Here is a 56,000-nt window from a genome sequence, read left to right as displayed (position 1 = left end):
GCCGATCACCCTGGCCACCTTTCCGTTGCTGGCCGGAGTTCCCCAGAGCCAGCTGATCTTCAATGCGGTGTTTTTTGTGGTGCTGATCTCGGCGATCACCCAGGGCTGGTCGTTGCCGTTGGTGGCGCGCTGGCTGCGCATCGGCCGCCCGGCGGATCCGGCACCGGCCCTGTCGGTGGAGATCCACGCCTTGCGCCATGTCGATGGCGAGATCGTTGATTACACCGTGAAGCCAGGCGCCCAGGTGGCCGGCCAGCACCTGCGCGATCTGGCCCTGCCCGATGGTGTCCTGGTCACGTTGATCCTGCGGGGCAAGCAGGTGGTGATGCCCCGGGGCTCCACGCCCCTGGAGCCAGGCGATCACGTGTTCGTGGCCCTGCGCACCCGGCTGCAACCCCTGATCGACCGGCTGTTCGATCCTCAGCCGGAGCCACCCTCACTGCCCGCGGATCTCTCGCTCAGCTTCAACGCTGCCACCACGGTGGAGCAGCTGCATCGCTTTTTCGGCTTCCCCCTGCCGGCTCCAGGGCCCGCCTCCAGCCCTGGTCAGAGCCTCGCGTCCTTGCTGCCAGAAGACACCCCCAAGGCAATGACTCGCCTTGGCGTCTTCCGCCTGGAGGCTGGAGCGGACGGTGACTACGTCTCTGTCCGGATGGCCCGCAGCGATCACGACTGACCAGGTTCCTGAAAGGCTTGAATCGGTGGCTGACTGCGCCCTGAAATGTCTACCGCTAGGCGAGAGAGGGCAGGAATTGTCTCTTTGTTGAGCCCTGTTGAGCCTCACGGGGCTGCGATGGAAGGCCCAAAACGTTGGCCAGCAGCCTCCTAAGCGTTGCAATCACAGGTAGGCGGTGATCGGCGGCCGGGGGGTCGCGTTCTCGGCAGGGCGGTTCATCCCTCGGCAGCGTTGTGCATCCCCAGGAACTGCTGCATCGCCACCGCCCCGGGCGCGCCATGGCCGCCCGTGCCGGAACGCCTTCATCGTGGGAGCAGCCTTGTGGAGCTGCCGTGTCGCCCTTTCCGCTGCTGGTGATCGTTCATGCCCTGGCGGCCACGGTCTGGACCGGTGGCCATCTGGTGCTGGATCTGGGGGTGCTGCCCAAGGCGCTGCGGGAGCGGGAGGCAGCACAGATCCGCGCGTTTGAGGACACGTTCGAGCCGCTGGGGCTCAGCGCTCTGGCCATTCAGGTGGTCACCGGCGCCTGGATGGGCTGGATCTACCTGCCCGGCTTCCGCGGGCTGCTCAACCCGGCGAACCCGATCGGAATGCTCGTGGGGGTGAAACTGCTGCTGCTGGCCGGTACGGCCGCCCTGGCCCTGCACGCCCGGCTGCAGCTGATCCCCACCCTCAACGACGACAATCTCAACGGCCTGGCCTGGCACATCCGCGCCATCACCGCCCTGGCGATCGCTTTCGTGGTGGTGGGCGCCTTGATCCGTCTGGGCGGGCTGGGGTGATCAGTGGCTAGGCCGTTGCCGCAGGCTGGTCTTCTGGATTGGCTTGAGCGGCTGGCAAGGGGAGGGCTGGCGGAATTACAGCGTCCAACAGATCTGGTTGGCATAGCGCGGTGCTTTTTCCGCGCTGGATCGCATGCTCCAGCTCTTGTGATGCCTTCAGCATTGGGATAGCTCCTTGATCACCAACACGTAGCCATCACCTTGCCCTCGTGAGCCGTTGGGCATCACAGCAATGATTGACCCACAGCCCTGTGGTCTGGGATTCCAGTAGGCACGGCCTGCTGGTGCTGGTGCTCAACGCTGCTGAAAGCCCTGCAGATGCGCCGGCACCTGGCGGCTGAACAGCACGCCCAGTGGCGGGGCGGCGAGGCCGGCGTCGCTGAGCCGCTGCAGCGTCCACCAGTTGCAGTTGCGCGTCCAGAGATAGGCGCCGTGGGCGGGGAGGAAACGGGCGGTGCGGCCCGCGGGCAACGGCAGGGGATCGGGCCGGCCGCCGGCGGGGCTGCGGGGCAGCGAACGCTCCAGGCTGGTGAGCAGGGCGTGCAGGGTGGGGGCATCCACCCGGCGTTCATGCACGCGGACGGCTCCCTTCAGCAGCGGCGGATCGGGGTGGCCAGCGAGGAACAGCGCCGCCTCAGTGGGCAGGAACAGAGCGGCCGCCACCGCCTGGGGGCGGCGATCGCCGGCGGCGTAGTAGCGCCGGTCACCCCAGGCGATCTCCAGGAAGGGAGCCGCCTCAGCGCCGGGAGGACCAAGCCGCCAGCCCGGTGGCTGCTCCACCACGATCGCGGAGTGCAGCCCCCAGTCGGCCACCAGCACCGCATAGCTGCCGGGCGGCGGCAGGGGCAGCGGCGCCGCCAAGCGGGCGCGGGGTTCGGACTGCACCGCAGCGTGCAGCAGCGGCCAACCCACCAGTGCCAGCAGGATCAGGAGTTCGATGCCACCCCCACCGAAACGGACCCCGGCCGACAACGGAATGCAGCCCCGCCCCGCGCAGCGCAGCCTTGTGCCTTGGGCTGGCCGGAGATGCCGGATCGCAGCCGCAGCAGCAACAGTGGCGTCAGGGCAGCCGCCTGGAGGGACGGCGTCACGGACGTGCGCGGATGCTGTTCCTGAAACCTTGAGGCAGGCAGCGCTCAAGCTGGGGTGCTGAGGGGAAGCCTAGGCATCGGTTCCGGCGGAATGGTCAGGCCTGCAGGGGACGGATTGCACGCAACGGTGAGGCCATCCCGGCCGAATCGTGCGCCAGATCATGCTCGTGAACCACAGGGAAGGAAACGACAGGCCGTTGGCCCCAGCAGAGGAAAACACCAGTGAAAATGAAGGTCAATCGATGCCGGGCGATGGCCGATCTTTCCACCTTCACCCAGGCGGGACTGGCCGCCGGTGCCGCCGCCACCGAGCAGCTGCGTCATGGCCTGTCTCGCAGCAGCAAGGTGCTGGCCATGGCGAGCGGCGCGGTTGCTGCGTCATTGAGTGAGCTCCACAACATCGCCGTCGATCCCCAGCTGATCAGCCGGATCAGCTCCGCTACCACCAATCACGGCGTGGCAGCGGCGGATCTGCTGGCCAGGTTGCCAGGCGAACTGGAGCACTACGGCACCGCTGCTGTTGACGCGTTCCTCAAAGGCGGTGATGCCCTCGGCAAGCACTGGTCTCACCTGGAGAGCCAGGCCAATGCGCCCCACCGGGCGGCGGAGGCCGCCAATGCCATCTGGGAGGACGGCACGGTCAACATCGCCCGGGGCAGCGCCAACATGACCGGGCTGGAGCGCCTTCGCCCCAGCGGCGACAACCATCTCGATGGTCTGATCGCCGCAGCTCAGACGCCGGAGTTCTGGCAGCGCACCCTCGGCAATGCCGTCGAGGCAGGCGCCTATTCAGCGGCGATCGCCGCCGTGGATCAACTGCTGGTGCACCGCGATGAACTGATCAACGGCAGCGCAGCGGCGCGTCAGGAGCGGCTGCTGCAGATCCTGCAGAACAGCGGCCTGGTGGCGGCAGGCGCCCTGCCGATGTCGGTGGTGCTGGCGGTGGCGCTGATGCTGGTGCCAGGTCTGGCCGTGGTGATGGGCCCTCTGGGGGTGATCGGCAGCGCCGGTCTGGGCCTGCGGCTGCTCCATTCAGCCGTACGCCACCCCAGCCGCCAGGAGCAACAAGCCGTGCAGCAACTGCAGGGGCTGATGCAGCAACAGCTCTACGCCCTGCAACGCGACAGCGACGGCCATCTGACCATCACCGTGAAGGCTCAGCCCGCTGGCTGAACACTGCCCTCACTCTCACTGGGGGAGTCAGGGTGAGCCATACCAACTCCTGTACCACTGCCTCATCTGCTCAATCTCCTGGCTCTGGGCCTTCACCATGGCCTGCTGCAGCAGGCGCAGCTCCTGGTGCTGACTGTTGGCCTGGGCCATCGTTGCCATTCGCACGCCCATCTGGTGGTGGGGAATCATCTGCTCGATGAAGGCACGATCAAAGTCCGGGGCTTTGCTCAGGGCGGTGAGATCCGTGCCCCCGCCCATCTGCCCCATCCCCATGCCGCCGCCTGCGCCCCCGGTCCTGCCCAGGCCTGTGCCCTGGTTCCAGTTGGGCACGGGTTGGCCGAACCACTGCCGGTACCAGGTACGCATCTGAGCGTTCTCGCTCGTCTGGCTGTTCTTGATGCTCCTGGCCAGCTCTTTGATCTCGGGCCGTTTGGCTCGGGTGAGGGCAAGATCGGCCATGGCGATCGCACCGTCGTGGTGAGGAATCATCATCACGATGAAGTGTTGATCCATCGACTGGGCGCCCATCCGGCCCATCCCCCCCGGACCTCCCATTCCTGCTCCCGACCCTGGCGCCGGTGAGCTGGAAGGTGCTGGAGGCTGGGACAACGCTGGAACTCCCAGCATCAGAACGAACGCCCCCAGCCCTGCTGTGGCAGTGCATCGGAACACCACGGCCCATCGGAACGCCATCGGATGGAAGCGGCCGTCTACGAGTCGGTGCCTCTTCATCAGCTCTTCTCCATCGCATCTGCCTCTGCTCAGCATGGAGACGCTGTGAAAAGTTGGCCGCGGCTCCGGGTCATTGCTTCATCGGATCGGTGCCCGTTGGATCGGTATCCGTTCGTTCGGTGTCTGTTTGATCCGTCGGGCTCCAGGTCGTCGGAATGACACTGGCAACCACTGCGACCCGCGAAGGCTTCAGTGTTCACGCCAACGGCTGCCACGGCCGGATGTGCATGGACGGCATGCACACCGATCAAGCCACCCGAAAACGTCGCAGCAAGGAGGAATTGACGATCACCGACAGCGAACTCAGGGCCATGGCCGCACCGGCGATCATCGGATTGAGCCAACCGAAGGCGGCGATCGGGATGCCGATCCCGTTATAGATAAATGCCCAGAACAGGTTCTGGCGGATCTTGCGCATCGTCGCCCGCGACAGTCCGATGGCCGTCACCACCTGCCGCACATCGTTGCCGATCAGGATGATGTCGCCAGCTTCTTTGGCCACATCCGAACCGGAGCCGATGGCGATGCCGACATCGGCAGTGGCCAGGGCCGGGGCGTCATTGACGCCATCCCCCACCATCGCCACCTTCTGCCCCGTGAGCTGCAGCGACTTGATCGTTCCAGCCTTCTCGGCGGGCCGCACTTCGGCGATCACCTCGCTGATGCCCAGCTGCGCGGCAATGGCCTCCGCGGTGGTGCGGGAATCGCCGCTCAGCAGGATCACCCGCACGCCATGGCGACGCAGCTGGGCCACAGCCTGCTCGGCCTCAGGCCTGACCGTATCGGCCACGGCCAGCAGACCGAGAAGGCGCGTCGCCCGGCCCAGCAGCATCGACGTGCGTCCACCGAGCTCAATGTCGCCCAGTTGTTGTTGCAGGGCTTCCGGCAGGTCGCCGATGAAGCGAGCGGCCAGGTGCCGGTTCCCCAGCCAGACCGGCTCTCCCCCCTGCATGGCGGTGAGGCCTTCGCCGACCCGGGCCTCGAAGTGGTCGATCGGCAGCAGATCGACGGCGTGCGTTGCCACCGCCGCGCCGATGGCCCCGGCCAGGGGATGCTCCGAGCCATGCTCCAGTGACCCTGCCAGTTGCAGCACGTCCCGCTCCGAACTGCCCGGCAGGGCGATCAGATCCGTGAGGATCGGCCGGCCCTGCGTGAGCGTGCCCGTCTTGTCGAAGACCACGGTGGTGAGCTGCTCGGCCCGCTCCAGCACGGAGCCGCTGCGGATCAGGATGCCCTGCTCGGCGGCCTTGCCCACTCCCACCATCAGCGCCGCCGGGGTGGCGATGCCGAGGGCACAGGGGCAGGAGATCACCAGCACGGCAATGAAGGCCAGCAGTCCGCTGCTGAACTGGCCGGCCAGTGTCCAGATCACGAATGCCGCGACGGCGATCAACACCACGGCAGGCACGAACCAGCCGGTGACCTGATCTGCCAGGCGCTGCACGCTGGCCGTGCTGGCCTGAGCCTCTTCCACCAGGTGCACGATCTGGGCCAGGGCGGTGGCGGATCCCACCCGGGTGGCACGAAAACGCAGCACCCCCCGGCCATTCACGGTGCCACCGATCAGCTCGGCGCCCACGGACTTGGCCACCGGCAGGGATTCACCGGTGAGCAACGACTCATCCACCGAGCTGCTGCCTGCGGTCACGACCCCATCGGCGGGAATCTTCTCGCCCGGGCGCACCAGCACCTGCTCATCGATGGCGACGGTGTCGGCAGGAACGGTCAGCTCCATGCCGTCCCGGATCACCGTGGCGGTGGCGGGCTGGAGATCGAGCAGCTTCCGCACCGCAGCCGAGGAGCGTTGCTTGATGCTTTCCTCCATGAACTTGCCCAGCAGCACGAAGGCAATCACCACCGCCGATACTTCGAAATAGACGTCGCGATCACTCACACCGACCGGCAGCCAGGTGGGCACGAACACCACCACCACGCTGTAGAAGTAGGCAACAGAGGTGCCGAGGGCGATCAGCACGTCCATGTTGAGGGCGCGGCGCTTCAGGGCCGCCCAGGCGCCGGCATAGAACGACCAGCCGCCGATGAATTGCACCGGGGTGGCGAGCACGAACAGCCACCTCCCCCAGCTCATCCAGGGCAGAGCCGGCAACGGCACCCACGCCATCAAACTGATGCCTGCCGCCAGAGCAAGGAACGCCCCGGCCCGCAACAACGCCAGCGCCAACACCCCGCCGATCACCAAGCCGACGCGGCGACGCAGGACGCGCAATTCGCGGTCGGGATTGCGGAACGTCTGCAGACAGCTCTGGCTGCAGAAGTAGTAGCTGCGGCCATTTCTCTGCGTCGAAAGAGCTGTGGCCTTCGGTACCACCATCCCGCAGATCGGATCTTTGGCCATTTCACCCGCTTCACCACCGATCGCGGGCAGGTGGCGGTTGTCTTGGTTGTGGTGCGGCCCGGGTCGATCGCTGGGTTGTGGCCTGAGCGTTGGCGAGTTCATCCTGGCCGCTTCAGATCCGTGGGGATGGCTATGGGTGGTCTAGGCACGATGTCGCGCAACGACCAACCCCGGCATCGCCATGGCGGTGCGAAAAACTCAGCCGTTGCATATCCACCTGCAGCGGATGTGCAGCAGCAGGATCAGGTGATTCCGCCCTCAATCGCAGCAGGGCTTGAGCCCCAACGGGTGTGGCCGCCCTGGAGCTGGCTGGCGTGATGGCGTCGCGCCGCTTTCAGCTGACTGCCAGCCTGGGCACCGCTTGGATCCGGTCGCTTGCCCCTCGATTCCGCCACCCTTCAGCCCCTGCCTTGCACGCCAGCCGTGAGCGGTGTGCTCGAAACCCTCGCCTTTTTCCGTGATGCCGATTTCGCCCGTAAGCGCTTCGAGCGCTACGGGGATGTGTACGAAACCAGCCTGCTGGGGCAGCGCACCGTGTTCATCCGCGGCGACCAGGCGATCAGCGATCTGTTCGCCCAGGGTGACGCGGTCCAGGGCTGGTGGCCGGACAGTGTGCGGGAGCTGCTGGGGTCGTTGTCGCTGGCCAATCGCAATGGTGCGGATCACAAGGCCCGCCGGCGGGTGGTGGGGCAGCTGTTCGCTGCCGCTGCCCTGAAGCGCTACAGCCCGGCGATCGTGGCGCAAGTGGAGGTGCTCCACCACGACCTGCTGGGTGCCCAAGCGCCGCTGGCCCTGGTGCCGGAGCTGCGGCGCTTCGCCTTCAGCGTGATCGCGAGCACCGTGCTGGGGCTCGATGCGGTCGATCGCGAGGCCCTGTTCGTGGATTTCGAGATCTGGTGCCAGGGCCTCTTCTCCCTGCCGTTCGCCCTGCCCGGCAGCCCGTTCGCCCGCGCCCGTCAGGCCCGCAGGCGCCTGTTGCAGCGCCTGGGCGCCGTGCTTCAGAGCGCCCAGGCCGCCGCTGCTGCCGGAGCCCCCCTCAGCGCCGGCGGCCTCGATCTGCTGGCCGGAGGCCTCGATGAAGCCGGCCTCCCCCTCGCCGACGTCGATGTGGCAGAGCAGTTGCTGCTGCTGCTGTTCGCCGGCTACGAAACCACCGCCTCCGCGCTCAGCTGCCTGCTGCTCACCCTGTTGCAGCATCCCGCTGAGCTGGCCTGGCTGCGGGAGGAACTCGACGGCTTGCCCTGGCCACCGGCAGAAGGAGTGGCCGTGAGCGCCTACGACGCCTTGCGGGCGCCGCGGCTGGAGGCGGTGGTGAAGGAGGTGATGCGGCTGACGCCGCCGGTGGGGGGCTTCTTTCGCCGCACCCGGGAGCCGATCGCCCTGGCGGGTGTGCTGGTGCCGGCGGAGCGGGTGGTGCAGGTGAGCATCAGTTCCAGCCAGCGCCACGGCGCTGACCCCGAGGACCTGGCGGCCTTTCGGCCCCAGCGGCATCTGGAGGGGGCGGAACCGGTGACCCTGCTGCCCTTCGGCGGCGGTGAACGGGTGTGCCTGGGCAAGGCGTTGGCGGAACTGGAGATCCGGCTGCTGGCGGTGGGGCTGCTCAAGCAGCTGAGCCTTGCGCTGGAGCCCGATCAGGACCTCACACTCGTGGTGATCCCAAGCCCCACCCCGAAGCAGGGCCTGCGGGTGGGCGCCAGCCGCCGGGGAGCGGCAGGCCAGGCCATGGCGGGGCCCCCATCCACTGCCGACGCGCAGTCCTGAGGAGCAACGTCCCCGGAAAGGGCACCGCGGCAGAACAGGCGGAGGAGGTCGGCGGAAGGGGTGGGCGCAGCAGGATCTCGGCCGGCTGGGCACCCGCTCTGGTTCCGCAAGGCCGCCCGGGCGCAAAGGAGCTGGCGGAACAACCAGCAGCGCCCTTGAGGTACAACCTGCGGGGCCCCATCGCCGCCCAGAAGCGACATCTGTTCAAAATCCGAAACAGTCTGTTACAGTTCTCTCATCCCAAGCGAGAGCCCCATGGCCCAAGCCACCGCCACCGCCCCCAGCGCCCTTGACCGCGCCACCATTCGCGGCGCCACCGTCACCACCGAAGACGGCGGCCGCCTCAATGCCTTCGCCACCGAGCCCCGCATGGAAGTGGTGAGCGCCGAGAGCGGCTGGGGCTTCCATGAGCGCGCCGAGAAGCTCAACGGCCGTATGGCCATGCTCGGCTTCATCGCCCTGCTCGCCACTGAATTCGCCCTCGGCGGTGAGGCCTTCACCCGCGGCCTGCTCGGCATCGGCTGAAGCCATCGCCCCGATCAGCTCCAACCCCTCCCACAGGCATCGCCATGAGCCAGTCCCTTTCGGTCAGCAGAGAGTTCTTCGTGGAAGCCCACTCCCGTGCCATCGACAACTGCACGGAGTTGGAAGACCTGCGCAAGGTGTCCAAAACGCTCCTGAGGGCCTGGCAGATCCAGGCCATGTTCAGCGAGCAGTACGGCGCCCAGGCGCTCGGCATCAAGCGGCCCTGAGCGTCCCACGTCACTGGGCTGGCACTCCTGTACCAAACGCTGTACAGGAGTGCCTTTGCCGTAGATCTCTCTGGCAAGGCTCTCCCTGGAACTGCAGAGGAGATGCTGACCCTTACGGATCGACTTGCCTGCCTGTCCATTGCCGAACGAAGGACCTGCTGCACCTTCGCTTCGCCCTCTGGGTCTTGGGGGCGCAGGTCCATCCCGCCACCTGGCCAAGCTGCTCAGGGGCGCGTTGCGCCTGGCGGCTCCAGCTGGTCGTTGTCTGCCCAGGCCCCCAGGCCTCGAAAGCGGTTGGCAAGGAAGGCGAGTAGGCCGGGCGGCTGGGCCAGCTCCTGCTCCGCCGCCCATTCGGCTTCGAGAATCTCTCGGTCGTCGATCTTCAGACCCTCAACCAGCCGCCGGTACGCCAACTTCTCATCGGTATTGATGCTCGAGGTGTCTTCCGGTCGCCGGCTGATGCGAAGCACCTGATACGCAAGCTTCACGGCCAGCTGCCGGTCATCGGCCGTGGTGATCCTTGGCAGAAGCGTCTCGAGTGCCTCCGGCCCCAGCGCCTCGGCCGCAAGGGCATCCACAGCGGTGGAAGCGGCTTCTGGGCCGGCATCTGCCGCTGCCGTGCGCTCCGCCAGCTTCTTGAGCAGCCTTCGCTCCTGCTCAGACATCTCCCCATCGGACCAGGCGACACAGCAGAGGATGCGCAGCAGATCGAGGTCGCCGGCCGGCTGTTCTGCGCTGAGATCCGGCATGGTCATGGCGCCCAGGATGAGTATCGATCCCATTGTGAGGCTCCGGCGCCCACTGCGGCCTACCGCTAACCCGTTACCCAAAGCCACGCCCAGCGCGGCGGCAAGCGCAGTCTCCGGGGAATCGGGAGAAGCGTCAGTGATGTCCAAGGCCTTTGGTCCAGGGCTCATGCCCGAGCGGGTCCTTCAGTGAGCTGCCGGATCGAGCTGCCGGATCTTGAACCTGAAGATCAATCAGCGGCACGCCTCCATACGGATTGACCCGTCGTGACTTCCTGCACCTTCTCCCAAGTGAATCAGGGCGTGCTGCTGACGATCCTTGATCCCACCGGGAACGGCCGCACCATCCATCATGTCGAGCGAAGCGGCTTAACACGGCAGCCTGATGCGTTCGTGGCCCTGCCCGATGCTGAGATGGCGCAAGGGATGTTTTGCCTGGATGAGTGTCAGCCCCAAGGTTTCTTCACAGCCTCTTCATCATCTCTTCGAAGCCGCACGTCGCCGCTTGCTGCTACTGCGCACCGCAAGTGCGTATCCTGCCCATGTTCCTGAAGATTGTCTTCGGGCCTTTCCCGGTGAGATTCCCGCATAAGTGGCATGCGCAACCTTCGTGGCTTGATTCGATTGACAGCTGTATTGATGATGACTGTGCCGATCGCCTCGCATGCGGCAGGTGGGCCGCCAGCTTCTCCGTTGACGATGAAGTTTGCTGATCAGACTTATCTCCTTCGATGGTCGTCAAAACATCAGCATGAGTTCACTCCATCTGATCAGACTGACCTGAGTCGCTGGACGGACATGATAACCATCAACACGTACCCAGGTGTCAGCGATGGGGATGGGCTGGCCAATGTTGCCAATAGGGTGCTCGATAACTACAAGCAGAACAAGGCCGTGGTGGTTCGCACTTTATCGGTTCCCCGCACTGCCGTGAAGCCCGCAGAACATCTGATCGTCGTTCTTTTCCCTGTTCGTAACTTTATCGAGGCTGTCTTTGCGCGATTCAGGCTGGCAGATGGTCGTGGCACTGCGGTGATCTACAGCCATCGCATCTATGGGCAAAAAGTAGGAGATACCACGGCGGCCTGGATGAAGGCCAATGGAGCCACCATTGAGCGTCGCTTGATGGCTCTCCATGAGGTTCCCTCCCACCGCATCCTGGAGCCGGCCAGCCGGTGACCGGGAGCCTCTCTGCACCATGGTGGGTGGAGATCAGCGACAACGGGCGTAGCGGGGTTGTCGTTTACCACGAAGGGATCAACACCATCTCCTGTTACTGGGAGTTCTGCGGTGGCGACACCGTTGCATCCATCTTGATCGGCGACATCAGTGAATGGAACACCTGCTATCCATGGGCGGTCGGGCGGAGAATGGACGTTCTCATGCGCATCGCCGCAGAGGTGGTGCGCCAGAAGGCTCCCACCTGCAGCGCCTTGATTGAGGATCAGCTGGGCTTCATCAGCATCAAGTAGCTCCCGGAGTGCAATGCAAGGCCTTGGTTGACGTCTGACCCGATGTCACCGCCATGCGACACCGGCCAGGGAGAACGGCATGTTCAGACACATCGGCAGGCTCGTGTTGCGTCGATCGTCATGACGCGAATCAGGTACCCCCTGATCAGTGCAGAACACTGTTGGGACGCGCACAATTGATCACCGCCTGCGCAGCATGGTGACGACGTCTTTCCCTGGCATCGGCTTTGCCGATGAAGTGAATGAACTGATGCATGCGGGCGCTTTAGCGTTGTCAGCGAGTGGCGATCCGCTTGATGAGTGAGCACGACGCTGTGGATGGCACAGTGCTGGGAGTGGCTTCTGGCCCATCTGAGCCGAACTGCCCAAGTGTGCGTGCCCGCCGGGTGGCTTCCCTTCCCAGCAGCGTCATGATCACCTCCTGGCATGAACAGCATGGTGGCGACTCAAAGCAGCCCCGATGCCATCTCCGAAGATGTGCTCGCCTGCAGCCCTTGCTAACGGTTCAATTCAGTAGCGACGGCTCTCCCTGGCTCAAGCAAAGAACATCCCGCCATCTTCGGCTTGGATGATGTGGCGCATCCAGATCGCATCCCAATAACCGACCTTTGTGATCGGCCTCGGATTTTGACGGAAGAATAGAGCTTAGCAATACGATGACCCAACGAAGCAATAGCGGAGATAGCCATATGCAAGAGAAGCTGCCATGAAGATGTAAATGCCACTCATCGTCCATGCAAAGAATCTGGGTTTCATTCTCGTCACCCATCGGTATCCAAATGTGCTTGCAGTCAGTCCGCCAATTAGCCCTCCCAAGGCAATGAAAGCCAGGCTTACCAGTACTGACAATGATCCCAGCCCTCCCCCCGCTCCCCAAGACTCCAGGGAGCCAGGGGTGCAAATCAGTGGGCTGCTGCAAGCCAGGATGCAGCCTAAAAAAGCGCCCCTTATGCTCACTGCTAATGTGCTTGGAATTGATCGCCGAAGTGCCCCAGTAACAACACCAATAGCAACACCCAAAATCGCTCCCAGAACACCACTGAGAAGCGTATGAGTGAATAGCCGGGACAAAACAAAGGCAAGCATTTCATTGACCCCAGGGCTTGTGAAGAGAATGGATGTTTGGTAATGAAAAATTAGCTTCAGCCGCAATCATCTCTGCCATAGAATCCAGTCGCACTTGTGACAATCGACATTTCTCGTTTCTGGCGAAATCTGCATCATGTTGCAACCAGCCCTCCGCCTGAAGCCATAAAGTCGTGTCCTCAAATGATAATGGCTTCAGGCGCCTGACCTCGCCGGTGGGGGGGCTTTTCGCCGCACCCGGGAGCCCATTGCCTTGCAGCCCTCTGGCGGCAGTGAACGTGTGTGCGTGGGCAAGGCGCAGGTGGAGCTGGCACTCCGGCTGCTGGGATGCCCTGTGCAGACTGCTGAGCTTTGCGTTGGAGCCTGATCAAGACCCCACGCTCGTGGTTGTCCCAAGCCCCTCCCTGAAGCATCGGCTGCTGCTGCACCAGGCGGCTGCGAGCCTCAACATTGATCGGTACCTGTTGTTCTGTTCGGCGGTGAGGCCTTCATCCGCGGCCTGCTGGGCATCAGTTGACTTCACTACCGAGAGTTGTTCATCACACTCCAGCAGGTATTCCGGTTGGGCAATCTCTTTCGGTCAGCAGAGAGTTCTTTTTCGAATCCCCTCCTGCGCGATTGACAGCCGCACGTAGCTTGAGGACCTCCGCAACGTATCCAAATCGCTGCCCACCATGGCTTGGCAGATTCAGGTCATATTCAGCGGCCAGTGCTGCGCTCGGGTCTCGCAATCAAGCGCCCCTAAGCGCCCCGAACAATGTGGTGCGTTCTTTTGCCAGCTCTGTGGTTGAGTGCCTTCGCTGCAGGCATTCCCGAAAAGGTGCTCCTTGGGTCTGTATGGGAGGTGTGGCTTGATGAGATCTGACTCATTCGGGTTGCACCAGGCGGATAGCTCTACTTCAGGCCTTCGATGGTGGTTCGAGTTCAACTTCGATTCGAGTTGAGATGGTCTTCCTGGAAATGCACAAGATGAGTAAGCCCCTGAGTTGGTTGGTCTCCAGGCTTTGTGTCAAACAGCTGAGTTTGCCGCGCGAAACCAGATAAGGATTGGGAGAGAGGGCTGTCCAGTTCTTGGGGAGATCCAGTTAGGCGTTGAGGCTCACAACAAGCTCAAGTGGCTGATGAGGACGTTGACCAGCGCCCTCCGCAGTGGTCCGATCGTCATTGCCAAGTGTTCTGCAACAGTACTCTGATTCCAGCACGGCAGCTGAAGTTATACGCTGACTACTTCACCTGGGCAGGCGTGGCCTTAGGCCTTCTCTTGTTTGTTTCCGTCAGGAGGAAGGTGTTGATCTTGGTCGGCTCTGCGGGAGGTGAATTGTGGGACAGGATCTACGAACATTGTTGACCGTCGGGCCACGGTAGATTGGTGCGGCCGAGTTGCCAGCGGATCGTCCTGCTACTACCAGCGGATGGCGAGCGACCAGGTCTCATCGACCGAGTTGACATGACCATCAAGCTCTCGGTGGAGTTTTCCGAATGGATTCATCAAGTGATCACGCCGTAGCTGTTGCTTCTGCTCATCGGCATGAATGGACTGATCATTTCAAGACCTCAGCGCGATGGGCTGGATCACAGTGGGAGCTGGTGGCGATCACCACAGGGGGCGCAGGGCGCGGCGGCCGCCGGCTAGTCGTTGGTGCCGTGCGCCTTCGGGTGCCCAGTCCCCCTGGCACGCCAGGTCTGTGCTCCAACCCTGGCAGCGACGGATGAGCAGGGCGATGCAGTTCACTTCGGCGGGATGATGGAGAGCGTGGTTGATGCTGCTGCCATGCTGTTGCGTACGGGCAGCAAGACTTCGACAGTCCATTGGGGCCCGGCCTCGATCGTCTGCTACTGATCGCCGTAGGCGCGAGGTCAAGTAGCTGCAAGCTCAAGAGTTCACTCGAGGTGGACCCAGTTGAGGCGCGTCCTAGAACCCTTTGGATGAGGATGCTGGTAACCACGGATGGAGCATCGTCGTGACACCGTCCCGCTGGTTCCGCGCATGGTTCAGTCATGCCTGGAGGGCTTACTTGTTTCAGGCTGCCAGGCGAGAGGCTGCCTTTCTGAAGGGAAACTGTTGCCCTGCCGCCGCCGGTATTGCCTTCGCTCTGTGTCTGGTGCTTTCACTAGGTGAGGCTCCAGCCCGGCCCGACAAGGTCGTGGCGCTGCAGGGTCTCTGCTTCCGTTCCCCACGCGCCCTCTCTAGCCCCTTATCGGTGGGTCTCGCTGCTGTGTCTGTGGTGCATCCGCCGGCAGCCGACGCGCAGAGCGAGCGCTTCAGCCTCACCGCTGTTCGCTTTCCGCTTGACGTCACCGATGCCAAGGCCGGCATGACCCCGGCCGAACTGCGTGCCTACGTGGCAACGGTGTTCCTCGCCGGCCAGGCCCATCAGGGAAGGCCGATTCAGCGCCGCCTGCTGGAGCGCAGTGTTGAAGGGCTGGCCTTCTCCACCTCGATTCCCGCTCCTTCCTTCGCCGAGGTCTACGCCCTGCGGCTTCAGAATCGAGAAACGGTGGTGCTGGGCTTTAAGTTCCGCAGCGACTGGCGCAATGAGGCTGAGAACCTGATCACTGCGATCGCTGGGAGTCTGCGGGAGTGCAACGTCAACCAGCCCTGAAGCTGGCTCAGCGCGTCTAACACCGCACCCGGAACACTTCACCCTCCACCCCCGTGCTGACCAGCCGCAGGCGGTCTCCGCCCGGATCCAGGCTCAGCAGGCCGAGGTACAGCCAGGTACTGCCTTCCCCGGAGAGCGCGATGATCACGCCGATCCGCTCGGGCCCCTCTCCCGCCACCGCCAGCACCGGCCCACTGCTCTCATAGAAGCTGAGGCGATCGGCTTCGATGCGAAGCCACGACTCGTCGCTCTGCGGGGCAGTGCAGTGCCGCGCCTCTGCCATCCAGAGGCCCCGGAAGACTGCGGGGATGGCCCCGAGCCGCTCGGCGGTTTGCGCCGGAGGAGCGAGGGTGAGCCCCGCAGCCAGTCCGGCGATGAGTCCATTGAGAAGGTGCTGGGCGGTGGTCGTCACGGCTGTAGCCGGTGATCGAGCTTCTCAACAATGGCTGGATCACACCGCTCCAATGGCTGGTGCTGCCAATCTCCACATCAAGGCTGTGGAGGGTGCCTCGACACAAGCCGGGTGCTCCGCAACCGATGCATCTCTGAGACCTCCGTGCCTGGTTTGGTTGAGGCCGCAGGAGCTTCACGCCCAAGCACTTGAACGGATGCTCTGGGTGCGGCGTTTGCTCAACGCCTTCGGAAAAGCTCTGCCATCGCTGCCAGCCCTCGGTCAGCAGGGGTGCTGCCCTGCCGCACGGATCAACGAGGAACCCCGCACGACGCCCTCTGCCCACCCGGCGTCGCCATCATTCGTGCATGCCCTCTCAGGACAAGCCGAGGCGATGCCGAGCCTGAACGCCCTGAGCCGCAGGGAACGGATACCTGAAGTGATGGATCAGCCGGGCATCGACCCCGCCGATCACGCCCGGGCCCTGGCGGGTCTCCGCCGCATCAATGCCCTGAGCCGTTGTTCCGCCTCCCTGTTCGCGCCGATCGCGGCGCTGGCGGCGCGGCAGCCAGACCAGCCGCTGCGGGTGCTCGATCTGGCCTGCGGCGGCGGTGACACCGTGATTGATCTGGTCCTGCTGGCCCGGCGCAGCAAGCTGCCGCTGATCCTGGAGGGCTGCGACATCAGTGCCAGCGCTGTGGCGATCGCCCGCGCCAATGCGGAACGCCGCGGCGCCGCGGCGCGCTTCTTCCAGGCCGATGCCCTGGCGAATCCCTTGCCCTCCGGTCCGGACGGAGCCGCGCCCGCTGGCTATGACGTGGTGATCACCTCCCTGTTCCTGCACCACCTGGGCGACCACGACGCCGAGGTACTGCTGGCCCTGATGGCCCGCCGGGCCCGTCACCTCGTGCTCGTCAACGACCTGATCCGCAGCCCGCTCGGCTATGGCCTGGCCTGGGCCGGCACCCGGCTGCTCAGCCGCTCCTGGATCGTCCACACCGATGGACCGCTGTCGGTGCAAGGGGCCTTCCAGCCCGCTGAGGTGGCGGCCATGGCTGATCGGGCCGGGCTGAGCGGCGCCAGGATCCAGCGCTGCTGGCCGGAGCGTTACCTGCTGAGCTGGTCCCGTGGTTGAACGCCAACCGGGCAAGCCCTGGGACGTGCTGGTGATCGGGGCCGGGCCCGCCGGCGCCCTGGCCAGCCTGGATCTGGCCCGTCGCGGTCTGACGGTGCTGCTGGTGGAGAAGCGCAGCTTTCCGCGCTGGAAGGTGTGCGGCTCCTGCTTCAACGCCCAGGCCCAGGCGGCCCTCGCCTCCGTGGGCCAGGGCCACATGCTCGAACACCTGGGCGGGCGACCCTTGCGGCGGCTGCGGCTCGGCCTGGGCGGACGGGAAACCACCTGCGCCCTGCCGCCGGGGCGGGCCCTCTCCCGCGGTCGCTTCGATCAGGCGCTGGTGGAGGCGGCCGTCAACGCCGGTGCCGTGTTCCGCCCCCGCACCACCGCGCAGCTGGGTGGCGTCACCCCCCGCACCGGTACCCAAACCCGCAGCGTCTGCCTACGGCAGGGACAGCGGCAGGAGCTGGTGCAGGCGTCCGTGGTGCTGGTGGCGGCGGGGCTGGCCAACCGCAGCCTGGAGCACGAGCCCTCTGCCCACACCCGCATCAGCCCCCGCTCCCGGCTGGGGGCCGGCTGCGTGCTGGCGGGGAGCCACAGCCGCTGGGAGGAGGGCACCATCCACATGGCGGTGGGCCGCCAGGGATACGTGGGCCTGGTGCGGGTGGAGGACGGCAGCCTCAACCTGGCAGCGGCCTTCGATCGCGCCCTGCTGCAGGAGTGTGGAGGCGCCGCGGCGGCGGCCAGGCAGGTGCTGGCGGAGGCCGGTTTTCCCGCCATTCCCCAGTTGGCGGAGGCCGCCTGGCAGAGCACACCGGCGCTCAGTCGCCGCACCACCCCCCTGGCGGGCCATCGCTTCCTGGTGCTCGGCGATGCCGCCGGCTATGTGGAGCCTTTCACTGGAGAAGGCATGGGCTGGGCCCTCGCCGCCGCCGTCGCCGCCACGCCGCTGGTGCTCGAGGGCACCGGCAGCTGGCAGCCGGCGATCGAGCGCCGCTGGCGTGAGCTGCACCGGCAACGGATCGGCCGCCGGCAGCTGCTCTGTCGTGGCCTGGCCCTGGCGCTGCGCCACCCCACCAGCAGCCGGGGCCTGTTCTGGGCAGCGTCTCGCCTGCCTTCCCTGCCGCAACGGCTGCTGCGATGCCCCTGACGATCCTCGGCGTCGGCACCAGCGTTCCCCGCCACCGGATCAGCCCGGCGGAATCGGCGGCGATGGCCGCGCGCATCTCCGCTTCCACACCGGAGCGGGCGGCCCTGCTGGCGCGCATCCAGCGGCGCTCCGGGGTGAACCTGCGCCACAGCGTGCTGCTGGAGTCGGCGGAGCACGAGGCGGGCATCGATGGCCGCATGCCCTTCTACGGCGAGAGCAGCCCCTCCACCGGCGCGCGGCTCCGGGCCTTCGAAACCCATGCTGAACCCCTGGCGCTGGAGGCGGCACGCCGGGCTCTGGCGGATGCCGACCTGGCTGCAGAGCGGATTACCCACCTGGTCACGGTGAGCTGCACGGGGTTCCAGGCGCCGGGCTTCGATCTGGCCCTGATGGCCCAGCTGCCCCTCCACCCCGATGTGGAACGCACCCATGTGGGCTTCATGGGCTGCCACGGCGCGCTCAACGGCCTGCGGGTGGCGCGGGCCTTCGTGGAAGCCGATCCGAACGCCTGCGTGCTGCTCTGCGCCGTGGAGCTCTGCAGCCTGCACATGCACTACGGCTGGGATACGGAGAAAGTGGTGGCCAACGCCCTCTTCGCCGACGGGGCCGGTGCGCTGGTGGCCACGGGGGCTGCCGGAGCGGCAGGGGCAGCCGGTGACGCCCCGCCGCTGCAGGTGCTGGCCTCCGGCTCCACCCTGATTCCGGGCAGCAGCGATCTGATGTCCTGGACCATCGCCGACCACGGCTTCGAGATGACCCTCTCCACAAAGGTGCCGGCGGCCGTGGCTACCCACCTGCGCCCCTGGCTGGAACGATGGCTCAGCTCCCGAGGGCAACCCCTCGCCGCCATCGGGTCCTGGGCCCTGCACCCTGGCGGGCCACGCCTCCTGGCGGCGGTCGCCACGGCGGTGGAGCTGGAGCCCCACCAGATCGCGCCCTCGGCCGCCGTACTGCGCCAGTTCGGCAACATGTCGTCGGCCACGATCCTGTTCATCCTCGAGCGGCTGCGCCGCAGCAACGCTCCCCGCCCCTGGGTGGCCCTGGCCTTCGGGCCTGGCCTCACCGTGGAAGCCAGCCTGCTGGGCTGAGGCTGTGGCCGGGGGGCAAAGGCAGCTGGGGGGGCACAGGCGAGTCGTGAGGGTGCGCGAGCTGGGCGCGTCAGCGATCAGGACGGGTCAGCAATGTGGAGAAGGGACAGACGCAGCGCCGGGCATGGGTCATGGGTAAGGAATTCACCCTTGGCACAACAAGGATGTGCCGCCTATCCACCGCTGAAAAAAGCAAACGAAGCCGATGAATACAGCAATGAGAGTAGAGAACCAAGCCAGATTCATCCTCTTCTCATTGACCTGGCCGCAGAGTGAAGTCGATCTCTCAGACGGCAATGCCGAATTCTTGCATTGGCCAGCGAATCTCTGAGCACCATTGGCATCACTGGCATGACGTGCTCCTGACTTCGGGAAGCACCACATTGGGCCACCATGCTCTGCTCATGGCCCACTCAGCGTTCGTTGACAGGTCTTTGCTTAGCAACATGGCTTCCTTGGCAGCCTGCATGGCCCCATCTGCGGAGAGGGAGGTCACGCCGCTGCGCCGTTCGCGGCTGAAGTCCCACGGGCGGCTGAGGCCCCCCGGCACCTGCCAGACGCCGGCACGGCGCCGGATGGCTTGCTGCTCCGCCGCCAGGTAGGCCTTGGCGTCGCACTGGTTGAGGAAACGGCGGAACACGAAGGCGTGGCCGCTCTCCACCAGCGCCAGGTCGATGTTGGTGCCGGCCTGCGGCCTGCTGCTGGGAATGGCTGCACCATGAACAGTGAGCCCACCCCCCTGCCATGGCGCCGCCTCGCCCCCACCTGTTCAATGGCCGCGCCGGACCCGCCGCGGCCATTGAGCGCAAAGCCCGCGCCCTGCTGGAGCGCATGAGCCCGGCGGAGAAGCTCGGCTGCCTCGATGGCGACACCCCGTTCTGGTCGGGGATGGCGGAGATCGCCACCCAGGACGCGTCTCACCGCCATCCATGGCCGGCCGGCGTGGTGCCCCGGCTGGGGATCGGCGGGCTGCACTTCGTCGATGGACCGCGTGGGGTGGTGCTCGAAGGCGGCGCCACCACCTTCCCGGTGCCGATCGCCCGTGGCGCCAGCTGGGATCCGGAGCTGGAGGAACGGATCGGCGTGGCGATCGGTCTTGAGGCCCGCTCGTTCGGCGCCAACTGGGTGGGAGCCGTGTGCGTGAACCTCTTGCGTCATCCCGGCTGGGGCCGCGCCCAGGAAACCTATGGCGAGGATCCGGTGCACGTGGGGGCCATGGGCGCCGCCCTGACCCGCGGACTGCAGCGCCACACCATCGCCTGCGTCAAACATTTCGCGCTCAACTCCATCGACGGCTGCCGCTTCCTGGTGGATGTGCAGGCCAGCCCGCGGGTGCTGCATGAGCTCTACCTGCCCCACTTCCGCGACTGCGTCGACGCTGGCGCCGGCTCGGTGATGAGCGCCTACAACAGCGTGAACGGCGAGTGGTGCGGCCAGCACCCGCTGCTGCTGCAGGCCATCCTCAAAGACCGCTGGGGCTTCCGCGGGTTCGTGGTCACGGATTTCATCTTCGGGCTGCGCGATGGGCCGCGCGCCCTGCAGGCGGGCCTCGACCTGGAGATGCCCTTTCCGATGATCCTGGCGGGCAGCCTGGGGCCGGCAGCGGGCCACCCCCTCAGCGCCGCCCTGCAGGCGCGCATTGACGATGCGGTGCTGCGCCAGCTGCGGGTTCAACTCGCCGTGCCCGCCGGCCGCTACCCGGTCACACTGCGACGCTGCGCGGATCACCTGGCGCTGGCGCGGGAGGCGGCCACCAAGGCGATCGTGCTGCTGCGCAATGAGGGGCCGCTGCTGCCGCTGGCCGCCACTGGCTCGCTGGCGGTGATCGGCCGGCTGGCGGCGCAGCCCAACCTGGGCGACCGGGGCTCCTCCGACACCCGGCCCGCAGCCGGCAGTGTCGTGACACCGCTGGCGGGCCTGCGGGCGGCGGCTCCCGCCATGGACATCCGCCACGAGGAGGGGCGGAACCTGGCAGCCGCCGCCGCCCTGGCCGCCGCGAGCGATGTCGCCGTGGTGGTGGTGGGTCTGGATTGGCGCAACGAAGGCGAGCACATCCACCCGGGGGACATCGCCCCGGTGCTCGAGCAGGTGCCGCCCCCCGCCGCGCTGGTGCGCTGGCTGGGCTGGCGGCGGCTCACGCCACTCTGGCGCCAGCTGACGCGGCTGATCGCGGCCCTGGCGCGGCTGGGCTCGGCCCGGCCCGGCAGTCACTTCGCCTCCGGCGACCGCACCTTCCTGGGTTTGCCTGCGGCGCAGCTGCGCCTGATCCGGGCCGTGGCCGCAGCCAACCCCCGCACCGTGGTGGTGCTGATGGGCGGCGGCGCCATCCTGTGTGAGGAGTGGCGGCAGCAGGTACCGGCGCTGCTGCTGCTCTGGTATCCCGGCGAGCAGGGGGGCGCGGCCCTGGCCGATGTGATCTTCGGGCGGGTGTCCCCTTCAGGCCGGCTGCCGTTCGCCCTGCCCAGCAGCGAAGCGCACCTGCCGCCGTTCGATCCCCGGGCCAGGCGCCTCACCTACGACCTCTGGCACGGCTACCGCCGCCTCCGCCGTCAGGGACACACCGCCACCTACCCCTTCGGCTGGGGTCTGTCCTACGCGGCCTTCACCCATGAAGGGCTGGTGGCCCGGCTCGTGCCGGAGGAGCAGGTGCCGCAGGCGCAAGGGCCCGACGAGCAGATGCTGGCCGTGTCGCTTGTGGTGCACAACACTGCGGCAGTGCCAGGCGACGAGGTGCTGCAGGTGTACGTGGAGCCCCCGGGCCTGCGGCTGCCGAGGGCGGCGCGGCAGCTGGTGGGCTTTCAGCGCCTGACCCTGGCAGCGGGGCAGACGCTGCCGCTCACCTTGCGGATTCCGCTGCGGCGTCTGGCCTGCTTCGATGAGGCCCGCGACGCGTTCGTGCTGGAGGCGGGGTGCCACCGCGTGCTGGTGGCGCCTCACGCGGAGGCACCCGGCCTGGCGGTGGAGCTCACCTTGCGCGAGCAGGTGCTGGAGGACTGAGACAGATCAGCCGCCACCGCCCACGTCGCGGGTCACCCCCACCCCTTTGGGAGCAAACAGGAACACCATCTCGCCAAGCCGCTCCTGGTGGCCATCGAGCGCGAACACGCCACCGGAGACGAAATCCGCCGACCGCTGCGCCTCCTCGGGCGCCATCGCGGTGAGGTTGAGCACCACCGTCTTGCGTTCACGCACCGCCTGAACAGCGTCGAGCGACTCCTCGAAATGCCGGGGCTCCATCAGCAGCACCTCGGGTGGCAGGTCGGGGAACCGGTTCATGGTCACAACCTGACATGGTCAGCCGGCCGGTGCCAGCACGCTGGCGTGTGGCCCGGCCGGGTGGCGGGGGTCATGGGGCGGCGTCCGCCCGGTGGTCCAGGGCGCCCAGAAACATGTCGGGATCCAGATCGGGCCGGCGGCGCAGCGCAAACACGGTGCCGGCGTTGCCGCGGCTGAGGCGCAGCTGATCATCAAGAAACGTGACATCCAGCCAGGCGGGAAATCCCTGCTGAACGGCGCGGAACAGCTCCAGCCGACGGCCCGCCAGCTCGGGCCCGCGCCAACCACCCCGCTCGAAGGTCACGCTCACCCGCTGGGCGCCGGTGACGGCGATGCGGGCCTGCACGCCGATGGCTGCCAGTGGCCCCAGGGGACCCGCCAGTCGCAGCAGGTTCATCGCCTGGCCCTGTTGCGGCAGCAGCACCTGCAGGTTCTCCAGCCAGGGCGCCACTTTGAGATAAGGCAGTTGGCTGCTGCTCCAGCGCAGTTCCCACACGCCTGTCAGCTGCTCCAGCTGGCGGTCCAGATCGGCGGGCGCCTCCTGCTCCAACCCCTGGATCAGGGCCAGCAGTGCGTCGTCGGCCAGGGATCCGGGCCGCTCCAGGGCGTCGAGAAGCTGCTGGCGTAGTGGCATGGAGGAGGGCTGGCAATGGGTGGAAAACACACCGCGACGACGGGGAGACTTGGACGGACGTACGGGGCGAGCTCCTGTACGATTTGGTTGATTCCTAGATCCCTGGCCAGTCCACAAGTCTGTTCAAGACGTCGACGGATCCGTTCAAGTTTTTTCTCAGCTCAATGACAATCTACGTAGGCAACCTCTCGTTCGATGCCGAACAGGAGGATCTCCGTGACCTCTTCAGTCAGTACGGGGAAGTTCGCCAGTGCAGCCTGCCTCTCGATCGGGAAACCGGCCGGAAGCGCGGTTTTGCCTTTGTCGAACTGGCCAATGATGCCGAAGAACAGAAAGCCATCGACGATCTCCAGAACGTCGAATGGATGAATCGCATGATCCGCGTCAACAAAGCTGAGCCGCGTGGCGGCGGCGGTGGCGGCGGCAACCGCGGTGGTGGCGGCGGCTACGGCGGCGGCGGTGGCGGTGGCTACGGCGGCGGTGGTGGCGGCGGCGGCTACGGCGGTGGTGGTGGCGGCCGCAGCCGTTACTGAGCCGGTACTGAATTCACCCGTTGGTGATTCAACGAAGCGCCCTTCGGTCGCTTCCTGATCAACCTTCAAGCCTCGCCCTGTGCGGGGCTTTTTTCATGGCTGCCGCCCGACAGACGCCGCCGACCAGCGCCAGCACCAGCAGGGGCAGTTCGCCCCAGCGCACGTAGGGGGTCCACGCCGTGCGGTGCTCCAGCGCGAACAGGCCGGTGGCGGCATGCCCGGCGGCCAACCGCTGGCGAATCACTCCGTGGTGGTCCACCACCAGGCTCGGACCGGTGTTGGCGGCACTGGCCAGCCAGCGGCCCGTTTCGATCGCACGCAGCTGGCTGAGGGCCGCGAACTGGTGCTGCAAGAGCGGGGGATAGGGATCGAGGTTGGCTGTGGCCAGCAGCCAGCCGGCTCCGGCGCGGCTGGCGGCCGCCAGCCCCCGGCCGTTCGACAGCTCGTAACAGATGGCCACAGCGAGCGCGCCCGCCGGCCGCTGCAACAGGCGCGAGGGCGCCCCGGGCTGCACCCCGCCCACCGCCGACAGGCCGGCCCAGCGCCACCAACGCGCCAGCGGCACCCATTCCCCAAGCGGCACCAGCCGGTGCTTGTCGAGGGCGGAGACGGGCTGGAGGGAGCCCGGCGGGAAGCGCAGCACACTGCTGCGCAGCTCTTTCCCCACCTGCCGGAAGCCACCGCTGAGCACCTCCACCGGCCCCGTTGCCGGCAGGTGTTGCCCCAGGGCGAGAGCCCCCTCCGGCAGCACCAGCAGATCCACCTGCCGCTGCATCGCCTCCGCCTGAGCGGCGGCCAGACGGCGGCGTAGGAGGAGTTGCTGATCGGCGTCGAACTTGCGCCGCGTGGGAATCGCCGGCTGCAGCACCAGCACGAGCTCCCGCAGGTCTACGGCCTCGCTGTGCTGGATTGCAGTGTGCTTGGCCGGGATCTGGCTCAGTCGCTGGTCCGGTTTCTGACCAGTGCTCTGGCGCTGACCTTCCAAAACTCCCAGCTGGCTCCAGCCGATCAGGTGCAGCAGCAGGATCGAGGCCGCCAGGAGCACACCGCTGCGACGCCGCCGCTGCGGGCCGCCGGCCAGCACCCGCCAGAGACCCCAGCCGATCAACAGCTGGACCGCCGCCACCAGGCCACTGCCGCCCAGTGCCGCCAGCCCGGCCAGGGGCCGGTCGCCGGGCAGGGCCGAGGCCCCGAGCCCGATCCAGAACAGCGGCCCGGTGGCCAGCGTCACTTCCGCCAGACCCCAGAGCGCGGCCGCCAGCAAAGCCGTGCTCCAGCGACGCGGATCGAGGCGGCGCACCAGCAGGCTCCACAGCGCCACCAGGGCGGCACCGAGCACCGCCAGGGCACCCCACAGGGCAAGGCAGAGGGGCAGGCTCAGCGGTAGCGGCACCCCCACCCAGTCGAGCGGATGGAGCCAGAGCAGCCAGCGGTGGCTCACCAGCACCGCCGCCGCCCCCCACAGGGCAGCGCCAGCCGGCGTGGTCTGCCCCCACAGCGGCACCAACGCCAGCCACAGCAGGGGCGGAAAGCCCCACGGGGCGAACGTCACGCCCGCCAGCGCACCCGCCAAGACGGCGGTGAAGGGAGCCGTGAGCGGGCGCGTGGCCCAGGGCAGCGGCCGGTCATCGCCCATGGCTTGGGTCCAGGGCGGGAGACCAGGATGGGGCACCGAACGTTGTCGCCATGGAACGGGACAATCTGCTGCAACAGCTGCTGCTGCGTGGGCTCGGCACCAGTTCGATGGTGGCTGAGCGGCTGCGCAGCGTCACCCAGTCGTGGGTGACCAGCGGCCGGCTCGATCCCGGCCAGGCCACCGCCCTGGTGGATGACGTGCTGCGAGCCCTGCGGGGAGACAACCCCGAGCTGGAGAAACAGGCAGGCCGCACGGTGGAGCGCAACGTGGAGTCGTTTCTCCAGGACCTGGGGCTGGCGCGGCAGAGGGAGGTGGACGAGCTGCGTGGTCGCATCGACCGGCTCGAGCAGGCCCTGCGCGCCCGCCGGGAGACGGAGGACAGCAGCGACTGAATGCGACCTCGGCCGGAAACCGCAGTGCCCGCTGGCAGAATCGGGCCTGCCACCGTTTGTGCCTTGACCCGCCCGTCCGCCATGCGCGACATCCTGATCAGCTCGACCCTCTGCGTCGCCTTCCTGCTGGTGGCTCTTGTCAGCCAGCTGGTGGCCCCCAGCACGGTGGAGGCGGCAGGCACAAGTGCCGCGCTCACGACTGCGGCCCCCACCGCTAATGCTGCGGCAGCCGTCACCGCGCAGCCTGCTGCGGCCATGGCCGTGAACCGCTTCGAACTCGACCCCGACGACCCCAACCCCACACTTTTTGCCATGGCTTCTGACTCCAGCACCGATTCCTCCGTGGCCCAGGGAGGTGGCGCCGGCGCTCTCGGCGGTGAGATGGTGGCAGCCAAGGAACGGGTCACCCCCAGCGGGCTGCGCATCATTGACGTCAGCATCGGTGAAGGCGCTGAAGCGATCAGCGGCCAGAACGTGCTGGTGAACTACCGCGGCACCCTCGAGAATGGCAAGGAATTCGACAGCAGCTATTCCCGCAATCAGCCCTTCAGCTTCCCGCTCGGCGCTGGCCGGGTGATCAAGGGCTGGGATGAAGGGGTGGCCGGCATGAAGGTGGGCGGCAAGCGCAAGCTGGTGATCCCGCCTGATCTGGCCTACGGCGAGCGCGGCGCCGGCGGCGTCATCCCCCCCAACGCCACCCTCACCTTCGAAGTGGAGCTGCTGCGCGTCGGCGGCTGATTCGCCCCCCCGCCTTCACGGCGTGATGATGGGTGTGATTGTTAAAATGATCACACCAGCGGGCGGGTTCACACCGGCGGAAGGGTTCGCTCCGCGGATCGCTCCACGCGTCAGCCCGTCTCCGCTCTTCATCTTCTTTCGAACCCACCAATGGCTCACCAGCTGCCCGCGCTTCCCTACGAACTCGACGCGCTCGAGCCGCACATCTCCCGCCAGACCCTGGAGTTCCACCACGGCAAGCACCACGCGGGCTACGTGGCCAATCTCAACAAGATGGTGGAAGGCACCGATCTGGAAGGAAAATCCCTGGACGAGGTGATCCTGGCTGTGGCCGGCGACGCCAGCAAGGCGGGCATCTTCAACAACGCCGCCCAGGTTTGGAACCACACCTTCTACTGGCAGGGTCTCAAGCCCGGCGGCGGCGGTGCCCCAAGCGGCGCTCTGGCCGACAAGATCAATGCTGATTTCGGCGGTTTTGATGTGTTCACCGAGCAGTTCAAAGCTGCCGGCGCCACTCAGTTCGGCAGCGGCTGGGCCTGGCTGGTGCTGGATGGCGGCACCCTCAAGATCACCAAGACCGGCAATGCCGATCTGCCCTTGGCGCATGGCCAGAAGGCCCTGCTCACCATGGATGTGTGGGAGCACGCTTACTACCTCGATTACCAGAACCGCCGCCCGGATTACATCTCCACCTTCCTCGACAAGCTGGTGAACTGGGAGTTCGTGGCCGCCAATCTGGCTGCCGCCTGAACCCTCAGGGCCTCAGGGCCTGGCCCCCGGCAGCACCGCTGCCGGGGCAATCCACATGGCATCGCCATAGGAAAAGAAGCGGTAACCCTCGTTGATCGCCGTGGCGTAGAGCTCCAGCAGCCGGGGACGCCCGATCAGGGCACTCACCAGCAGCAGCAGCGAGCTCTGCGGCAGGTGGAAGTTTGTGATCAGCCCTTCCACCACCCGAAAGCGGAACCCGGGCTGAATCACCAGGGCCACCGGCCCTTGAAAAGGCTGCAGCACGCCATCCGCTGACGCGGCGGCAGCCCCTTCCAGCGCCCGCACGCTCGTGGTGCCCATCGCGATCACCCGCCCGCCAGCGGCGCGTGTGCTGGCCACCGCCTCCACCACCTCCGCCGACACCTCCACCCATTCGCTGTGGAGTTCGAGCGCGCTGAGATCTTCCGTTTCCACCGGCCGGAAGGTGCCCAGCCCCACGTGCAGCGTGATCGCCACGAGGCGCACCCCGCGGGCCTTCAGAGCCGCCAGCAGCTCGTCGCTGAGATGCAACCCCGCCGTCGGTGCTGCCACGGCACCGGGTTTGTCGGCGTAGCGCGTCTGGTAGCGCTCGTCGTCGCTGCTGTCCTGCTGGTGGATGTAGGGCGGCAGGGGCATGCTGCCGTAACGATCCAGGAGCGCCTCGATAGCTGCGGCATCAACGCAGTGGGGCGGGAACTGGATCACCCGGCCGCCGCTGGCCTGATCCACCTCCAGCACTGTGACCACCAGCGGTGGTCCATCAGTGGCCTGCGGCGACAGTCCCCCAGCAGCCTGCAGCTCAAGCTCCTCACCGGGGTGGAGGCGTTTGGCGGGCCGTGCCAGACACAACCAGCGCCCTTCCCCGCGGGGTTCCAGCACCAGCAGTTCCACGGCCCCGCCGGTGCGGCGCCGTGCCGCCAGCCGCGCCTTGAGCACGCGGGTGTTGTTCACCACCAGCAGATCGCCGGGCTTGAGCTCCTCGGCCAGATCCCACACCGTTAAGTGCCGCGGCGGAGCCGGCTCCGGCTCCACGGCCAGCAGGCGGGCCGCATGGCGCGGTTCCGCCGGCCGCTGGGCGATGCGCTCCTCGGGCAGATGGAAGCTGTAGCTGGAGAGCAGCGTGTCCGGATGGCTCAGGGAGCCGGCGGCAGGGTTCGACACCGTCGGTTCAGAGCGCCAGGCTTTCGGGCCGGTGTTCGATCAGGTCGGCCAGATCCTTGAGGAACGCCGCCCCGTGGGCGCCATAGATCACCCGGTGGTCGGCGGTCAGGTTCACCTGCATCTGGCGCTTGACGGCGATCGAGCCATCGGCGTTGGCCACCACCGTGGGGCGGGAGGCCGCCACCGCCAGGATCGCGCCGGTGCCGGGCGGAAGGATCGCATCGAAACGGTCGACCCCGAACATGCCGAGATTGGAGAGGGTGAAGGTGCCGGTGCTGTACTCGTCGGGCTTGAGCTGCTTGGTGCGGGAGCGGGACACCAGGTCCGCCCAGTTGCGCGACAGGCTGTAGAGATCGGTGCGATCGGCCTCCTTCAGCACCGGCGTCACCAGGCCGCCGTCATCCATGGCCACGGCGATCGCCACATTGACGGAGGCGGGGTACACCATGCCGGTTTCGCTCGCTGCGGCGTTCACCTGGGGATGGCGCGCGAGCACCACGCCCACCGCCTTGGCGAGCAGGGCCGTCATCGTGACGCCCTTGCTCTTCACCTGCTTGTAGAAGGCATCGAGCCGATCGGTGGTGATCGTGTAGCCCACGTGGAAACAGGGAACCGCGAGGCTGGCGAGCATGTTGCGGTTCACCGCCCCCTGCAGGGTGGTGAAGGCCACCGTCTCTCCCGGGCGGCCGAAGCTCTGGCCCGCGGGTGCGGCCGAGGCACCGCCACCGGCCGAAGCCCCAGCGGCAGCGGGAGCGGCGGCCGTGAAGGGGGCACTGCCTTCCGCAACCCGGGCCACCGAGGCGGGCTGGCCGGCAGCCCGCTCCACGTCCTCGGCCTGGATGCGGCCATGGGGGCCGCTGCCCTTGAGCGCTTCCAGCTTGACCCCGAGCTGGCTGGCCAGCTTGCGGGCGCGGGGAGTAGCCACCACCCGGCCGTTGCCCGCCGCCGGAGCAGCAGCCACAGGCAGGCTGGCAGCGGCAACAGCCGCTGGCGCCGGGGGAGCCGCAGCGACCGGAGCCGCCGGCGCAACCGGTGCGGCAACGGGTGAGGGCGAGGCAGGGGCGGCCACAGGAGCGGGGGCTGCAGCGGGCGCGCTGGGGGCACCGGCCTGGGCAGCGGCGATCTCCGCTTCGGTTTCCACAATCAGACCGATCGTTTCGCCCACCGGTGCCGTGCCACCGGCCTGCATCAACACGGCGGCCAGGAAGCCCTCCTGGAAGGCCTCCACGTCCATGTCGGCCTTGTCGGATTCGACGACCAGGACGGACTCACCGCGCTCGACGCGGTCGCCGGGCTGCTTCAGCCACTCCACGATCTTGCCCTCCGTCATCGTGGAGCTCAGGGCGGGCATGAAGATTTCGTAGGTCGCCAAAGTCCTGGTCCCGATGCAGCCGGCGACGGGATTTTACGCGCCACGCCGTCGCCACCCCGGAGCTCAGCCCCCCTCGATCGCCTCCACGACGCCATCGCGCACCAGCACCGCCACCTGGAGCTTCTGCACCAGGTTGTCGCCCACCTTGATCTTGCAGGCGCCTTCGATCTGGCCCTGATCCACGATCTGCTCGAACTCCAGTTCGCGTACCTGGCGCTGCTGTTCGAGCATGGCGCGCTTCTGCTCCTCCAGTTCACTGCGCTTGGCCGCCACCTGCTGCTGCACTGAGCCCACCTGCTCCTGCACCCGTGGATCGAGCGGATTCATGCTCTGGCGGCGGATCTCATCCACCAGTTGCTGGCCCTCCTGCTCCAGCTGAGCGAGCTGCTGATCGGTGTTGGCGACAGCGCCGCTGAGCTCTCGCTCGGCATCTTCCTTCCAGCGCGGTGTCACCACCGCCCGCACCGTGATGGTGCGCTTGATGGTCAGCGTTTGGCCGTCGGACATGGGGGGTTGGTAGCAGCTACCAGGCTGTCAGCCGGTGGAGCGGGGGTCAACCGGCGTAGATGGCCTCCACTGCCGCCTGGTCCCGCTGGGTGATGCGGTCACGCCGCTGTTTCAGCGTCTGGGTGAGCAGGCCGTTGTCGATCGTGAACGGCTCCACCAGTGCCACCCCGGCCAGGCGTTCGTCGGGGCGCGAACCGGGGCGGGCCGCCAGCAAGCGGTTGAACTCACCTTTGAGGGCACGCAGCAACAGGGCATCGGCCTCCACAGCGGCACCGGCACCAGCGGGCGCCGGCAGACCGGCCGCCGCCGCAAAGGCCGCCAGCGGCTCGGCGCGGGGCACCACCAGGGCGCCCAGCTGGCGGCGGTCCTGCCCCACCAGCATCACCTGCTCCACCAGCGGATGGGCCACCAGGGCCTCCTCCAGCGGGCCGGGCTCGATGTTCTCGCCACTGCTGAGCACGATCGTGTCCTTGGCGCGGCCGGTGAGCACCAGGGAGCCATCGGGCAGCAGGTGGCCGAGGTCGCCGGTGTCGAACCAGCCGTCGGCATCGAGCACGGCAGCGGTGGCTTCCGGCTTGTTGAAGTAGCCGGCCATCACCTGCGGACCGCGCGCCAGCACCCGGCCCCGCTCGCCCCAGCCCAATGGCGCGCCGCTCTCCTGATCGACGATTTTCAAGTCGGTGTCCGGCAGGGGTTGGCCGGCGCTGCCGCGGCGGTTGCGCCAGGGCCGGCGGCAGGCAAGCACCGGGCTGGTTTCGGTGAGGCCGTAGCCCACCAGCAGCTCGATGCCGATCGCCTCGAAGAAGCTGTCAACGTGCAGGGAAAGGGCACCGCCGCCGCTGATCGCCGTGCGCAGCACCCCTCCCGACAACTGCTGCCTCACCTTCGGCCACAGCAGCGCAGCGGCCAGCGCATCCACCGGCCAGCTCACCGCACTGAGCAGCGCCGCCGTAAGCCGGGCCAGTGGCGGCTCCACCTGCAGGGTGAGGCCCCTGGCGCGGCGGCGCTGCAGCCCATGGAAGCGGCTCGCAGCCAGTGCCTTCTCGATCAGGCTGCGGCGCTTGGCGGGCATGGCCGCCAGCGCATCCTCGAAGCCCGCCAGAAGCGCTTCCCAGAGGCGGGGCACGCTGATCATGTAGTGCGGCTTGACCGCCTGCAGGTCACCGCGCAGGTGCTTGAGCGTGGTGTAGGTCTGGCGGCAGCCGGCCGCCAGCAGGAAGTATTCGGCCGTGCGCTCATAGGCATGCCAGATCGGCAGCACGCTCAGCGCCCGATCGCCGGGGCGGGGATTCACCGCCACCCCGAGGGTGCGGAGCTGATGCAGCAGGTTGGCGTGGCTGAGCGGCACGCCCTTGGGCCGGCCGGTGGTGCCGGAGGTATAGAGCAGCGTGGCCAGGCGCTCCGGCGCCACCGGTGGCAGCGGCGGTGGCGCCACGCCGGCCCCGCGGGCGCTGAAGTCGGGCCAGCTGAGGCCCATCACCTGCTCGGGCAGCGGCAGTGCGCCCGCGCCGGCCGGCTCCTCCAGCAGCACCACGAAACGCAGCCGGGCGAGCTGCTCGGGCGGCAGGGCCAGGCGCTGCAGCAGCGCGGCCGATTCCACCACCAGCCCCACTGCGCCGGAGTCCTCGAGGATGTAGCGCAGCTCCTCCACCGGCGCCGTGCTGCCCCGCACCGCATCGGCGGCGCCGGCCCGCATCAGCCCCTGGTCGGCGATCAGCCAGCGCGGCGAGTTCTCGGCAAACAGGCCCACCACATCGCCGGGGGCCACGCCCAGGGAGGCAAAGGCAGCGGCGGCCTCCAGGATCGCGGCGTTGAGGTCGCAGAAGCTGAGCTGCTCAGGCGGGGTGGTGTGGGGAGCCTCCAGGGCCACGGCTGTGCCGTAGCGCTGGGCCGCTTCCGGCCAGATCTGCTCCAGCCCGGTGATCTGGCTGAGGTCCTCGCGAGCGGCCAGCGCCTGACAGTCCTTCCGGTCACCCGACCAGGAAATCTCCGCCCGTGCTTTCACTGCCTTGCAGCCGATGGTGGCACAGGCTTAACACCCCCAGAGCCGTTCGGCGGGCTCCGGTGGTCGGAGCGTGAGTCCGAACGCCTCGGCACCCGCCCGGCTCAGCAGCGGTTGCACCTGGTCGGGGGTGATCCCGGGGCACCAGTCGCTCAGCCGGCCCACCGCCCGCCCTTCCAGACCGCAGGGCACGATCGCCTCGAATCCCCCCAGGTCACAGTTCACATTCAGGGCAAGGCCGTGCTGGCTGATCCAGCGGCGCGCCCCCACCCCGATCGCCGCCAGCTTGCGCCCCTCCAGCCACACACCGGTGAGCCCCTCGATCCGCTCCCCCACCAGGCCCAGCTCCGCCAGCACGCTGATCACCACCCCCTCCAAGGCGCGCAGATAGCAGTGGAGATCAGCGCCGTGCCGCTGCAGATCGAGCACGGGGTAGAGCACCAGCTGGCCGGGCAGATGGTGGGTCACCTCCCCGCCGCGATCGATGCGGTGCAGGGGCGCAGGCGGAGCCTGGGGATCGAAGCGCAGAAACCCTGAGCTGGCCCCGCGACCGAGCGTGTAGCAGGGCAGGTGCTGGAGCAGGAGCAGCGCTTCCGGAGCCGCGGGGTTGGTCAGCAGGCGATCACGCAGCTGCTGCTGCCAGTGCCACGCCTGAGTGAACTCCACCGGCGCCGGGGGTTCAAAACGGATTGCATCGAGAAGTGGTTTCATGCGCCTGGCTTCCTAGGCTTATTGCAATCCGATCGCCAAAGGAGCGGTTCGATGAAGCTGTTGATCCACGGTCGCAATCTCGACGTCACCCCAGCCATCCGGGAGTACACGGAAGACAAACTGACCCGGGCGATCAATCATTTCGAGGGGCTGGTCAAGGAGGCGGATGTCCATCTGTCGGTGGCCCGCAACCCCCGGGTTCCCCAGCAGACGGCGGAGGTCACCGTGTTCGCCAACGGCCTCGTGATTCGCGCCCAGGAACGCAGCGAAAACCTTTACGCCAGCATCGATATGGTGGCGGGAAAACTCAGCCGCCAGCTGCGCCGCTACAAGGAGCGCCTCACCGATCACCACCAGAGCGACGTGCAGGAGGCGGTCGGCCTCGAAGACGGCACCACCGACACAACGGCGCTCACGGCCGATCTTCTGGCCGGCCGCGAACCGGAACTGCCGGTGCCCGCTGTGCGGCGCAAGTATTTCGCCATGCCTGAGATGAGCCTGGAAGCGGCGCTGCACCAGCTTGATCTGATCGATCACGATTTCTACGTGTTTCGTGATGAGAAGACGAGAGGAATTCAGGTGCTGTACCGCCGCAATCATGGTGGCTTCGGAGTGATTCAACCGCGGGATTCCTGAACTCTTGCGCCACGAACGCCCCGACCTGGCACCGCTCACTGATCACGCGCTTCTCGATCCCCATCATGGGATCGAAGCCGTGCATCGTTGCTGCGACGAGGCCCGCCACTTCGGCTTCGCCGGTGTCTGCCTCGCCTCGCGCTGGCTGGCCTGCGGCCGGGAGCGGCTGGGCAACGCCAGCCGCGTGCGGTTGATCGGGGTGGTGGCCTTCCCCTTCGGCGCGGTGCCGGCGGCGATCAAACGGGCCGAGGCGGAAGCCGCCGCTGCCGCCGGCGCCGACGAACTGGACATCGTGCCCGACTTCGGCGCCCTCGCCGATGGCAACGGCAGCGCCGTCTACGAGGAGATCGGTGCGATCGTGGAGCTGGGCCTGCCGGTGAAGGTGATTCTCGAGGCCGGCAGGTTGAGTGATCCCGCCCTGGCCCTGCTGGTGGAGGCGTCCATCGATGCCGGCGCCGCCTTCCTCAAGAGCGGCAGCGGCTTCGGTCCGCCGGTGAGCGTGGCCCAGGTGCAGCACCTGCGCGAGCTGGCCCGCGGCCGCGTGGCCGTGAAAGCCTCCGGTGGCATCACTGGGCTGGAACAGGCCTTCGAGCTGGTGGAGGCCGGCGCCAGCCGGCTCGGCACCAGCCGTGGAGTGGCACTGATGCAGGCGCTGCGCAGCCCCGCCACACCCCCTGGCTCGTGAGTGGCGGCGCGGCGCGCCTGGAGGGGCTCGTGCTCAAGAGCGGGCCCCTCGGCGAAAACGACCGTCTGCTTACCTTGCTCACCGACGCCGAGGGGCTGGTGCGGCTGGCGGTGCCGGGAGCGCGCCGGCCGCGCAGCAGCCTGGCGGCAGCGGTGCCGCTGGCCCTGCTCCAGCTGCAGGTGGGCGGTGGCCGCGGCCTGCGGCGGGTTCGGCAGTTGCAGGTGCAGCGCACCTACAGCCAGCTGGCGGAGCGGCTGGAAACGCTCGCTGCCGCTCAGGCGCTGGCGGAGCTGGCCCTGCTGCTGGTGCCGGGCGGCGATGGCGTCCACGGGGTGCTGGAGGATCTGCTGATGCAGCTGGGGCGTCTAGACACCGTGGTGCGCGAGCGGCAGGAGAGCGTTGAGGCCCTGGCGATCGCGGTGCAGGGCAGCGTGCATCTGCTGGCCCTGGGCGGCTATGGCCTGCCGCTGCAGTGCTGCGGCCGCAGCGGGCAGCCGCTGGAGCCACCGATCGGCAACTGGGACTGGCGCTGCAGCCTGGTGCCCAGCGAAGGGCTGTTGATCGGCGCGGTGCCTGGGGCGATGCTCGTGCTCAATGCCTCTGAACTGGCGCTGCTGCAACGGCTGACACGCCCGGCTCCACCGCGCCGCCGGGACGGGGAATTGATGGGGCCGCTGGCGGTGTGGCTGCGGCTCCTGCAGCTGGTGGAACTGTGGACCCAGGAGCACGGCGGACGCCGCTGCCGTGCGTTGCGTCTTCTGCGTGACTGCTTCGAGCCGGGTCACGCGCTGGAGGCACCATCCCCTGAGCCATCATTGCGGCGGAACGGATAGAACCTTGAGCGGATTGTCCCGAGCCACCCCCCCGCCTCCGCCGATGCCGGAGGCCGGCCCCAGCGGAGGCAGCGTCGGCGAAGATGCGTCCAGAGGTCCGGCAGCCTGCCCGGAGGCGGCCGCCAGCGAGGAGCTGGCCAGCACGGCCCGGGGCCAGGGCTTGCAGGCGGTGCTGGCCCTGCCCGACTTCCGGCGCCTGTGGCTGGGGCAGATCTTCTCCCAGCTGGCCGACAAGTTCTACATCGTGTTGATGGTGTTCCTGATCGCCCAGTACTGGGTGACGGACACCCCCCAGACCAACGCGCTGCTGGCTGAAGCGGCCGCCAGCCTGCGCTTCGATTTCGAGACCCGCGCCCAGATGATCACCCTGCTGGCCACGGGGATCTATGTGGCCAACACCGTGCCCGCCATGGCCCTCGGCACCGTGGCGGGGGTCTGGGCCGACCGCTGGCCGAAACGCAAGGTGATGGTGGCCTCCAACGCCCTGCGCGCGGGCCTGGTGCTGCTGGCCCCGCTGCTACTGATCCCCGGCCCCTTCTTCCTCGGCCTCAGCTGGGGCTACTGGGGCCTGGTGGCGATGACCTTCCTCGAGTCGGTGCTCACCCAGTTCTTTGCGCCCGCCGAGCAGGCGGCCATTCCCCTGCTCGTGCCGCGACCGCTTCTGCTCGCTGCCATCTCGCTCTACCAGGCCACCAGCATGGGCGCCACGATCGTGGGCTTCGCGCTCGGCGACCCGGTGCTGCGCCTGCTGCGCAACGGACTCGCCACGCTCGGCATCGAAGGCGGTGAGTTCGTGCTGCTCCCGCTTTGCTACGGGCTGGCGGCGCTGTCGATTGCCCGCATCCGCGTGGTGGAAGCCCCCTGGCAAGACCGCGGCACCTCGGTGTGGGGCGAGATCCTGGAAGGAATCCAGGTGCTTCGCGAGCGCTCCAGCGTGCGAAATGCCCTGGTGCATCTTGTGTTGCTGTACAGCATCCTGGCGGCGCTCTATGTCCTGGCCATCAGCCTGGCCTCGGCGATCAAGGGGCTCGGACCCACCCAGTTCGGCACCCTGCTGGCCATGAGCGGCCTGGGCATGGCCGTCGGTGCACTGGCGGTGGCCCAGCTCGGCCGCGGCTTCACCCGCCGCCTGCTCTCGGCCTCGGGCCTGGGCCTGATCGCCTTTGCGCTGGTGCTGCTGGGCCAGGTGCGCGGCAGCCTGTCGCTCACACTCGGCTTGTGCGTGGCGCTGGGGGTGGGCGCCGCCCTGCTGGCCATCCCCGCCCAGACCACCATCCAGGAAGACACCCCGGAAGAACTGCGCGGCAAGGTGTTTGGCCTGCAGAACAACCTGATCAACATTGCCCTGAGCCTGCCGCTCGTGCTGGCGGGCACGGTGGTGAGCCGCTACGGGCTGCAGCCCGTGCTCTGGGTACTTGCGGGCATCACCCTGCTGGCGGCCCTGCTGGAGCGTCCCTGGCAGCGCTGCTAGCGTTTTGGCAGAAATGGGCGACAGCAGTTGGCGCATATCGCCTGGCTGGGCAAGAAATCACCCTTCTGCGGCAACGTCACCTACGGGCTCACCACCACGGAGCAGTTGCGGCAACGGGGCCACCGCATCAGCTTCATCCACTTCGACACACCCGCCACGGGCCCCGGGCTGCCCTGGGATCCCCCGAGCGTCAACGGCAAAGGCCTGACGCTCACCAAGGAGGCGCTGCGGGCCTCGCGCCGGGCCGCGCTGGCGGGCGATGAGAGCGAAGTAGCCCTGCCCTACCTGCTGAAGTCGCAGGTGTACACGGTCCCCGCGCCGGGCGCCCAGCGGGAGTTGCGGGAATCGCTGGAGCAGCTCAAACCGGATCTGGTGCACGCCAGCCTCACGCTCTCGCCTCTCGATTTCCTGCTGCCCGATCTCTGCCAGCAGCTGGGCGTGCCGCTTGTCGCCACCTTCCATCCCGCCTTCGACGCCGGCCTTCGCAACCTGGCGGGCGGTACCCAGCAGCTCACCTACCAGCTCTATGCCCCGGCTCTGGCCCGCTTCAACCGGGTGATCGTCTTCTCCGAGCTGCAGGCCGAGGTGCTGTCCCGGCTGGGGGTCAAGGATGACCGGTTGGCGGTGATCCCCAACGGCGTCGACACCGATGTGTGGAAGCCCGCGGACTCCGAGCGAGGAGGTTCAGAGCGGAGAGGCTCCGAGCGTGGCAGCAGCGCTCTGCGCCGTGAGGTGCAGGCGCGCTGCGAAGGCCGCCGCCCGTTTCTGTACATGGGCCGGCTGGCCACCGAGAAGAACGTGGAGGCCCTGCTGCGCGCCTGGCGGTTGGTGCGGCCAGCCGGCTGTGTGCTGGTGATCGTGGGCGATGGGCCGCTGCGGGGATCGCTGCAGGCCGCCCATGAAGACCCGGACATCCTCTGGTGGGGCTATGAACCTGCTCTGGAGCGACGGGTGGCGCTGCTGCAGGCCTCGGAGGTGTTCCTGCTGCCGTCGCTGGTGGAAGGGTTGTCGTTGTCGTTGCTGGAAGCTATGGCCAGCGGCACCGCCTGTGTGGCCACCGATGCTGGCGCCGATGGTGAGGTGCTGGAGGGAGGGGCCGGTATCGTGATCAGCACCCAGGGGGTCACCACCCAGCTGCGCACCCTGCTGCCGGTGCTGCGCGACCAGCCTGTGCTCACCGCCGAACTCGGGCGCCGTGCCAGGGAGCGGGCGCTGCAGCGCTACACGCTCACACGCAACATCGAGGCGTTGGAGCGTGTTTACGCCGAACTGGTCCCTCGTCCCGCCCTGGCGGCCTGAGAGCCAGGGCCGGCGGCCCCCTCCAGTTCCGCCAGCATGCGGGCGCGCAGGTCGGCCATCAGTTCCTCCACAGCCTCACGGCGACCGCTGAGGTAGCGGCCGTGCCGCTCGGTCACATCGATCGGCTCCCCCACCGACAGCCGGGCGAGCCGGGAGCCCAGCTCGGGTGGCTTGTCGTGGCTGGTGCCGTTGATCCAGGTGATCGCTCGCCACAGGATCTGCAGCACTTCGGTGTAGCGATCGAAGCTGGGCTTCTCAGCCACGTAGGAACCGCTGAGCGTGGAGAAGTATTCCACCAGGCGCATATGGTCCATGGCCAGGCGGGCCTCGGTGGCCTGCCAGTCGGCCAGGCTGCGCTCCAGGGGCGTCATCGCCTTCAGGTCGTCGCGGTAGATGCGGTCCCAGCCCGCCTGCTCCACGCGCCGGCAGCGCTCACCGAGGCTCCCCTTCGGACGCAAGAGCTGCAAACGGCTTTCAGCCACCCCCAGCGCCGCGTTGCGAATCCGCTCGAGCCTGGTGATGAAGCCGTTCTCGAGGCAGGACGGGTACGGCGCCGGGGCCGAAAGAGGAGGCAGGTCCAGGCCATGGGCCTCCCGGTAGAAGTCCTCCAGCAGGGTGATCACGTTGTCGCCCAGCTGGATCAGGCGGCGGTAGCGCAGCGCTTCCGCCACGCTGCCATCCCCCATGGGGCCGCCTGCTCCTGCAGGGTGTGCTGTGTTGTCTGATGCTTCTGAACCTTCCGCACCTTCTGAGCCTTCGGCACCATGCCGGCCCGGACGCCGGCGAAGCTGGGCTTCGAGGCGATCGAGCAGCGTATCGATCGCCGGCCAGTCGCGGCCCTGCGTCACGTACTTGAGGGCGATCGGCACGATCAGCACCCGCTCCTGACGGCCGGCGGCCGCCAGGTCGTCGCAGCACCAGAAAGCCATCTGGGCCAGCCCCGGCTCAAGGGGGCCAAGCAGCTCGCCGTGGTTGTTGGTGGCACCCTCCGGAGCGATCGCCAGCGGGAACGGGCCCTGGGCCAGCACCTCGCGGGCGGCCTTGAGCGCCACCCGGTCGAGCTTGCCGCGCTGAATCGGGATGCCTCCCAGCGCGCCCAGGATCCAGCCGGCAGCCTCTCCCGCCCACAGGGGAATGCCTCGGTCGTAGAGGAACTGGCTGTGCACCGGTCTGCGCAGGGTCAGCCCTGCCGCCCGGGCGGCCCGGGGCACCTCCTCCCAGATCAGCCTGGCCATCGTGAGCGGATCGGTGGTGGTGGGGTGGCGAAAGGCGATCAGCAGCCGCACGCGGCCCTGCTGGTGCTCCGAAAACAGCTGAGCCAGCCGCTCCGCCCCCTCCACCTGACAGTCCACAATCTCCCGCGTGCGCAACAGCAGCGGCAGCGCCCAGCGGCTGAGCCGGTGCATCAAGGGACTGAAGTGGGCGGGGAGGAAGCGAAGGCCCGACTGGGCCGGCTGGATCCCGGCGCGGGGCATGGTCGGGGGGCAGAGCGTGCCTGCAGCATCCCCCGTTGCGGCCCGGCTGTCTGTGCGCCACGGGCCGGCGGGATCAGCGGCTGGCGGAGCAGGGGAAAACGGGACCCGCTCCTGGCGGGCTGGGCGGGTGGTCTGCGGGGCAGCCGGCGGCAGTGGGTCTGGTGTGGGCCGCTGGGCCAGGCCAAGCCTCAGACAGCGGGGCGGTGGCTCAGGGCGCTGCGGTCAGTTCGGCGCAACAGGCCGCGAACGCCGCCGCCGGATCGGCTGCTGCCGTGATCGGCCGGCCGATCACCAGCTGGCTGGCACCAGCGGCGATCGCCTGGGCCGGCGTGAGCACGCGGGCCTGGTCGCCCGTGGCGGCGCCGGCGGGGCGGATGCCCGGGGTCACCAGGGCGAAGGGCAGTGGATGCCGCGCGCGTAGCTCGGCCACCTCCAGCGGTGAGCACACGGCACCGCGCAGCCCGGCGGCAGCCGCCAGGGCCGCCAGGTGGCTCACGTGGGCGGCCATCGCCACTGGAACCTGCAGTTCGGCGGCGAAGCGGTCGGCCTCCCAGCTGGTGAGCACAGTGACCGCCAGCAGGGTGGGCGGAGCCATGCCCTGGGCAGCAGCACCCTGCTCCGCCGCCGCCTGGGCCGCCGCCAGAGCCCGGCGACCGGCGCTGGCATGCACGGTGATCAGCTCGGCACCCAGAGCGGCGGCGCTGTGGCAGGCGCCAGCCATGGTGGCGGGGATGTCGTGGAACTTCAGATCCAGAAACAGGCGCAGGCCACACCGGCGCAGCTCGCGCACCACCTCCGGCCCGGCGGCGGTGAACAGCTCCAGGCCCACCTTCACCCAGCGCAGCTCCGGAATCGAGGCGGCCAATGCAAGGGCGCTGCCGGCATCGGGCCGGTCAAGGGCCACGATGATCCGCTCTGCAGGATCGGCCAACGCCGTGGTGCCCACCGTGGTTCGCACTGTGGTGGCCATCAGGGCACCAGCCGCCGGAAGGTCTTCTTGCCGAGCTGCAGCACCTTGCCGTCCAGCTCCGCCGGGCTGCTGAATTCCAGGTTGGGATCGCTCAGCTTCTCGCCATCCAGCTTCACGCCGCCCCCCTGGATCTGGCGCCGTCCTTCACTGCTGCTGGCGCAGACCCCGATGGCACTGAGCAGGAAAAAGGCCTTGGCGGGAAAGTTCACCGACGCCAGTGACGCCTCCAGCACCTCGACAGCCTCGGCACGGGGCGAGCCGCCTGCTTCACCATCGAGCCCGGGGTTCCGCCCTGCCCCCACTCCCACCAGTCCGGCGGCATCGGCCTGGGCCTGCAACGCCGCCTGCTGGCCATGGCGTGTGGCGGTCACCTCCAGGGCCATCGCCTTCTGGCGCTCCCGCGGATTGGCCGGCAGCGCCTCGAGCTCGAGATCCGTGAGCAGGGTGAGGTAGGCGTTCACCGCGGCGTCGGGCACCTTCTCCAGCTTTGAATACATCGAGAGCGGGTCGTCCTGGAGCCCCACGGTGTTGCCCAGGCTCTTGCTCATCTTCTGCACACCATCGAGCCCCGGCAGGATCGGCAGCAGCAGGCCGAACTGGGGCGGCTGGCCGAAGTGGCGCTGCAGATCGCGGCCCATGGCCACATTGAACTTCTGATCTGTGCCGCCCAGCTCCAGGTCGGAGCGCACCGCCACTGAGTCATAGCCCTGCAGCAGCGGGTACAGGAACTCATGCAGGGCGATCGGCGTGCCGCCGCCATAGCGCTTGGAGAAGTCGTCCTTGGCGAGCATCTGTCCCACGGTGCTGGTACCCAGCAGCTCGATCACCTGTGGCAGATCCAGGGCCGCCAACCACTCGCTGTTGCGGCGCACCTCCAGCCGGCCGGGGGTTTCGAAGTCGAGCAGGGCGCGCTGCCGCGGCTGTCCCTGGCCCAGCTGCTCCAGATAGGTGGTGGCATGGGCGGCCACTGCCTCGGCGCTGAGCTGCACGCGGGTGGCGCTCTTGCCGGTGGGATCACCGATGCGGGCGGTGAAGTCGCCGATGATCAGCACGGCGGTGTGGCCAGCGTCCTGGAAGGCCCGCAGCTTGCGGAACAGCAGGCTGTGCCCCAGATGGATGTCGGAGCCGGTGGGATCGATGCCGAGCTTGATGCGCAGCGGCCTGTCCTCCCGCTCGGCTTCCGCCAGGCGCGCGGCCAGGGAGGTGGCGCTGCCGGCCAACGGACCCGCCTCGTGCGGAAAGAGATCCGCCAGGCCCCGGCTCAGCCATGCCGGCACGTCCGGCCACACCTGCGCCTGCCCCATCCGTTCACCCCACCCGTGCCACGACCCGTCGCGGCGGATCGTAGGCAGGCGTCAGCAGGACGAGCTCAGCTCGCTCTTCATGCGCTCGAGCGTGAGATGCATCTGGCTGAACATCTGCTCAGGCGTCATGCCGAACTGGCCCAGCTGCGTGCGCAGCTGCTCGACCGTGAGCTTGGCCTGGAAATCCTCAGAGAGCTCGAAGCGCTTCATGAACACCCGGTAGCGGTCCATCAGCTCCTCCATCCGCTCGATGAAGAGCTTCTTGCCCTCGCGGTCGAACTTGCCGTAGTCGGAGCCCAGCTGGGTGAGCTGCTGGTAATCGGTGAACAGGCGCCGGGCTTCGTCCTGCACGATCTCGGATTCAAAGAAGCCCATCAAGCTGCCGAACACAGAGCGATCGGAACGATTCTGCGGCGCCTGCCTGTCTGCCGGTGAGTACGGATTGACGTATCGACCGCCCCCTGCCGCTAACTTCGGCCCAGTCCGTCGTGGCTGAAGGGGGCCGCCATGGCCAGAGGGCACTGGTTGGATCCACTGGCGCGCCGCCTGCTGATCGCCACGGGGCAGATTGCGCCGCCACCACCACCGCTTCGTCGTGAGCCGGCGTCATCGAACGCCGCAACAGATACGGCCGGGGCCGGTGGCGGCCCTGAGCCTGTCGGGGCCGACGTGGCCGTGGAACGGGAGCTGCTGGCCTTGAAGCTGAAGCAGAACCCTGGCCTGCGGCTGCGGGATGCCGCCCAGGTGCGCCACGCCGCCGCCCTGGGCTGGCGGTTGGATGTGAACCGCGCCACCCCCGCCGACTGGCTGCGGCTGCCCGGCTGTGAGCCGCACCAGGTGGATCTGCTCTTGCGTCTGCAGGCCGGCGGTGTGCAGCTCAGCGGTGAGGACGACCTGCAACGGTTGCTGGGCCTCAGCGACGCCCAGCTGCAGTGCTGGCTGCCGCTGCTGGAGTTCCGCTGGTATGGGGAGCCCGCGCCGCTGCGGCCGGTGCCGCTGGATGTGAACCGCTGCAGCGTCGAACAGCTGCAGGCGCGGCTGCTGCTTGATCCCCCGCGTTGCCAGCGGCTGGTGCGCGAACGGGGGCGGGGGCCCTTTCAGGATCTCGCCGATCTGCAGCAACGGCTGCAACTGCCCCCCCACCTGGTGGAGGCCCTGATCGGCAAGGTGAGTTTCGGCCGGGGGCCGGTGGGGCCGGATCTGCCACGGCCGACACCGGCGCCACAGCGGCAGCGGCCCTGAGCATGGGCCTGCCGCGCCAGGGCCAGCTCGACCTGTTCGGCGCCGGGCCGGCGTCCGCCGCCGGCGACCACGTTCCCACGGCTCTGCCGTTGGCGCGCCATCAACTGCTGCGCTGGCAGCAGGGCCTGGCCGACTTTCAGCGTCCCCTGCACGGCAGCGGGGCCGGTGTGGCGCAGCGCTCGCTGTTCGGAGCCGGCGGGACCGATGCCGCCGCCGCGCAGGCTGCCGTCTTCGATCCACTGGCGCTGGCACCGCTCAACCTGCAGTTCTGGCGCTGGCCCGAGCCGCCGCAGCAGGGGGCGGCTCTGTATGTGGTGATGGACCGCCAACCCCAGCTGGAGCACCCCCTGCTGCTGTACGTGGGCGAAACCGGCTGCGCCGATCGTCGCTGGAAAGGCGACCACGACTGCAAGACCTACCTGGCGGCCTACGACGAAGCCCTGCGCCGCTGCGGGCTCGCCAGCGGGCTGAGCATCCGCTTCTGCAGCGACGTCCCCGGGGCAGTCAGGCCGCGCCGGGCCCTGGAGCAGGCGCTGATCCGCCGTTGGCAGCCCCCTTTCAACAAGGAAACGCGGCAGCGCTGGGCCACCCCCTTCACCGCCGATCCGGCCTGAGCGCCAGCGGGGAGTCCGGGGCGGCATGGCTACGATCGCGCCTCCAAGGTTGACGCTCCATGGAGTTCCGCACCAGCCCCACCGCCTTCACGCAGTGGGAAGGCGACACCCTGGCGGTGGGAGTGCTGCAGGGGGATCCCGCCGGTTGGCTGCCGCTCCTGTCAGCACGCTTCAGCCTCGACCTGCCCGCGCTGCTGGAGAAGCGACGCTTCAAGAGCAAACCCGGCGACTGCCTGGCCCTGCATCTGCCCGCCCACACCCCCAGCCTGCTGGTGCTGGTGGGGCTGGGGGAGGCTGGCAGCCTCGACGGCGCCGCCCTGCGCAGCGCCGCAGCCGTCAGCGCCAAGGCCGCCGCCGCCGCCGGGGGCGCGCTGGGACTGCTCCTTCCCATCGAGGGCCTTGATCCCGCCGCGGCCGCCACGGCCATCGCCGAAGCGGTGCGGCTGAGCCTCTACAAGGATCAACGCTTCAAGAGCGAGGCAGAGCCCCAGCCGCTGCCGGAGCGCGTCACCCTGCTGGGCCTGCCGGAAGCGGCCGTTGCTGGCCTGAGCGCCGTGGCCGCCACCTGCGCCGGTGTGGAGCTGGCCCGCGAGCTGGTGGCCGCCCCGCCCAATGCGGTCACCCCCCAGGCCCTGGCCGACACCGCCGCCAGCATCGCCACCGACTTCGGCCTGGAGCTGAAGGTGCTGGAGCGCGACGACTGCGAAGCGCTCGGCATGGGGGCCTACCTGGGCGTGGCACAGGGCTCGGATCTGCCGCCGAAGTTCATCCACCTCACCTATCGCCCCGCCGGGGGCTCCAGCCGACGGCTGGTGTTGATCGGCAAGGGGCTCACGTTCGATTCGGGCGGCTACAACCTCAAAACCGCCGGCTCCCAGATCGAGATGATGAAGTACGACATGGGCGGCAGCGCGGCGGTGCTGGGTGCGGCGCGGGCCATCGCCGAGCTCAAGCCGGCGGATGTGGAGGTGCACGTGATCGTGGCCGCCTGCGAAAACATGATCAGCGGCAACGCCATCCACCCCGGCGACATCCTCACCGCCTCCAACGGCAAGACCATCGAAATCAACAACACCGATGCCGAAGGGCGGCTCACCCTGGCCGATGCCCTGGTGTACGCCTGCAACCTCGAACCGGATGCGGTGGTGGATCTGGCCACGCTCACCGGTGCCTGCGTGATCGCCCTGGGCGAGGAGATCGCCGGACTCTGGTCCGTCAGCGACACGCTGGCGGCGGCCCTGGTGGACGCCGGTCAGCAGGGCGGCGAGCTGTTCTGGCGCATGCCGCTGCATGCCGCCTACAAGCAGGGCCTGAAAAGCCCGGTGGCGGACCTCAAGAACACCGGGCCACGGCCGGGAGGGTCGATCACGGCGGCCCTGTTCCTCAAGGATTTCGTCACGCCCGATCTCCCCTGGGCCCATCTCGACATCGCCGGCACCGTGTGGAGCGACAAGGGCCGGGGGCTCGACCCCGCCGGTGCCACCGGCTTCGGCGTGCGCACCCTGGTGAACTGGGTGTGCCTCGGGGGCCCGGCTTAGGGTTGACCACTGACGCCGCTCGCCGACGCCATGGCCGCCAAGAAGATCCGCTGGTACATCCGCGCGCAACTGGGCGTGCTGCTGTTGCCGCTGGGCCTCTGCCTGGTGGGTGAAGCGATCAGCCGGCGCACGGTGCAGCAGGTGGCGCTACTGGTGAAAGCGCCGGCCACCGGCCCCTGGTTCTGGTACGGCGCCCTGGGGCTGATCTGTGTGACCGCGGGTGTGGGCCTGATGGTGGAGAGCGGCCTGTTGAGCGGCTACCCCCGCCAGGCCCGGTAGACCTGCCTGTCTGTTCATCAGGTCAGAGGCGGAGCGGCCATACAGAGGTTGAACAGCACGGACTGAGCAGCACGACGCAGGCGGTGTGTCCATGAACCCAACCCTGGGAGCCCTTTGAGGACTGGTCCGAACGGGTGCAGCATCGTTTCGGCGCGGAGCTGTTCCGGTTGCTCCCCTGCCAAGATCCGCTGGATCGCTGCAGTGCTGGAAGCTCGTGGTGGTGGCGCCTCAGGCGGCCGCCACCGGCGCCACGCCGCCCAGCAGAATGGCTGGGGACTCCAACTCGTGGATCTGCCAGCGGGCCCGGTCGCCGAAGCTCATCAAGAGGCGGTCGAGATCGTCGACCGCCTGTTTCGGGCTTTCGTAGGGGCCGATGTGGCGGGTGGCCAGGCCGTCCTTGATCGTCAGCAGATACATACAGGCACCGACATGTCGCCTGCAGTCAACGTAAGCAGGCGGCCCGCTTCTGGGAAGGGCTGAAACCCCCACCGGGGTGTCAGGGGGAACGCCAGGGCGTGCCGCTGCGGGCGGCCTTGCCCCAACGCTCGTCGAGGCGCCGGTCACGGCCGCACGACCAGCGGTAATAGGAGTACTTCGCCTTGTTGCGTTCCGCGTAATTCTGGTGATAGCTCTCGGCGGGCCAGAAGCGCTGCAGCGGCCGCACCGGCACCCGCAGCTCAGCGGGCTTGCGCTTCAGTTCGCGGGCGGCCGCGGCCTGGCTGGCACGGGCCTGCTGTTCCTGACGGGCACCGCGCACGAAGATGGCCGGCTGATACGACGAGCCGCGATCGCAGAACTGGCCGCCCCCATCCAGCGGATCCACGTTGCGCCAGAAGGAGCGCAGCAGCGCCGGATAGCTGATCCGGTCGGCGTCGAAGCGCACCAGCACGGCTTCGAGGTGCCCAGTGCCACCGGCCGACACCTGTTTGTAGGTGGGGTTGGCCTGGGCACCGCCGCTGTAGCCGCTCACCGCATCGAGCACACCGGGGAGCTGCTCGAGGTCGTGCTCCAGGCACCAGAAGCAGCCACCGGCGAACACCGCCTCCTCCACCGCCGCCTGCGCGGGCGGAACGGCGGCGATCAGCAGGGTGACCACCAGCAGCAGCGGTGCCAGCCAGTGGTGCCAGGGGCGCTGCAGCGGGCTCCGCGAGGGCGGGGGGGAAGGGAGCGGGTTCATGCCGGTTCAGGAACGCTGCGGGCGGTGGCGGCGCCGTGGGTGGCCGCCGCAGCGATCTGATCCAGGATGGCCGCCGCCGCTCTGCGTGTGACGCCCGGCTCGCCCAGGATGCCGCGCAGGCGGCTGTAGCCGTCCAGCATCCGCTGCCGCTCGGGGCCCTGCTCCAGCAGCGGCAAGGCCTCCGCCACGATCGTGTCGGCGGTGAGGTCGTTCTGCAGCAGTTCCGGCAGCAGCCGTTCCCCCAGCAGGAGGTTCACCGGGGAGATGTGGGGCACGTTGAAGCCCAGCAGCCGCTTGGCGATGAAGGCGGTGGGCCGGCTGAGTCGGTAGCCCACCACCTGGGGGACCCCCCGCAGCGCCATCTCCAGGTTCACCGTTCCCGACTTGGTGAAGGCCAGGGTGGCGGCGGCACACAGGGTGGGCTTGAGCGCGTCGCAGCGGGCGGCCGGCACCACGGTGGCCTCCACGCCCGCAGCCGCCAGGCGGCTGGCCAGGGGTTGCTCGAAGCTGGGCAGGCCGGCCGGAACGATCACCTTGAGGCTGGGGCGCAACTGCTGCAGCCTTGCTGCGGCGGCGGCCAGGGGCGGCAGCAGGTAGCGCAACTCCTGGGGCCGGGAGGCCGGCATCAGCAGCAGCAGGGGCTGGTCCGGGGTGAGACCCAGCTCGCGCCTGGCCTCGGCCGGATCGGGCTGTTCGGTGAGCGTGTCCACCAGCGGATGGCCCACCCAGGTGACGTCCGCGCCGCGGGCGGCGTAGAAGCTGGCTTCCTGGGGAAAGATGGCCAGGATCCGGTCGGTGAAGCCGATCAGGCGCGTGGTGCCGCCATCGCCGAAGCGGAAGGCCCACTCCTGCGGCGCGATGTAGTAGGTGATCGGCACCCAGGGGTAGTCGCGGCGGATGCGCAGGCCCAGATTCACATTGGCGCCCATGTAATCGATCAGCACCAGCCCATCGGGCGGCGACTGGCGCAGCCATTGGCCCACCTTGCGCTGCAGGCGCAGGGTGGGGAGCACCAGGGGCAGGGCTTCCCAGAGTCCGATCGCCCCCATCGGCGCCGTGTTGGCGATCAGCCGGGCGCCGGCACGCTCCATCCGCTCGCCGCCCAAGGCCACGATCTCCAGCGGCAGGTGGCGGCGTTCCGCCTCCGCATGCAGCGCCTGGATCAACAGCCCCCCCTGCAGATCACCCGACACCTCGCCGGTGCTGATCAGCAACCGCGCCATCAGCGCTGCGGCGGCAATGGGCCGCGGCGCCCGGGCGCAATCGAGGCCTCGAGGAAGCTGCACAGCTCCTCGGCTGCCGGCAGCAGGTGCTGCTGACGCAATTGCCGCAGCGCCTCCATCAGCACCTCATCGCCGCGGTAGAGGCGGTCCCACACCTCCCGCAACTGGCGCAGCTCGGCGCCGTCCTCGCGGTCGGCAAGGCCGCTGCGGCGCAGGCCGATGCGGTTGAGGCCCCGTAGCCGGCCCGGGTGCCCTTCCACGATCGCGAAGGGGGGTACGTCGCGATCGATGCGGCTCATGCCACCCACCATCGCCAGCTTGCCGATGTGCACGAACTGGTGGATGCCCAGCACGCCACCGATCACGGCCCGATCACCGATCACCACATGGCCGGCGATCGCCACCCCATTCGCCACCACGATCCGGTCGCCCAGTTCGCAGTTGTGGCCCACGTGGCTGTAAGCCATCAACAGGTTGCCGCTGCCGATGCGGGTCTGCTCGCCGGCGGCGGTGGCCCGATTGATCGTGACGCATTCACGAAACGCGTTGTCGTCCCCGATCACTACCTCGGTGTCAGCGCCGTTGTACTTGAGATCCTGGGGCTCGAGGCCGATGCAGGCTCCCGGAAACACCCGGTTGCGCGCGCCCATCGTGACCCGGCCATCGATCACCACGTGTGGGCCGATGGTGCTGCCCGCACCGATCTGGACATCGGGACCGATCACGGCGAACGGGCCGATCGCCACCCCTTCGGCCAGCCGGGCGCGGGGATCCACCAGAGCACTGGGATGGATCTTGGTCGTCACGGCGGAGCTCGTCATTCCCTCAGTCCACCAAAGAGAACATGAGTTCCCCTGAACACACCAGGTCTCCATCGACGGTGACGGTCCCCTTCACTTTGCCGAAGCGCTTGCGTTTGAGGGCGATCAGCTCGCAGGTGATCCGCAACTGATCACCCGGCACCACCGGACGTCGGAAGCGCACACCATCGATGCCGGCGAACACGAACAGCCCCTTGGGAAGTTCAGGCATCTGGCTGATGATCAGCCCCCCCACCTGGGCCATCGCTTCAACGATCAGCACACCGGGCATCAGTGGGCGGCCGGGGAAATGCCCCTGGAACTGGGGCTCGTTGAGGGTGACGTTCTTGATCGCCACGGCGCGCACGCCCATCTCCTGCTCGATCACCCGATCGACGAGGGCGAAGGGGTAGCGATGCGGCAGCAGGTTGAGAATCTGCTCGCTCGTCAGCAGCGAGGTCTCGGGGGGAGAGAAGACGGACAAGGGAGCGTCAGGCAGTTCGGGGGAGGGAGGCCAGGGCGCCCGCCAGTGCCGTGTGCAGGCCGTGGGACCCGCGGAAGGCGAACACCTGGGCCATGGGCAAGCCCACCAGCGCCAGATCCCCCAGCAAGTCCAAGAGCTTATGGCGCACTGGTTCATCGCTGAAGCGCAGCGGAGGGTTCACCCAGCCCTCGCCATCGCAGACCAGGGCGTTGTCAAGGGCGCCTCCCTGGATCAGTCCGGCGGCGCGCAACTGTTCGATCTGCTCGAGGAAGCCGAAGGTGCGGGCGGGGGCGATCTCGGCCACGAACCGCGGTGGGGTGAGTTCAAGAGTGAACAATTGCTGGCCGATGGCCGCCTGGGGATAGGCCACAGCGGCGCTGAGGCGCGGCTGCTCGCTGGGCAGGGCCACAGCGAAGCTCACGCCCTGCTGGACGGTGAGCGGTGCTGCCAGGGTCTGCAGCGGCTCCCGCTCGCCGATCTCGTGCAGGCCCGCCGTCGCAATCGCCTCCACCCAGGGCAGGCCGGAGCCATCGAGTAGCGGGATTTCTTCCCCCTCAACCAGGATGTCCACGTGACTCAGTCCCGTGCCCACCAGCGCTGCCAGTAGGTGTTCCACGGTGGCCAGGCGGCCCTGATCGAAGCGCAGCGCCGTGCATAGACGTGTGTCGGCCACCTGGCGGGGGTGGAGAGGCACTGGAGGTTGGCTGGGCTGATCCAGCCAGCCCACCGCGAACCCCGGGCGCTCGGTGGGCTCCAGGCGCACCCGTGCCACCGCACCACTGTGCAGGCCCACACCGGTGATCTCGACCGGGGAAGCCAGCGTCCAGGCACGGGCATAGTCCGCCGGCCACGGGCTCATCAGAACTTCCAGCCCACGCCGAGGTTGAAACGCCACTCGCCGGTGAAATCACGGCTGGCAACCTCCAGGCGCAGGGGCCCCACCGGTGTGGTCACGATCAGGCCGGTGCCCACCGAGAAGCCACTGCCGGGTTTGCCCAGCAGCCCACCGGGGTTGCCCGGCACGTTCGCCTGGGTACCGAAGGTGGTGCCGCCATCGATGAACAGCTCACCACTCACCACGCTGAACAGCGGGAAGCGGTACTCGATCGTGGCTTCACCAAAGCTGCGCCCCACCCCGAGGTCACAGTCGAAAAAGCCCCGCACCGAATTGGAGCCGCCCAGGCAGAAGGCTTCATAAGGGGGCAGCGAACCGATCGTGGAACCGGCGGAAACCTGGAAGGCCAGAGCCTGCTTGCAGTCGAAGGGCTCACCTGGACGGGGTCGGCAACCCTTGTAGAACCTCAGCCAGTTGACCGGGATGAAGTGGGAGTAGCTGCCCCGGACCCGGTTGAAGGTGGGGGAATCGGGGCCCACCGATACGAACTGTTCGGTGCTCAGAGAGAGAAAGTTGCCGTCGGTTGGGTTACGGGGATCGTTGAGGGTGTTGCGAGTGGCGGCGAAGCGGATACCCACCAGCTGGTTGGTGGTGGCACAGTTGAAGGCGATGCAGATGACGTCTTCGGTGGGGGCACTGCGGCCGTTGAAGTTGTTGGTACTCACGCCGAAAGGCATGGACGTACCGCCGAAGTTGATCGGCCGCACCTCCTGGACGCTGGCACCCACCACGACGCTCCAGGTGGCCCGCTTGAAGGGATCGCCGCCGTTGAGCGGACGGGCGAACTGGAAGTTGCCGCCGATGCGCTGCAACACCACCGAGTTGCCGTCAAAGTCGAACCAGCTCGTCTCGGGGAAGGCGTTCTCAGCGGAATCCACCGAGTTGAAGCTGCGGTCGGCGGGGTTATTGGAATCGTTGATGTTGAAGGCCACATCGGTGCCCGGCGCCTTGTAGAAGTCGGAGGCGGTGTTGATGTTGCCGCCGTCCTGCGACTGGAAGATCTGGGGCACGTCGCGGCTGACAAACAGTCGGGCGCGAAACGCGGTGCGGAACCGGTCGCCCTTGATCCAGGGATCGGTGAAGGAGAGATCGGTGAGGGCGCCGAACTGGCCGTAGGTGAAGTTCAGCGCCAGGTCCCAGGCACGGCCAAGCAGGTTGCTGTCCTGCAACTGCACCTGACCGAACACCCCCTGGCTCTGGCTGTAGCCGAGGCCGCCGGAGAGTGAACCGGTGGACTGCTCCACGATCCCGAGCACGATCACCACTTCGCCGGGCTGGGCCGGCACCGGCCGCAGGGTCACCTTGATGTCACCGAACAGGCCGGTGCCATAGAGGCGTTTGATGTCGTCTTCCAGCTGGCGGCGGTTGAAGATCTCGCCCTGCTCGATCGAGATCTCCCGGGTTATCACCCATGGCTTGGTCTTGCCACGGATCGGCTCGTTCTTGTCGTTGGTGGCGGAACCCTCCTTGTTGAGGAACTGCACCTCCACGCCCTGCACGGTGCCTTCCCGCACCGTGAGCTCCACCACGCCCTCGGGGCTGACGCGGTTGGGGCCGGTGATCCGGGCCAGGGAGTAGCCCTGGTCGGCGTACCACTTCTGGAGCTCGTCGATGCGGCCCTTGAGCACATTGAGATTCAGGGTCTTGCCGTAATCGGGGGCGAAGGTCTCCTGAATCACCTGAGGCGGCAGCTTGGCCTTGGGCGTGTCCAGCGCCACCTGGGAGAGCACGGGGTTGGCCGTGGTGATCACCACCACCTGCACGCCCAGGGGGCCGTCCTTGGGCTGGATGCGCACATCGGAGAACCAGCCGCTGGCATAGATGGCCGACAGGTCGGTCTGCAGCTCAGAGCGGGTGACCCGGCTGCCGGGACGCACCGTCATGGCGTCGTAGACGGCGAGTTCAAGCCGCTCCCGCTCCGGGTGGCCGTCCAGGCCCTCCACCACCACCTCGCTGATCAATACGCGCGGTTCGCTGGGGGAGGCTGGCGGAGCAATCTCCGCCGCCGGGGCCGGGGCCGGAGTGGTAGAGGGAGCCTCGGCGGGTGCGGGCTGGGCGGCAGGGTCGGGGCTGGCCGGGGCTCCGGAGGCCGGTGGGGTGGCCTGAGCCTTGAGAACACCGGACGGAGCCTGCGGGATCCCGGCCGTCGGTGCCAGAGCACCAGAGGTGGTTGCAGTTCTGGAAGTGGCCGGTGATGTGGCAGCAGCTGCAGCACCAGCAACCGGCTTGGCTTCAGTGCTGGCCGGTGCCAGCAAGGTGGCGCCGCCCAGCAGCGGCAGACTCAGGGCGAGGGCCACGGAGTTGGGCCGGCGCGCCAATACGGAGAGGAGATCGCCGGTGAGGGCGTTGCGGGGGACACCCATGGTTCTCCGGAAGAAGGCGGACGGGCCGCAAATTGGCGTGACCTTACCCGTAGACCCGGGGGGAAGGGCAAACCCCTTGGACCCGTTTGAGGACCTCCCCATAGGCCTCGATCACGCCGCCGAGGTCCTGGCGGAAGCGGTCCTTGTCCAGAATCCGGTCGCTGGCGTCCTCAGTGGCGAGGTCCCAGAGCCGGCAGGTGTCCGGGCTGATCTCATCGGCCACCACCAGCTGCTGGTCTGCCGTGAAGCCAAGCTCCAGCTTGAAATCCACCAGTTCGAGTCCTACGCCGGCGAACAACGGGCGGAGCACACCATTCACCCGGTGGGCGAGGGCCTCCAGATCGGCGCGCTGCTGCGCCGTGACCAGCGCCAGCCTCGCCAGCCGTGCCTCGCTCAGAAACGGATCGCCGTAGGCATCGTCCTTGTAATAAAGATCCAGCAGCGGTGGCTCCAGGGGGGTACCGGGCGCGATCGGCATCTCCCGGCAGAGGGAACCGGCCGCGCGGTTTCGGATCACCACCTCCAGGGGAATCACCGCCACGGGCCGCACCAGCATCCAGGAGCTGCCCTCCACACCCAGGTAGTGGGTGGGAACGCCGGCGGCCTCGAGCGCTTCGAACAGCAGCGCGGAGATGCGGCAGTTGAGGGCGCCCTTCCCCTGCAGCTGCGCTTTCTTCAGCGCATTGAAGGCAGTGGCGTCGTCCTTGTAGTCCACCGCCACCAGGTCGGGGTCCTGGGTGGCGAACACCCGCTTGGCCTTGCCCTCATACAGGAGCGCACCGATCGAAAAGGCCGTCATGGCAGGAGGGAGTTGGGTGGTGGGGTAGGGCCGGGTGCGGCTGCGGGGCTGGCGTGCCCACCGGCGGCCCGGGGGGAGCGCAGCTCACGTTCAAGAGCAGCGGCGCGTTGCTTCGCCTCGGGATTGGCGCGCTCCAGCAACCATTCGCCATAGGCGTCGTCGATGCGACGGGCGAGCCTCAGGCGCCGGTCGGCGGCCGCGCGCGGATCGGCACCGGCTGCGCGCTGCACGAACTGCTGTAGATCCAGCAGCTGCGCCGCCAGCCCCCAGGCCCCATCCGCAGCCGCCTGGTTGAGGGCCAGCTCCAGCAGGGCATTGCGCTCAGCCAGCGGCACCGCCACCAGCAAGATCACCGCCCGCTCCAGCCGCTCGGCCGCCACCGTGCCGGGCAGCCGTCCGGCCAGCAGCACCTCCGCCGCTTCCCGCGAGCGGCCCAGCACCTCCAGGTGGCCGGCGAGCACATCAAGGGCCGAGCGGGTGTCGAGACTGCCGTCTTCGCGCAGCCGCAGGGGCAGGGGCATTGTTTCCAGCTGGGCGACGCGGCCCGCCGCCAGCCGCCGCAGCGCCTCGGCGGCCCGGCGGTGATCGAGGGCGGCGTTGGCGGCGCGCCACTGCTGCACCAGCCACTGCTCCCGCTCGCGGCCCTGCCCGGGGCCGTAACGGTCGAGCACGGTGAGCGCCGACTCTGGTGCCAGGCAGCTGATCAGGGCATTGGCATTGACCAGGATCACGGCGAAGGGCTGGGGCGCCGGGCGCATGGTCACCAGGCGCTCACGCAGCAGCCGCAGCCGGTCGCTGCGATCGAACCGGGCGGAGTCCTGACAGGCCCGCTCGAGGGCCGCGAAATCCTCGGAGCGCAGCGCAGCATCGAAGTCCTCGTCGGGCATTCCCGGCAGTACCCCAGGCCCCGGGACCGCAGGCGTCACCGGGGCCTGGGGCGTGGCCAGTTCTGAAGCCATCGGCGGAGCCTGGGCCGCCGGGGCAGCAGACCCGGGCTGGCGCTGGGCTGGGAGCGCAGTCTGAGCCTGGATGGGAACGTGGCCGGCGATGACCAACCCGGCCATCAGCAGCAGGGCAAGCCTTCGGCGGGGACCCACCGGCATGTAAAGAGGAAGGGTCACGGCAGGCGGCCACCGGGCCACAACCTAAGGGAACCGCCCCCCATCACCCGCTCCGCTCCATGTCCGCACCCCTGACCGATGGCCTGCCGTCTCCACGCCGGGTGCTGGTGGTGGGGGCGGGGGGCCGGGAGAACGCCCTGGGCTGGGCCCTGCGGCGCTGCCGCGGCGTGGAACGGGTGTGGGTAGCCCCGGGCAACGGCGGCACCGCCGGACAGGAGGGCTGCGAGCCGCTGCCGATCGCCGAGAGCGATGGGCCTGGGCTGGTCGCCGCCTGCCTGGAGCGGCAGGTGGATCTGGTGGTGGTGGGCCCGGAAGCACCCCTGGCCGCTGGCCTCGCCGACGAGCTGCGCGCCGCCGGACTGGCGGTGTTCGGTCCAGGGGCAGGCGGCGCCCAACTGGAGGCCAGCAAGCAATGGGCGAAGGCGCTGATGCAGGAGGCCGGCGTGCCCACGGCGGGCTACTGGGCCGCCACCAGCCGCGAGCAGGCGCTGCAGGCCCTGGAGTCCCATGGCCGGCCCCTGGTGGTGAAGGCCGATGGGCTGGCGGCCGGCAAAGGGGTGACGGTGGCCGACAGCCTTGAGGAGGCCCGTGCCGCGATCGAGGAGATCTTTGCGGGGCGCTTCGGCAGTGCCGGCGACGCCCTGGTGCTGGAGGAGCGCCTGAGCGGACCGGAGGTGTCGGTGTTCGCGCTCACCGACGGGGAGCGCATGGTGCTGCTGCCTCCCGCTCAGGACCACAAGCGCATCGGCGAAGGGGACACCGGCGCAAACACGGGCGGCATGGGGGCCTATGCGCCGGCCCCCCTGCTGGACGCGGCCGGGCTCGAGCTGGTGCGTCAGCAGGTGCTGCTGCCGATCCTGGCCACCCTGCGGGGCCGGGGCATCGATTACCGCGGCGTGATCTACGCGGGCCTGATGCTCACCGACGACGGACCGAAGGTGATCGAATTCAACTGCCGCTTCGGCGATCCCGAGTGCCAGACGCTGATGCCCCTGCTGGGCGATGAACTGGCCGAGGTGCTGATGGCCTGTGCCAGCGGCCGCCTTGACGCCGCCCCGCCGCTCACGATCTCGGGCCGCTGCAGCGCCTGCGTCGTGGCTGCCGCCGCCGGCTACCCCGGCCCGGTGCGCAGCGGTGACGCGATCACCACCAGTCTTACGCCGGATCCGGATCTGCAGCTCTTCCATGCCGGTAGCCGGGCCGGCGCCGATGGTGTCTGCGTCACGGCAGGAGGTCGGGTGCTGGCGGTGGTGGCGCAGGCCGACGATTTCGATGCGGCCTTCGCCGCCGCTTACGGCGGCCTGGAGCAGGTGCACTTCGAAGGCCTCAGCTTCCGGCGTGACATCGGCCACCAGGTGCGCCGCCCCTAGGGTGCGTCTATCCGACGGTTCCGCGCGTGACCGCCGAGCTTCCGCCCTCTTCTGACCGGCCGGTGTCTGCCTCTCCAGCCTCCGCCCCGACCCCTCTGTCCCCTGCCCCCGCTCGCGGCGCCACCACTGGCGCGGCCGCCATGCCGCTCAGCTGGCAGCAGCGGCTCGGCCTGTGGTGGGCCGAATTCAGCCTGCAGACCAAGCTGCTGGCTGTGGCCACCCTGGTGGTGAGCCTGATGATGACCAGCATCACCTTCATCGCGCTCAACGGCATCCAACGCGATGCGCGTATGAGCGACACCCGCTTCGCCCGCGACCTGGGTCTGCTGCTGGCCGCGAACGTCACCCCGCTGGTGGCCGAAGCCAACGACCGCGAACTGGCGGCGGTGGCGGAGCGCTTCTGGCGCTCGAGCCGAAGCCTGCGTTACATCTTCTTCGCCGATCCCGATGGAGTGATCTACCTCGGCATCCCGATCGGCGGCAGCAACGGCAGCAGTGAACTGCTGCTCAGCCGCCGGCTTGAACTGCCCGCCGATCTGCAACGCCGTTCCCAGAATCCGCTGATCCGTCAGCACCTCAGCCCAGACGGCCAGGTCACCGATGTGTTCGTGCCGATGGTGAGCGAAGGGCGCTACCTCGGCGTGCTCGCGCTTGGTATCAATCCCAATGAAGCGGTGCTGGCCAGTGCGGCATTGACGCGGGAAGTCACTGTGGCGGTGTTCATCTCGATCTGGGTG

The 56,000-nt window shown here is 68.2% G+C and carries 55 protein-coding genes and 1 pseudogene (2 of these 56 cut by a window edge); 29 read left to right on the top strand and 27 right to left on the bottom strand.

Annotation, left to right across the window (positions count from 1 at the left end):
- Positions 1-676, top strand: the 3' portion of a protein-coding gene (locus ACWJI3_RS14310; protein ID WP_480204010.1) for a potassium/proton antiporter. 1,025 nt of this gene lie to the left of the window's left edge; 676 of the gene's 1,701 nt are visible here — the last part of the coding sequence; the start codon falls outside the window, past its left edge; the stop codon is at positions 674-676.
- Between the two features lie 332 nt (positions 677-1,008).
- A complete protein-coding gene (locus ACWJI3_RS14305; RefSeq protein WP_233132936.1) occupies positions 1,009-1,458 on the top strand; it encodes a CopD family protein in 450 nt (149 codons plus the stop codon).
- A gap of 294 nt (positions 1,459-1,752) precedes the next feature.
- Here the strand turns inward: ACWJI3_RS14305 and ACWJI3_RS14300 are convergent, their stop codons facing one another.
- Positions 1,753-2,430 carry a DUF2459 domain-containing protein gene (locus ACWJI3_RS14300; protein WP_255140752.1) on the bottom strand — a complete coding sequence of 226 codons (678 nt, stop codon included), beginning with the start codon at positions 2,428-2,430 and terminating at the stop codon, positions 1,753-1,755.
- A 371-nt stretch (positions 2,431-2,801) separates the two neighbouring features.
- Between ACWJI3_RS14300 and ACWJI3_RS14295 the strand changes: the two genes are divergently transcribed.
- Complete coding sequence (locus tag ACWJI3_RS14295; protein WP_480204009.1) at positions 2,802-3,722, top strand: hypothetical protein; 921 nt, start codon at positions 2,802-2,804, stop codon at positions 3,720-3,722.
- A gap of 27 nt (positions 3,723-3,749) precedes the next feature.
- Here the strand turns inward: ACWJI3_RS14295 and ACWJI3_RS14290 are convergent, their stop codons facing one another.
- Together ACWJI3_RS14290 and ACWJI3_RS14285 are read right to left on the bottom strand one after the other, a co-directional pair.
- Positions 3,750-4,277, bottom strand: a complete 528-nt coding sequence (locus ACWJI3_RS14290) for a DUF305 domain-containing protein (protein WP_255101052.1) — start codon at positions 4,275-4,277, stop codon at positions 3,750-3,752.
- A gap of 424 nt (positions 4,278-4,701) precedes the next feature.
- On the bottom strand, positions 4,702-6,912 hold the full coding sequence (locus ACWJI3_RS14285; RefSeq protein WP_480204008.1) for a heavy metal translocating P-type ATPase: 2,211 nt from the start codon (positions 6,910-6,912) through the stop codon (positions 4,702-4,704).
- A 273-nt stretch (positions 6,913-7,185) separates the two neighbouring features.
- Between ACWJI3_RS14285 and ACWJI3_RS14280 the strand changes: the two genes are divergently transcribed.
- From ACWJI3_RS14280 to ACWJI3_RS14270, 3 genes are all read left to right on the top strand, one after another.
- Entirely contained in the window at positions 7,186-8,571 is a 1,386-nt protein-coding gene (locus tag ACWJI3_RS14280; protein ID WP_480204007.1) for a cytochrome P450, read from the top strand.
- Between the two features lie 255 nt (positions 8,572-8,826).
- Positions 8,827-9,096 (top strand): high light inducible protein, encoded by a 270-nt coding sequence (locus ACWJI3_RS14275; RefSeq protein WP_255101055.1) that lies wholly within the window; start codon positions 8,827-8,829, stop codon positions 9,094-9,096.
- Between the two features lie 44 nt (positions 9,097-9,140).
- Complete coding sequence (locus ACWJI3_RS14270; RefSeq protein ID WP_094512647.1) at positions 9,141-9,323, top strand: hypothetical protein; 183 nt, start codon at positions 9,141-9,143, stop codon at positions 9,321-9,323.
- A 224-nt stretch (positions 9,324-9,547) separates the two neighbouring features.
- Here ACWJI3_RS14270 and ACWJI3_RS14265 read toward each other — a convergent pair whose 3' ends face one another.
- The gene (locus ACWJI3_RS14265; RefSeq protein WP_255140756.1) at positions 9,548-10,078 is read right to left on the bottom strand and encodes a tellurite resistance TerB family protein; all 531 of its coding nucleotides are present in this window, start codon (positions 10,076-10,078) and stop codon (positions 9,548-9,550) included.
- A gap of 588 nt (positions 10,079-10,666) precedes the next feature.
- Here ACWJI3_RS14265 and ACWJI3_RS14260 point away from each other — a divergent pair.
- From ACWJI3_RS14260 to ACWJI3_RS14245, 4 genes are all read left to right on the top strand, one after another.
- Positions 10,667-11,248: a hypothetical protein gene (locus ACWJI3_RS14260; protein WP_480204006.1), complete on the top strand. Its 582-nt coding sequence runs from the start codon at positions 10,667-10,669 to the stop codon at positions 11,246-11,248.
- 26 nt (positions 11,249-11,274) lie between these two features.
- Entirely contained in the window at positions 11,275-11,541 is a 267-nt protein-coding gene (locus ACWJI3_RS14255) for a hypothetical protein (protein WP_094512650.1), read from the top strand.
- 148 nt (positions 11,542-11,689) lie between these two features.
- On the top strand, positions 11,690-11,845 hold the full coding sequence (locus ACWJI3_RS14250) for a hypothetical protein (protein ID WP_158217462.1): 156 nt from the start codon (positions 11,690-11,692) through the stop codon (positions 11,843-11,845).
- A gap of 2,926 nt (positions 11,846-14,771) precedes the next feature.
- The gene (locus tag ACWJI3_RS14245; RefSeq protein ID WP_480204005.1) at positions 14,772-15,230 is read left to right on the top strand and encodes a hypothetical protein; all 459 of its coding nucleotides are present in this window, start codon (positions 14,772-14,774) and stop codon (positions 15,228-15,230) included.
- A gap of 16 nt (positions 15,231-15,246) precedes the next feature.
- Here ACWJI3_RS14245 and ACWJI3_RS14240 read toward each other — a convergent pair whose 3' ends face one another.
- The gene (locus tag ACWJI3_RS14240; RefSeq protein WP_480204004.1) at positions 15,247-15,642 is read right to left on the bottom strand and encodes a hypothetical protein; all 396 of its coding nucleotides are present in this window, start codon (positions 15,640-15,642) and stop codon (positions 15,247-15,249) included.
- Positions 15,643-16,015: 373 nt separating this feature from the next.
- Between ACWJI3_RS14240 and ACWJI3_RS14235 the strand changes: the two genes are divergently transcribed.
- The 3 genes from ACWJI3_RS14235 to ACWJI3_RS14225 are packed head-to-tail and all read left to right on the top strand — an operon-like array spanning position 16,016 to position 18,973.
- Positions 16,016-16,756: a methyltransferase domain-containing protein gene (locus ACWJI3_RS14235; RefSeq protein WP_480204003.1), complete on the top strand. Its 741-nt coding sequence runs from the start codon at positions 16,016-16,018 to the stop codon at positions 16,754-16,756.
- Positions 16,749-17,885: an NAD(P)/FAD-dependent oxidoreductase gene (locus ACWJI3_RS14230; protein ID WP_480204002.1), complete on the top strand. Its 1,137-nt coding sequence runs from the start codon at positions 16,749-16,751 to the stop codon at positions 17,883-17,885. The genes ACWJI3_RS14235 and ACWJI3_RS14230 overlap by 8 nt, the downstream gene beginning before the upstream one ends.
- Complete coding sequence (locus tag ACWJI3_RS14225; RefSeq protein WP_480204001.1) at positions 17,876-18,973, top strand: type III polyketide synthase; 1,098 nt, start codon at positions 17,876-17,878, stop codon at positions 18,971-18,973. Before ACWJI3_RS14230 ends, ACWJI3_RS14225 begins: the two co-directional genes overlap by 10 nt.
- A 343-nt stretch (positions 18,974-19,316) precedes the next feature.
- Here ACWJI3_RS14225 and ACWJI3_RS14220 read toward each other — a convergent pair whose 3' ends face one another.
- Entirely contained in the window at positions 19,317-19,649 is a 333-nt protein-coding gene (locus ACWJI3_RS14220; RefSeq protein WP_480204067.1) for a thermonuclease family protein, read from the bottom strand.
- Positions 19,650-19,717: 68 nt separating this feature from the next.
- Between ACWJI3_RS14220 and ACWJI3_RS14215 the strand changes: the two genes are divergently transcribed.
- The gene (locus tag ACWJI3_RS14215; protein WP_480204000.1) at positions 19,718-21,970 is read left to right on the top strand and encodes a beta-glucosidase family protein; all 2,253 of its coding nucleotides are present in this window, start codon (positions 19,718-19,720) and stop codon (positions 21,968-21,970) included.
- Positions 21,971-22,000: 30 nt separating this feature from the next.
- Here ACWJI3_RS14215 and ACWJI3_RS14210 read toward each other — a convergent pair.
- Positions 22,001-22,258: pseudogene (locus ACWJI3_RS14210) on the bottom strand (cell division protein SepF); the annotation flags it as partial.
- A 61-nt stretch (positions 22,259-22,319) separates the two neighbouring features.
- Positions 22,320-22,883 (bottom strand): PAP/fibrillin family protein, encoded by a 564-nt coding sequence (locus ACWJI3_RS14205; RefSeq protein WP_480203999.1) that lies wholly within the window; start codon positions 22,881-22,883, stop codon positions 22,320-22,322.
- Positions 22,884-23,047: 164 nt separating this feature from the next.
- Here ACWJI3_RS14205 and ACWJI3_RS14200 point away from each other — a divergent pair, with 164 nt between their 5' ends.
- A complete protein-coding gene (locus tag ACWJI3_RS14200) occupies positions 23,048-23,416 on the top strand; it encodes an RNA recognition motif domain-containing protein (protein WP_094512660.1) in 369 nt (122 codons plus the stop codon).
- A gap of 58 nt (positions 23,417-23,474) precedes the next feature.
- Here ACWJI3_RS14200 and ACWJI3_RS14195 read toward each other — a convergent pair whose 3' ends face one another.
- Positions 23,475-25,052 (bottom strand): apolipoprotein N-acyltransferase, encoded by a 1,578-nt coding sequence (locus ACWJI3_RS14195; RefSeq protein WP_480203998.1) that lies wholly within the window; start codon positions 25,050-25,052, stop codon positions 23,475-23,477.
- Between the two features lie 50 nt (positions 25,053-25,102).
- Here ACWJI3_RS14195 and ACWJI3_RS14190 point away from each other — a divergent pair, with 50 nt between their 5' ends.
- From ACWJI3_RS14190 to ACWJI3_RS14180, 3 genes are all read left to right on the top strand, one after another.
- Positions 25,103-25,444, top strand: coding sequence for a phasin family protein (locus ACWJI3_RS14190; RefSeq protein WP_094512662.1), 342 nt, complete (start codon positions 25,103-25,105; stop codon positions 25,442-25,444).
- Positions 25,445-25,525: 81 nt separating this feature from the next.
- Positions 25,526-26,182, top strand: coding sequence for an FKBP-type peptidyl-prolyl cis-trans isomerase (locus ACWJI3_RS14185; protein ID WP_480204066.1), 657 nt, complete (start codon positions 25,526-25,528; stop codon positions 26,180-26,182).
- Between the two features lie 150 nt (positions 26,183-26,332).
- Positions 26,333-26,932 (top strand): superoxide dismutase, encoded by a 600-nt coding sequence (locus ACWJI3_RS14180; RefSeq protein WP_094512664.1) that lies wholly within the window; start codon positions 26,333-26,335, stop codon positions 26,930-26,932.
- A 12-nt stretch (positions 26,933-26,944) separates the two neighbouring features.
- Here the strand turns inward: ACWJI3_RS14180 and queA are convergent, their stop codons facing one another.
- The 5 genes from queA to lipB form a co-directional block, all read right to left on the bottom strand.
- Complete coding sequence (gene queA, locus ACWJI3_RS14175) at positions 26,945-28,069, bottom strand: tRNA preQ1(34) S-adenosylmethionine ribosyltransferase-isomerase QueA (RefSeq protein WP_480204065.1); 1,125 nt, start codon at positions 28,067-28,069, stop codon at positions 26,945-26,947.
- 31 nt (positions 28,070-28,100) lie between these two features.
- On the bottom strand, positions 28,101-29,465 hold the full coding sequence (locus ACWJI3_RS14170; RefSeq protein ID WP_480203997.1) for a dihydrolipoamide acetyltransferase family protein: 1,365 nt from the start codon (positions 29,463-29,465) through the stop codon (positions 28,101-28,103).
- A gap of 63 nt (positions 29,466-29,528) precedes the next feature.
- On the bottom strand, positions 29,529-29,972 hold the full coding sequence (locus tag ACWJI3_RS14165; protein WP_094512666.1) for a YlqD family protein: 444 nt from the start codon (positions 29,970-29,972) through the stop codon (positions 29,529-29,531).
- A 46-nt stretch (positions 29,973-30,018) separates the two neighbouring features.
- Positions 30,019-31,977, bottom strand: a complete 1,959-nt coding sequence (locus tag ACWJI3_RS14160; protein WP_480203996.1) for an AMP-binding protein — start codon at positions 31,975-31,977, stop codon at positions 30,019-30,021.
- Between the two features lie 27 nt (positions 31,978-32,004).
- Positions 32,005-32,685, bottom strand: a complete 681-nt coding sequence (gene lipB, locus ACWJI3_RS14155) for a lipoyl(octanoyl) transferase LipB (RefSeq protein ID WP_094512668.1) — start codon at positions 32,683-32,685, stop codon at positions 32,005-32,007.
- A 51-nt stretch (positions 32,686-32,736) separates the two neighbouring features.
- On the opposite strand from lipB, the gene hpf reads away from it, so the two are divergent.
- Genes hpf through ACWJI3_RS14130 form a run of 5 tightly spaced genes read left to right on the top strand, consistent with a single transcriptional unit; the run spans position 32,737 to position 37,609 of the window.
- Positions 32,737-33,321 carry a ribosome hibernation-promoting factor, HPF/YfiA family gene (gene hpf, locus ACWJI3_RS14150; protein ID WP_094512669.1) on the top strand — a complete coding sequence of 195 codons (585 nt, stop codon included), beginning with the start codon at positions 32,737-32,739 and terminating at the stop codon, positions 33,319-33,321.
- A 4-nt stretch (positions 33,322-33,325) separates the two neighbouring features.
- The gene (deoC, locus tag ACWJI3_RS14145) at positions 33,326-34,006 is read left to right on the top strand and encodes a deoxyribose-phosphate aldolase (RefSeq protein WP_480203995.1); all 681 of its coding nucleotides are present in this window, start codon (positions 33,326-33,328) and stop codon (positions 34,004-34,006) included.
- Positions 34,003-34,839 carry a DNA repair protein RecO gene (gene recO, locus ACWJI3_RS14140; RefSeq protein ID WP_094512671.1) on the top strand — a complete coding sequence of 279 codons (837 nt, stop codon included), beginning with the start codon at positions 34,003-34,005 and terminating at the stop codon, positions 34,837-34,839. Before deoC ends, recO begins: the two co-directional genes overlap by 4 nt.
- A gap of 13 nt (positions 34,840-34,852) precedes the next feature.
- A complete protein-coding gene (locus ACWJI3_RS14135) occupies positions 34,853-36,310 on the top strand; it encodes an MFS transporter (RefSeq protein WP_233132939.1) in 1,458 nt (485 codons plus the stop codon).
- A 27-nt stretch (positions 36,311-36,337) separates the two neighbouring features.
- Entirely contained in the window at positions 36,338-37,609 is a 1,272-nt protein-coding gene (locus tag ACWJI3_RS14130; protein ID WP_094512673.1) for a glycosyltransferase family 4 protein, read from the top strand.
- On the opposite strand, the gene ACWJI3_RS14125 is transcribed toward ACWJI3_RS14130, so the two are convergent.
- The 4 genes from ACWJI3_RS14125 to ACWJI3_RS14110 form a co-directional block, all read right to left on the bottom strand.
- The gene (locus ACWJI3_RS14125) at positions 37,570-39,084 is read right to left on the bottom strand and encodes a lysophospholipid acyltransferase family protein (RefSeq protein ID WP_480203994.1); all 1,515 of its coding nucleotides are present in this window, start codon (positions 39,082-39,084) and stop codon (positions 37,570-37,572) included. The two genes, ACWJI3_RS14130 and ACWJI3_RS14125, sit on opposite strands and share 40 nt — an antisense overlap.
- A 208-nt stretch (positions 39,085-39,292) precedes the next feature.
- Positions 39,293-40,054: an orotidine-5'-phosphate decarboxylase gene (pyrF, locus tag ACWJI3_RS14120; protein WP_480203993.1), complete on the bottom strand. Its 762-nt coding sequence runs from the start codon at positions 40,052-40,054 to the stop codon at positions 39,293-39,295.
- Complete coding sequence (tyrS, locus tag ACWJI3_RS14115) at positions 40,054-41,358, bottom strand: tyrosine--tRNA ligase (protein ID WP_255101076.1); 1,305 nt, start codon at positions 41,356-41,358, stop codon at positions 40,054-40,056. The genes pyrF and tyrS overlap by 1 nt, the downstream gene beginning before the upstream one ends.
- A 51-nt stretch (positions 41,359-41,409) precedes the next feature.
- The gene (locus tag ACWJI3_RS14110) at positions 41,410-41,733 is read right to left on the bottom strand and encodes a DUF1825 family protein (protein WP_094512806.1); all 324 of its coding nucleotides are present in this window, start codon (positions 41,731-41,733) and stop codon (positions 41,410-41,412) included.
- A 132-nt stretch (positions 41,734-41,865) separates the two neighbouring features.
- On the opposite strand from ACWJI3_RS14110, the gene ACWJI3_RS14105 reads away from it, so the two are divergent.
- From ACWJI3_RS14105 to ACWJI3_RS14090, 4 genes are read left to right on the top strand one after another with little or no spacing between them, the layout of a single operon-like run.
- Positions 41,866-42,600 (top strand): ComEA family DNA-binding protein, encoded by a 735-nt coding sequence (locus ACWJI3_RS14105; protein WP_094512677.1) that lies wholly within the window; start codon positions 41,866-41,868, stop codon positions 42,598-42,600.
- 2 nt (positions 42,601-42,602) lie between these two features.
- Positions 42,603-43,214 (top strand): GIY-YIG nuclease family protein, encoded by a 612-nt coding sequence (locus ACWJI3_RS14100; protein ID WP_233132940.1) that lies wholly within the window; start codon positions 42,603-42,605, stop codon positions 43,212-43,214.
- Positions 43,215-43,273: 59 nt separating this feature from the next.
- Entirely contained in the window at positions 43,274-44,752 is a 1,479-nt protein-coding gene (locus tag ACWJI3_RS14095) for a leucyl aminopeptidase (protein WP_480203992.1), read from the top strand.
- 30 nt (positions 44,753-44,782) lie between these two features.
- Positions 44,783-45,031, top strand: a complete 249-nt coding sequence (locus ACWJI3_RS14090) for a hypothetical protein (protein WP_094512679.1) — start codon at positions 44,783-44,785, stop codon at positions 45,029-45,031.
- Between the two features lie 228 nt (positions 45,032-45,259).
- On the opposite strand, the gene ACWJI3_RS14085 is transcribed toward ACWJI3_RS14090, so the two are convergent.
- The 9 genes from ACWJI3_RS14085 to ACWJI3_RS14045 all read right to left on the bottom strand — a co-directional run bounded on the left by ACWJI3_RS14085 (position 45,260) and on the right by ACWJI3_RS14045 (position 53,893).
- Positions 45,260-45,448: a hypothetical protein gene (locus ACWJI3_RS14085; protein ID WP_480203991.1), complete on the bottom strand. Its 189-nt coding sequence runs from the start codon at positions 45,446-45,448 to the stop codon at positions 45,260-45,262.
- Positions 45,449-45,527: 79 nt separating this feature from the next.
- A complete protein-coding gene (gene msrA / locus ACWJI3_RS14080) occupies positions 45,528-46,208 on the bottom strand; it encodes a peptide-methionine (S)-S-oxide reductase MsrA (RefSeq protein WP_480203990.1) in 681 nt (226 codons plus the stop codon).
- Positions 46,205-47,431 carry a lipid-A-disaccharide synthase gene (gene lpxB, locus ACWJI3_RS14075; RefSeq protein ID WP_094512682.1) on the bottom strand — a complete coding sequence of 409 codons (1,227 nt, stop codon included), beginning with the start codon at positions 47,429-47,431 and terminating at the stop codon, positions 46,205-46,207. The genes msrA and lpxB overlap by 4 nt, the downstream gene beginning before the upstream one ends.
- The gene (gene lpxA, locus ACWJI3_RS14070) at positions 47,431-48,252 is read right to left on the bottom strand and encodes an acyl-ACP--UDP-N-acetylglucosamine O-acyltransferase (protein WP_094512683.1); all 822 of its coding nucleotides are present in this window, start codon (positions 48,250-48,252) and stop codon (positions 47,431-47,433) included. The genes lpxB and lpxA overlap by 1 nt, the downstream gene beginning before the upstream one ends.
- A gap of 4 nt (positions 48,253-48,256) precedes the next feature.
- Positions 48,257-48,715, bottom strand: a complete 459-nt coding sequence (gene fabZ, locus ACWJI3_RS14065; RefSeq protein WP_233132941.1) for a 3-hydroxyacyl-ACP dehydratase FabZ — start codon at positions 48,713-48,715, stop codon at positions 48,257-48,259.
- 7 nt (positions 48,716-48,722) lie between these two features.
- Positions 48,723-49,574, bottom strand: coding sequence for a UDP-3-O-acyl-N-acetylglucosamine deacetylase (gene lpxC / locus ACWJI3_RS14060; RefSeq protein WP_094512684.1), 852 nt, complete (start codon positions 49,572-49,574; stop codon positions 48,723-48,725).
- On the bottom strand, positions 49,574-51,973 hold the full coding sequence (locus ACWJI3_RS14055; RefSeq protein ID WP_480203989.1) for a BamA/TamA family outer membrane protein: 2,400 nt from the start codon (positions 51,971-51,973) through the stop codon (positions 49,574-49,576). Before ACWJI3_RS14055 ends, lpxC begins: the two co-directional genes overlap by 1 nt.
- A gap of 43 nt (positions 51,974-52,016) precedes the next feature.
- On the bottom strand, positions 52,017-52,772 hold the full coding sequence (gene purC, locus ACWJI3_RS14050) for a phosphoribosylaminoimidazolesuccinocarboxamide synthase (protein ID WP_255101083.1): 756 nt from the start codon (positions 52,770-52,772) through the stop codon (positions 52,017-52,019).
- Positions 52,769-53,893 (bottom strand): hypothetical protein, encoded by a 1,125-nt coding sequence (locus ACWJI3_RS14045; protein WP_480203988.1) that lies wholly within the window; start codon positions 53,891-53,893, stop codon positions 52,769-52,771. The genes purC and ACWJI3_RS14045 overlap by 4 nt, the downstream gene beginning before the upstream one ends.
- Before the next feature lie 59 nt (positions 53,894-53,952).
- Between ACWJI3_RS14045 and purD the strand changes: the two genes are divergently transcribed.
- Both purD and nblS read left to right on the top strand, forming a co-directional pair.
- Positions 53,953-55,263, top strand: coding sequence for a phosphoribosylamine--glycine ligase (gene purD, locus ACWJI3_RS14040; protein WP_255101085.1), 1,311 nt, complete (start codon positions 53,953-53,955; stop codon positions 55,261-55,263).
- Positions 55,264-55,403: 140 nt separating this feature from the next.
- Positions 55,404-56,000, top strand: partial view of a two-component system sensor histidine kinase NblS gene (nblS, locus tag ACWJI3_RS14035; protein ID WP_255101152.1) — the start only. It continues 1,440 nt past the right edge of the window; the window shows 597 of its 2,037 coding nt (coding positions 1-597); it begins with the start codon at positions 55,404-55,406; its stop codon lies off the right edge, out of view.

This window comes from Marcopretia estuarina LEGE 06307, from assembly GCF_056633115.1.
This window is presented reverse-complemented; position numbering and strand designations above follow the sequence as displayed.

Coding starts and splice junctions, on each gene's coding strand:
- ACWJI3_RS14295 (WP_480204009.1), top strand. CDS start 2,802: ATGGCCGATCTTTCCACCTTCACCCAGGCGGGACTGGCCGCCGGTGCC.
- ACWJI3_RS14290 (WP_255101052.1), bottom strand. CDS start 4,277: ATGGGAGGTCCGGGGGGGATGGGCCGGATGGGCGCCCAGTCGATGGAT.
- ACWJI3_RS14285 (WP_480204008.1), bottom strand. CDS start 6,912: ATGAACTCGCCAACGCTCAGGCCACAACCCAGCGATCGACCCGGGCCG.
- ACWJI3_RS14275 (WP_255101055.1), top strand. CDS start 8,827: ATGGCCCAAGCCACCGCCACCGCCCCCAGCGCCCTTGACCGCGCCACC.
- ACWJI3_RS14270 (WP_094512647.1), top strand. CDS start 9,141: ATGAGCCAGTCCCTTTCGGTCAGCAGAGAGTTCTTCGTGGAAGCCCAC.
- ACWJI3_RS14265 (WP_255140756.1), bottom strand. CDS start 10,078: ATGACCATGCCGGATCTCAGCGCAGAACAGCCGGCCGGCGACCTCGAT.
- ACWJI3_RS14260 (WP_480204006.1), top strand. CDS start 10,667: ATGCGCAACCTTCGTGGCTTGATTCGATTGACAGCTGTATTGATGATG.
- ACWJI3_RS14235 (WP_480204003.1), top strand. CDS start 16,016: ATGCCGAGCCTGAACGCCCTGAGCCGCAGGGAACGGATACCTGAAGTG.
- ACWJI3_RS14225 (WP_480204001.1), top strand. CDS start 17,876: ATGCCCCTGACGATCCTCGGCGTCGGCACCAGCGTTCCCCGCCACCGG.
- ACWJI3_RS14215 (WP_480204000.1), top strand. CDS start 19,718: ATGGCGCCGCCTCGCCCCCACCTGTTCAATGGCCGCGCCGGACCCGCC.
- ACWJI3_RS14205 (WP_480203999.1), bottom strand. CDS start 22,883: ATGCCACTACGCCAGCAGCTTCTCGACGCCCTGGAGCGGCCCGGATCC.
- ACWJI3_RS14200 (WP_094512660.1), top strand. CDS start 23,048: ATGACAATCTACGTAGGCAACCTCTCGTTCGATGCCGAACAGGAGGAT.
- ACWJI3_RS14195 (WP_480203998.1), bottom strand. CDS start 25,052: ATGGGCGATGACCGGCCGCTGCCCTGGGCCACGCGCCCGCTCACGGCT.
- ACWJI3_RS14190 (WP_094512662.1), top strand. CDS start 25,103: ATGGAACGGGACAATCTGCTGCAACAGCTGCTGCTGCGTGGGCTCGGC.
- ACWJI3_RS14185 (WP_480204066.1), top strand. CDS start 25,526: ATGCGCGACATCCTGATCAGCTCGACCCTCTGCGTCGCCTTCCTGCTG.
- ACWJI3_RS14180 (WP_094512664.1), top strand. CDS start 26,333: ATGGCTCACCAGCTGCCCGCGCTTCCCTACGAACTCGACGCGCTCGAG.
- ACWJI3_RS14165 (WP_094512666.1), bottom strand. CDS start 29,972: ATGTCCGACGGCCAAACGCTGACCATCAAGCGCACCATCACGGTGCGG.
- lipB (WP_094512668.1), bottom strand. CDS start 32,685: ATGAAACCACTTCTCGATGCAATCCGTTTTGAACCCCCGGCGCCGGTG.
- hpf (WP_094512669.1), top strand. CDS start 32,737: ATGAAGCTGTTGATCCACGGTCGCAATCTCGACGTCACCCCAGCCATC.
- ACWJI3_RS14125 (WP_480203994.1), bottom strand. CDS start 39,084: ATGCCCCGCGCCGGGATCCAGCCGGCCCAGTCGGGCCTTCGCTTCCTC.
- pyrF (WP_480203993.1), bottom strand. CDS start 40,054: ATGGCCACCACAGTGCGAACCACGGTGGGCACCACGGCGTTGGCCGAT.
- tyrS (WP_255101076.1), bottom strand. CDS start 41,358: ATGGGGCAGGCGCAGGTGTGGCCGGACGTGCCGGCATGGCTGAGCCGG.
- ACWJI3_RS14110 (WP_094512806.1), bottom strand. CDS start 41,733: ATGGGCTTCTTTGAATCCGAGATCGTGCAGGACGAAGCCCGGCGCCTG.
- ACWJI3_RS14105 (WP_094512677.1), top strand. CDS start 41,866: ATGGCCAGAGGGCACTGGTTGGATCCACTGGCGCGCCGCCTGCTGATC.
- ACWJI3_RS14100 (WP_233132940.1), top strand. CDS start 42,603: ATGGGCCTGCCGCGCCAGGGCCAGCTCGACCTGTTCGGCGCCGGGCCG.
- ACWJI3_RS14095 (WP_480203992.1), top strand. CDS start 43,274: ATGGAGTTCCGCACCAGCCCCACCGCCTTCACGCAGTGGGAAGGCGAC.
- ACWJI3_RS14090 (WP_094512679.1), top strand. CDS start 44,783: ATGGCCGCCAAGAAGATCCGCTGGTACATCCGCGCGCAACTGGGCGTG.
- ACWJI3_RS14085 (WP_480203991.1), bottom strand. CDS start 45,448: ATGTATCTGCTGACGATCAAGGACGGCCTGGCCACCCGCCACATCGGC.
- msrA (WP_480203990.1), bottom strand. CDS start 46,208: ATGAACCCGCTCCCTTCCCCCCCGCCCTCGCGGAGCCCGCTGCAGCGC.
- lpxB (WP_094512682.1), bottom strand. CDS start 47,431: ATGGCGCGGTTGCTGATCAGCACCGGCGAGGTGTCGGGTGATCTGCAG.
- lpxA (WP_094512683.1), bottom strand. CDS start 48,252: ATGACGAGCTCCGCCGTGACGACCAAGATCCATCCCAGTGCTCTGGTG.
- lpxC (WP_094512684.1), bottom strand. CDS start 49,574: ATGAGCCCGTGGCCGGCGGACTATGCCCGTGCCTGGACGCTGGCTTCC.
- ACWJI3_RS14055 (WP_480203989.1), bottom strand. CDS start 51,973: ATGGGTGTCCCCCGCAACGCCCTCACCGGCGATCTCCTCTCCGTATTG.
- purC (WP_255101083.1), bottom strand. CDS start 52,772: ATGACGGCCTTTTCGATCGGTGCGCTCCTGTATGAGGGCAAGGCCAAG.
- purD (WP_255101085.1), top strand. CDS start 53,953: ATGTCCGCACCCCTGACCGATGGCCTGCCGTCTCCACGCCGGGTGCTG.